The following is a 42,388-nucleotide window of genomic DNA, read 5'->3' as shown; positions in this document are numbered from 1 at the left end:
TTGGAGCGGGAAACGAGACTCGAACTCGCGACCCCGACCTTGGCAAGGTCGTGCTCTACCAACTGAGCTATTCCCGCGCCTTGTACCGTTGCATAAATTCTTCATCGGTACGGGGTGCGCATTATACGAGAAATTATTGCTGCTGCAAGAGTCTAAAAGCAAAATTTTGCGCTTTCGATTCGTTTGCCGATTAAAGCAGCAACCTGCTGTTTTCCTGCGCACCTTTCAACGCTAAAGCTGCAAAAAGTGCTCGCGATAGTATGCCAGCTCGGCGACAGATTCGCGAATATCATCCAGCGCCTGGTGCGTGCCCGCCTTTTTAAAGCCTGGCAGAATCTCCGGCTTCCAGCGACGCGCCAGCTCTTTTAAGGTGCTGACGTCCAGATAGCGATAGTGAAAATAGGCTTCCAGCTCCGGCATGTATTTGAAAAGGAAGCGGCGATCCTGACCAATGCTGTTGCCGCAAATCGGCGAACTGTTGGCGGGCACCCACTGCTTGAGAAATTCAATCGTCGCCAGTTCGGCGCGGCGATCGTCGAATTCGCTGGCCTTCACGCGCTCGACCAGCCCGCTGGCGGTATGGGTACGTACGTTCCACTCATCCATCAGCGCCAGCTGCGCGTCGGACTGATGCACTGCCATCACCGGCCCTTCCGCCAGGATATTTAAATTCGCGTCGGTCACCAGCGTGGCTATCTCAATAATGCGGTCGCGCTCCGGATCCAGCCCGGTCATCTCCAGATCGATCCAAATCAGATTATTTTCATTTCCTGTTGCCATGCTGTTTCCCGCCGTAGCCGTAGTCGTCATCAATAGTGAATAAGGTGTATCATAGACGTTTTGCCCAGCCGGGCGAAGTCTGGCGAAAGCCTGAGAGGATGCGTGAGCAAAAATAAACTGTCGAAAGGTCAACAACGTCGCGTCAGCGCTAACCATCAGCGTCGTCTGAACCCGCGCGAAGCGCCGGAAGCTGACGATAATCTGTTTGGTGAAGCGGCGGAAGGCGTAGTGATCAGCCGCTTCGGCATGCACGCAGACGTTGAAGACCGCGAGGGCGAGGTGCATCGCTGCAACCTGCGCCGCACTATCCGTTCGCTGGTTACCGGCGACCGCGTTGTCTGGCGTCCGGCGCTCGGCGGCGGCAAAGGCATTGTCGAAGCGGTTCATGAGCGCAGCAGCGTGCTGACGCGCCCTGATTACTACGACGGGCTGAAGCCTATCGCCGCTAATATCGATCAGATTATTATCGTGTCGGCGATTTTACCCGAGCTGTCGCTCAATATTATCGACCGCTATCTGGTGGCGAGCGAAACCCTGGGCATCGAACCGCTGCTGGTGCTGAACAAGACCGATCTGCTGGATGACAAGGCGCGCGCGTTCGTCGATGAGCAGATGGATATCTATCGCCGTATCGGCTATCGCGTGCTGATGGTCTCCAGCCATGCGAAAGCGGGTCTGGCGGAGCTGGAAGCCGCTCTGACCGATCGTATCAGCATTTTTGCCGGACAGTCCGGCGTCGGTAAGTCGAGCCTGCTGAACGCCCTGCTCGGCCTTGACGCGACGGCGGCAACCGCCATTGTCACCAATGATGTTTCCGACGTTTCCGGTCTGGGCCAGCACACTACCACCGCGTCGCGCCTGTACCACTTCCCTCACGGCGGCGATGTAATCGATTCGCCGGGGGTGCGCGAGTTCGGCTTATGGCATCTCGAACCGGAACAAATTACGCGCGGATTTGTCGAATTCCGTGAATTTCTCGGCAGTTGTAAGTTCCGCGACTGTAAGCATGGCAGCGATCCCGGCTGCGCCATCCGCGCCGCCGTTGAAGCGGGCCAGATAGACATTTCGCGCTTCGACAACTATCACCGTATTCTGGAGAGCATGGCGCAGGTAAAAACGCGCAAAAATTTCTCCTCCAGCGAGTGATGATCGCTTCTTATCACGGCATTGACCCTGCATCGCCTTTATAACGGAAGGGATCACGGGGAAATTCGCCATCTGACCGGGGCGCTGATATGATTCGCCCCCTTTTGATTGACGCGAAACAAAGCCAGGAGGCTAAGGTGTTTGATCGTGTAAAACTCGGCCTGAATCATGTACTGCCGAAAAAATGGTTAACGGAACTTGCGGGTTGGGGTGCCAGCCGTCGTGGCGGCTGGTTGACCAAACTGGTGATTGATATCTTCGTCTGGTTCTACAAGGTGGATATGTCGGAAGCCCGTAAGTCCGATACCGCCAGCTATCGCACCTTCAACGACTTCTTTGTCCGTCCGCTGAAGGACGACGCGCGTCCGGTCGATCCCGACGCGAATCTGATCGTGCTGCCTGCCGATGGCGCCATCAGCCAGCTGGGCCGCATCGAAGGCGACCAGATTTTCCAGGCGAAAGGCCACCATTATACGCTGGATGCGCTGCTGGCCGGTCAGGAAGAGATGGCGGCACAGTTCCGCGACGGCCATTTCGTCACCACTTACCTTGCGCCGCGCGACTACCATCGCGTGCATATGCCGTGTAACGGTATTTTGCGTGAGATGATCTATGTGCCGGGCGATCTCTACTCGGTGAACCCGCTGACGGCGCGCAATATTCCGAACCTGTTTGCGCGCAACGAACGCGTCATCTGCTATTTCGATACCGATATCGGACCGATGGTGCAGATTCTCGTGGGCGCCACCATCGTCGGCAGCATCGAAACCAGCTGGGCTGGCACCGTTACGCCGCCGCGTGAAGGGGTGATTAAACGCTGGCACTACCCGGCAGCGGAGAGTGAAGGCGCGATCGTGCTGCTGAAAGGCCAGGAGATGGGGCGCTTTAAGCTGGGCTCCACCGTTATCAATCTGTTCGCGCCGGGACGCGTCAAGCTGGCGGAGAGTCTGGAAGCCGAAAGCAAAACCCGTCTTGGCCAGCCGCTGGCGATGGCGCTGCCGCAGACTGACCCCGTCGACGTTATCGCCGACTAACCGCTGAGAGTGTTTTTGCTGTGCGATCGTTTCTCATCCTGGCGCTGAGCCTCTGGCTCAGCACCTCAGCGCTGGCGGCCACCGTGCCGGATACCAGCCAAATCAAACAGGCGCTGGACGAAGCGAAAGCGGCAAAAAGCACGCCTGCGCAGGCGGAACAGGTGCAGTTCCTTGAAGCCGCCCTCAATTATCTTTCCGAACGCGATGAGTCGCTGGAGCGCGCAAAGCAGTATCAACAGGTCATCGATGACTTTCCCCGCCTCGCGCGCGAACTGCGCCAGCAAATCACCTCAATAGACGACAACAGCAAAAGCGTACGCAGCAGCATGAGCAGCGCCCAGCTCGATCAGGAGATCCTGCAGGTCAGCAGCCAGCTGCTGGAGGAAGGCCGTCAGGCGCAGCAGGAGCAGGATCGCGCCCGCGAGATCAGCGATTCCCTGTCGCAGCTTCCGCAGCAGCAAACCGAGGCACGCCGGGCGATGACCGAAAGCGATCGCCGTCTGCAGAACGGAACCACCGCCGCTTCGCCGCAGACGCAGGCGCAGCTGTGGGCGCGCCAGGCGGAAAACGCGGTGAATAAAGCGCGCGTTGATGAGCTGGAGCTGGCGCAACTCTCTGCCAACAACCGTCAGGAGCTGGCGCGCATGCGCGCCGATCTTCATCAGCGCAAGGCGACGCAGCTCGATAATTACTTACAGGCTCTGCGCAACCAGCTCAATGAACAGCGTCAGCGCGAAGCGGAACTGGCGCTGGCGCGCACTGAGCAGCTGGCGGAAAACAGCGGCGACCTGCCGCCCGTTATCAGCAAACAGTTTCACATCAACCGCGAGCTTTCCGGCGCGTTGAACCAGCAGGCGCAGCGCATGGATCTGGTCGCCTCCCAGCAGCGGCTGGCGACCAATCAAATTATCCAGGTCCGCCAGGCGCTGGGCACGTTGCGCGAACAGTCGCAGTGGCTCGGCGCGTCGAATCTGCTCGGCGAAGCGCTGCGCGCGCAGGTGGCACGCCTGCCTGAGATGCCTAAATCGCAGCAGATTGATAATGAGATGGCGCAGCTGCGCGTACAGCGCCTGCACTTCGAAGATCTGCTGCAAATGCAGGACACGCTGCGCAAGGAGCATCAGCCCGACGGACAGCCTTTTACCGCGGAACAGCGCCGTATTCTGGATGCGCAGCTCAAAACCCAGCGCGAGCTGCTTAATTCGCTGATTTCCGGTTGCGATACGCTGATTCTGGAGATCACCAAACTCAAGGTCGCCAATACCCAGCTGCAGGATGCGCTGACCGACGTAAAAGATGCCACCCATCGCTATCTTTTCTGGACGGCGGATATCACGCCCATCGGCCTCAATTATCCGGTCGAAGTGGCGCGCGATCTGACGCGTCTGCTGTCGCTCAATACTCTGGGCCAGTTGGGCAAAGCGCTGGCGATGATGGTTACCAGCCGCGAGACCGTCCTGCCGCTGCTCGGCGCGGTGCTGCTGGTCGGCTTTAGCATCAGAACGCGTCGTCACTTCAACGCTTTCCTGGCGCGCTCGGCGAGCAAAGTGGGCAAAGTGACGCAGGATCGCTTCCGGCTGACGGTGCGCACCGTTTTCTGGTCGATTCTGGTGGCGCTGCCGCTGCCGGTATTATGGGCCGCGCTCGGCTATGGGCTGCAGCACGCCTGGCCCTACCCGATAGCGGTGGCCTTCGGCGACGGCATTACGGCGACACTGCCGCTGCTGTGGGCCTTTATGATCAGCGCGGCGTTCGCCCGCCCAAACGGCCTGTTTGTGGTGCATTTTCGCTGGCCGCAAACCCGCGTAGCGCGCGCAACCCGTTACTACACGCTGACTATCGGTCTGATTGTGCCGCTGATTATGCTGCTGATCGCCTTCGCCAATATGGAAGATCGCCAGTTTTCCGCTTCGCTCGGCCGGCTCTGTTTTATCTTGATCTGCGGCGCACTGTCGATTGTCACCGTCAGCCTGAAACGCGCCGGTATCCCGCTCTATCTGGATAAAGAGGGCAACGGCGATAACCTCGTGAACCGCGTGCTGTGGAACCTGATGATCGCTATTCCGCTGGCGGCCGCCCTCGCCGCGGCGATCGGCTATCTGGCGACCGCGCAGGCGCTGCTGGCGCGGCTGGAAACCTCTGTCGCCATCTGGTTCCTGCTGCTGGTGATTTACCACATCATCCGGCGCTGGATGCTGATTCAGCGCCGCCGCATCGCCTTTGACCGCGCGCGTCAGCGCCGTGCCGATATGCTGGCGAACCGCGCGCGTCACGAAGATGAGAAAGACTCGGCCGCGCAGAACGGCGAGGTCGAGGTAGATGAGCCGATTATCGACCTCGACGCCATCAGCGCGCAGTCGCTGCGGCTGGTGCGATCTATCCTCACCCTGATTGCGCTGGTGTCGGTGATTGTGCTCTGGTCGGAGATTCACTCCGCGTTCGGCTTCCTCGAGAACATTCGCCTGTGGGACGTCAGTACCACGGTGCAGGGCGTTGAGAGCATTCAGCCTATTACGCTGGGCTCGGTGCTGATTGCGATTCTGGTGCTGATTATCACCACGCAACTGGTGCGCAATATGCCGGCGCTGCTGGAGCTGGCGCTGCTGCAGCACCTTAATCTGACGCCGGGTACCGGATACGCCATCACCACCCTGACCAAATATGTGCTGATGCTGGTCGGCGGCCTGATTGGCTTCTCAATGCTCGGCATTGAATGGTCGAAGCTGCAGTGGCTGGTCGCCGCGCTTGGTGTGGGACTCGGTTTTGGCCTGCAGGAGATTTTCGCCAACTTTATCTCCGGCCTGATTATTTTGTTTGAAAAGCCGATTCGTATCGGCGATACGGTGACGATCCGCGATCTTACCGGCAGCATTACGCGCATCAATACGCGCGCTACCACCATTATCGACTGGGACCGTAAAGAGATCATTGTTCCGAACAAAGCCTTTATCACCGAACAGTTCGTCAACTGGTCGCTCTCCGACTCGGTGACACGCGTAGTATTGACGATTCCTGCGCCCGCGCATGTGGACAGCGAAGAGGTGACAACGGTACTGAGGCAGGCGTGCGAGCGCTGTAGTTATGTGCTGGATGTGCCGGCCCCGGACGTCTTCCTGGTTGATTTGCAGCAGGGTATCCAGCTGTTCGAGCTGCGTATCCATGCTGCGGAGATGGGTCACCGCATGCCGCTGCGTCATGAGCTGCACCAGCTGATCCTGAAAGGCTTTGCCGAGCACGGCATCGAAATGCCCTTCCCGCCTTTCCAGGTGCGTATGGAGACGCTGGGTAAAAAGTCACCCGCCAGCAACGGCTCGCCGTCATCGCGTACGTTTAAATCGGGTGGGCTTTAACTGAAACGCCGCGCTACGTTATAACCGCGCGCAGTCAGGCTTATATTCTTCCCGGTAAACAGAGGCCCGCGAATGCGGGCCTCGTCAGAAGAGAAATAGCGCTAAACCGGCGCGCTTACTGCTTCACAAACTCTTCGCCCTGCGCGATATCTTTTCTCAGCGTCTCCAGCATGCCGTTTAACGCCTGCTTTTCAAACTCGCTGAGCGAGCCGATAGCGCGTCGCTCCGCAATACCCTTTTTGCCCAACAGCAGCGGCTGCGAGAAGAAGCGGGCATACTCGCCATCTCCTTCTACGTAGGCGCACTCGACGATGTTCGCCTCGCCCTGTAGCGCGCGTACCAGCGATAAGCCGAAGCGCGCCGCCGCCTGGCCCATCGACAGCGTCGCGGAGCCGCCACCCGCTTTCGCCTCGACCACTTCCGTACCAGCATTCTGAATACGTTTTGTCAGGCTGGCGACCTCTTCGTCGCTGAAGCTCACCCCTTTCACCTGTGATAACAGAGGCAGGATAGTGACGCCGGAGTGACCGCCAATCACCGGCACCTCAACCTCATTCGGCTGTTTGCCTTTCAGTTCAGCGACAAAGGTATTCGCGCGGATGATATCCAGCGTTGTGACGCCGAACAGACGATTTTTGTCATACACCCCATGTTTTTTCAGCACGTCAGCCGCGATCGCCACCGTGGTGTTAACCGGGTTGGTGATAATGCCAATAAGCGCTTCAGGGGCGGTTTGTGCCACTTGCTCGATAAGGTTACGCACAATCCCTGCGTTGACGTTAAACAGATCGGCGCGATCCATGCCCGGCTTACGCGCCACACCCGCCGAGATGAGAATGACGTCCGCGCCATGCAGCGCAGGCGTCGCATCTTCGCCGCTAAAGCCCTGGATTTTGACTGCGGTGGGGATATGGCTGAGATCTACCGCCACGCCAGGCGTTACCGGCGCGATATCATAGAGCGTGAGTTCGGAACCCGCAGGAAGCTGGGTTTTTAACAGAAGGGCGAGCGCCTGACCGATTCCGCCAGCAGCGCCAAGAACGGCAACTTTCATTCTGTACTCCTTATTAAGGTGGGGCAGAGTAGAGCCGAATTTCCATCTGTGTCCAGACCTGAATCAACTTCTCAGACGATGACAAACCCACTGTTCATTATGCGTGCCGCAGCACTTAATCTTATGGGTTGCTACTTTGTCAGCACAACGCGCCTGAATGACCGACAACGATGTCGATAGCAGATAGAGCACGGCCGCGATAGCTATACATTCAGTACACCTCAATTGTATAACAATTCCGCAACCTTCGCTTACCCCGCCCGCACCGTTTTTGGTCTGCGCAGAAAATTTTGTTATCATGAGCGCCCGCAATACGCGGCGCCTGCCTGCTTCATCGACCAATTGCATAAAAATTCATTCATATGCATAATAATTTATCTGCCGTCGGCGGGCGTTCGGCATTTTTCTTTACTGGTAGCTTATGCGAAACCCATCAAAACAAGACGAATTGATCAAAGCGTTTAAAGCCTTATTGAAACAAGAGAAATTCAGTTCTCAAGGCGAGATTGTGCAGGCGCTGCAGGAAGAAGGCTTCGACAATATCAATCAGTCGAAGGTCTCTCGTATGCTGACTAAATTCGGCGCGGTGCGCACGCGCAACGCCAAGATGGAGATGGTTTACTGTCTGCCTGCGGAACTTGGCGTGCCAACCACTACCAGCCCGTTAAAAAACCTGGTGCTGGATATCGACTATAACGATGCGCTGATCGTGATCCGCACCAGCCCTGGCGCAGCGCAGCTGATTGCTCGCCTGCTCGACTCGCTGGGCAAAGCGGAAGGCATTCTCGGCACTATCGCTGGCGACGACACGATTTTTATTACGCCAGCGCGCGCTTTTACCGTCAGGAAGCTGCATAGCGCGCTTCTGACGGTGTTTGAACAGGAACTTTAACCGCTTTACGCGACCGGCACTCCGCGCTGCTGGTCGCTTCTCTGACGACAACATCCCTCTATTCCCTGCTAATTCTGTCAGTTGCCTTATTCATTTCCCTGCTGTTTTCGCTGCTGATGTTGGTCATACCTTTTAGCCTGCTTACCCTTTCGCGCTATTTTACGCTGCTTTACACTACGCAATTAGCGGCAACGCCCAGATCCAAATCAATAACCAGCCACATTCACCACGTTCTTTCGCACAAAAAGATAAAGTCACTTACCATTATGTTTTTAAAGGAATTTAAGGCTGAAAGGCTATTTTTTATCCGTTTTTTATAACTATAAAGAATAAAAATGAGTCATAAGGATAAAGAATAACAACTAAACATTATTAGGCAGGTATTAATTTCAGGCGTTATTAGTTCTATACTTCTTTTCGTGACGCAAATCACATCAAACAAAAAGACAAAAACAGACGACGAGGAAATATATATGAACGTTAAAACTACTATCGCAACCCTGAGTATTCTATCAGCACTGTCATTCGGCGCATTTGCAGCAGAATCTGTTAACTCGCAGCAGGCGCAAAATCTGCAGTCTATCGGTTCAGTAAGCGTAAGCGGCGTAGCCGGTTCTCCTGCACAAATCAATGACGAACTGAATGCGAAAGCAGAGCAGCAGGGTGCCAGCGCGTACCGTGTTATCGAGGCCTATAACAATGGCAACTACCACGCGACTGCTGAGCTTTATAAATAAGTTCGTTAACCAGACAACGTTGTAACGGCGACCTTATTGAAGCGCGCATTGCGCATCGGGTGCCTAATCGATGAATTCAGGAGAGTAGACCATGAAAACCAAATCCATTATCGCCTTAGCAAGTTTAACTGCCGTTCTGTCGTTCGGTGCCAGTGCAGCCAGCCTGGTATCAAATCAACAGGCTGAAACGCTGCAGCCGCTGAACCAGACTATCAGCATCAGCGGCCATGACGGCGACCAGACCAATATTCGTCAGGCGCTTTCTCAGAAAGCCGATGCGCAGGGCGCCAGCCACTATCGCATCATTGAGAATAACCAGGACGATACCTATCACGTCACGGCTGAGCTTTATAAATAATTAACCGATCGGGCGCCCATGCGACGCCTGGCTATATCGACGACCCGCACTCTGATGCCAACCGCAGGTTGTTGATTGTAATGAGGAGATGAATTATGAAAATCAAAACAACCATCGCAACCGTTAGTCTGCTTTCCGTAATCGCATTTGGCGCTCAGGCAGCGCAACTGATTACTGGCGATCAGGCGCAGACTATGCAGCCTGCGGGAACAGTGACCATCAGTGGTACAGCCGGCTCGCCGATGGATTATCGCGCGCAGCTTTCTCAGAAAGCCGATGAACAAGGTGCCAGCGCCTATAAAGTGATCGAAGCGCACACCGGCGACAGCTACCACTTCACTGCCGAACTTTATAAGTAATTCCTCGTCAACTACTGACGAACCCCTTGGCCCCGCTTGTCGGGGCCCTTTTTCGGGTTACTTAATATTAAAGCGGAGCTGGCCTTCCAGCTCCTCTTCCGCCTCGTCAAAGAGCAGTATCAGCGCACCATAGCGCCGCTTCTGCCCCTTTCCAAGATGAATAAATTCAATTTCCAGCGGCATCGGCAGCTCTTCGCCGGTGAGCACGTCCCATAACGCGTCCAGATCGCTGATGCGGTGCGCATTCAGAGCGAAGCGCTCGCTAAACTGACGAAAAAAATGCGACTGGTCGACAATCTCGTTAAAGTCGAAACGCTCGGTTTTCATAGTGAAGGCTCCTGTCCTTCCTTACCGGGCGGCCGGAGCCGCCCGCGCGTTAATTTTCGCTCAGGCCGCCAATATGCAGCGCTTTGACTTCCAGATACTCCTCCAGGCCAAGCACTGACCCTTCTCGTCCCAGCCCCGACTCTTTGACGCCGCCGAACGGCGCCAGCTCGGTCGATACCGCGCACTCGTTGATGCCAATCATGCCGCTTTCAAGCGCGGCCGAAACGCGAAAGACGCGCTGCAGGTTTTGGGTATAGAAATAAGCCGCCAGTCCGAATTCCGTATCGTTGGCGCGGCGAATGACCTCCGCCTCATCGCTAAAACGAAAACAGGCCGCTACCGGACCGAACGTCTCTTCCTGCGCCAGCTTCATCTCTTCGTGCGCGTCGGCAATGACCGTCGGCTGCCAGAAGTTGCCGCCCAGCGCGTGACGCTCACCGCCAGTGACGATCCGGCCGCCTTTGGCTTTCGCGTCTTTAACGTGCTCTTCCACTTTATCCACGGCGGAAGCCTCGATCAGCGGGCCTACCACCACGCCCTCTTCTGCGCCGTTGCCAACCTTAAGCTTTTTCACTTCGTCAGCCAGCTGATTCACGAATCGATCGTAAACGGCATCATGAATATAGAAGCGGTTAACGCTGACGCAGACCTGACCGGCATTGCGAAATTTATTGGCAATCGCGCCTTTCACCGCTGCGTCAATATCCGCATCGTCAAAGACGATATAGGGCGCATTGCCCCCCAGCTCCATCGATACCTTTTTCATCGTCTCGGCGGCGTTGCGCACCAGCGTCTTACCAACCTGGGTCGATCCGGTAAAGGAGATTTTCCGTACCGCCTTGCTCGCCATAATCGCATCGCTGATCGCGTGCGTATCGCCAGCCACCGCGTTAAGCACGCCATCCGGTACGCCTGCCTTTTTCGCCAGCGCCAGCAGCGCGAAGGCGCTCAGCGGAGTGTTGTTGGCTGGTTTGATAATGCCGGTGCAGCCCGCCGCCAGCGCCGGGCCGAGTTTGCGCGTTAACATCGCCATGGGGAAATTCCATGGCGTAATCGCAGCTACCACGCCGATCGGTTCGCGCGTAGCCAGGATGCGCGAGCCGGGTTTGGCGGGCGGGATAATTTCGCCGTTAGCGCGCTTCGCCTGTTCGGCAAACCACTGAATAAAGCTGGCAGCGTATACCACTTCGCCTTCCGCCTCTTTGAGTGGCTTACCCTGTTCGGCGGTCATCAACTGCGCCAGCCAGGCTTTGTTCTCGATCATCAACTGATACCAGCGATAAAGGATTTCCGATCGCGCTTTGGCAGTCTGCGCGCGCCAGGCGGGAAAGGCGCGTTCAGCTGCGGCAATCGCCTGCTCGGTTTCGGCTTTTCCCGCTTTCGCGACGGTGGCCAGCACCTCGCCCGTAGCCGGGTTTAACACATCAAAGGTAGCGGCGGTGCGGCGCCACTCGCCGTCGGCCAGATAGCCGGTCTGAAAAAGCTCGCTGTCGTGCAGTGGGGTCGTCATAGGTTCGCTCCTGTCAGTTCTTTTCCTGTCAGAAAAGTATAGATGGCAAAAGCAGGCGTTTTAGTGAAGGCGTGGCATTGAGAGGCCGCTGCGCCGGGCAGCGGCCAGATTCAGATTTGGATGAGGGTGTTCTGGTATTTGCTCAGCATATCGGCGAGACGCTTCACCGGCTCGGTAACGCTAAGCGGCGCGTCATACTGCACCAGCTTCTGCTGATAGACATCGAACTCCGCCAGCAGCTGTTCGAAATAGTGTCGACGTTTCTCATCGCTGCGCGCCGAAATTACCCGATCTGCCGTGTAGCGCAGCTGGCGGTGAAAGGCCGACAGGTCAGCATTGACCGGCACAGCCGCGTTACGCAGCCGCTGGTGGCCGATAATCAGCGTCAGCGCGATGCGATATTTATCGATATCGCCAGGGAACAGGTTCAGCAACATAAACAGCTGCTGATAAAGCGCAGGCAGATGGTTTTCGCGGCGGCGCGCCTGGTTGGTCGTCATCGCCGAAACGGCTGCATACATAAAGCGGTTCAGCAGCTTGCGTCCGGTACGCGCTTTCGATTTGTCGCGGATAAGCAGGATCACCATCATCGCCACGAAGCAGCCGATCACCTGCCCCAGCACGTTGTCGAGAAAGACGTTGAACTGGAATTTCATCGGGTTATCGAGCACCAGCACGTTCAGGGTGCCGATTAGCGCGCCGAGGGTGCCGATCTGGCGACGCTGTACGAAAATACCGCCGACAAAACCGAGCAGCCCGATGGCGATACAGAGCAACAGCGCGCTCTGCTGCGTATTCGGCAGCACAAAGATAAAATAGAGCGCGCCGAGCGGCACCGCTACGGTCATGCCGTAGAGAAAGTCTTTTGCCATCATCAGCGGATTGGGCACGCGCATCGCCAGCGCGGTGATCACCGCCAGCATTACCATGCAGCCGCTGCCGGATGTCCAGCCGGTATAGAGCCAGAACAGCGAGCCGAGCGCAGTAGCGACAAAGGTGCGGATGCCATTAATCATCGCGTGGTGCGTTTCAGCGGAACGCGCTTGAATCACCACTTCGCGCTCAAGAATGCCCTCTTCCAGCGACGTGATGCGGCTGTTGCTTTTAATGCCTTTCAGCAGCAATAAATATTCCGTCGCCGCGCCGACCCAACTGGCCAGGGTCACGGGCGCTTTGCCGTCGCTGCTGGCGCCGATGACCCGTCGCATGACCTTCATGCGTCTGTGCACGTCGGCGACGTTTTCCACATCCTTTTCTATCAGCAGCCGATACTGAGGCGGAATATATTCCGGGCGCGCGTTCTGGATCAGAAAGGTTTCCGCCGCCTGGGTAATCATGGTCAGCGAAAGCGTACTGAGCATTTGCAGGCGGCGGTTGGCGTTTTGCCAGCGCGAGGATTCCATCATCAATTGGCCGCGCATGGTGCCAAGCGCCGAGGTGCGACGCACCAGCGCGCTCCACGCCTTGTCGACTTCCTCTTTGTCCTCATGCGCAACGCAGAGCTGCAGCAGGCGGTAATGCGCGACCAGCAGCGAATCGACCTCATTGTCGATCACCTTTTTAATGGAGCGCGGCGAGAAGATCATATCAGCCAGGATGGCGCAGAGGATGCCGAGCACAATCTCGCTACAGCGCTCCACCGCAAACTGCGGCGCCAGCGTCAGCCCGCCGCTGGCGTCTGAGGTCACGACGATAATCAGCGCGGTATAGCCCGCCAGACCCAGCGCGTAGGAGTTTTCAACTTTGATTAGCGAGGAGAGCCAGACGCAGACGCCCGCCCAGAGACAGCAGAGCAGCAGCATGACTACAGGCGCGCGCACGGTGGCGATCATGATGGTCAGCGCAGCGATACAGCCAATAAAGGTGCCGATAATACGCAAAATGCCGCGGTAGCGCAGCGCGCCGGAATAGGGATCGCCGCCGGCGACGAAAGCGGTGCCGCCGGCGACGATGCCGGCGGTCATCACCGCCCAGCGGGGCGTTTCAAGGTTGAGATGAAAGCCGATCAGCAGCGCCGCTACCAGCGCGAAGGTCAGCTTGACCGGGAAACGCAGGAACTCGATCATATCGGCCCCGCTTAACCAAACTCACGCAGGCGATTAAAGAGACGCGCCATTGGCGAAGTCTGCGTATCGGCGCGGTCGTTTTGCCCGGTGATCACTACCGTTGCGGTGGTGCCCGCCGGGAAGCGGTTGCCAGGCTGCTGATCGAGACGGATGCGCACCGGCACACGCTGCGCCAGTCGTACCCACTCCAGATTAGAGTCCACGGTCGCCATGCCTTTGCTGTCGACCGAGCTGCTGCTGTTGGTCACGCCAGCCGCGACGCTGTCGACGGTGCCGCGCAGCACCACATTGCTGCCGAGCGGCGTCACTTCCGCGCGATAGCCAGGCTCGACGCCGTGCAGCTTGGTCTCTTCAAGATAGGCCAGCACATAGAAGGAGTGCTGTTGCACCAGCGCCACCGCGACCGAACCGCGCGTAATGAATTCGCCCTCATAGACGTTGAGGTTGGTCACCCAGCCATCGGATGGCGCGGTGATGGCGGTTCTATCCAGATCGATTTTCGCCAGGTCGCGCGTGGCGATCGATTTCGCCAGCTGATGTTCCGTGGTTTGCAGATCGTTGTTCGCCTGGTCGATCGCTTCGCGCGACATCGCCGAGGTGCCCAGCTGGTTGCGGCGCGCCGCTTCACGGCGTTTCTCACTTACCAGCGCCTGATAATATTCGACATCGGCCTGCGCCTGATCCAGCGCTTTTTGATAACGCGGACGATCCACCACAAACAGGGTGTCACCCTTCTTCACCAGCTGGTTGTCATGTACAGGCACGTCAGTGATCAGGCCTGTCACATCCGGCGAGATAGCCACGACATCCGCAGCGAATTTAGCGTCACGCGTCCACGGCGACTCGGTGTAAAACACCCAGGCGCGGAAGATGATAACCACAGCGATGATGACCAGCAGGATAGTAATCGCGTAACGCGCGATTTTTCTTATTAGCGATTTCACTTAAACCTCAGACGAATAGACGGGATACCAGGTAAAACACACAGCAATAGAGCGCCGTGTTAAAAAGCGCCGGATGCCAGACGAGATCGTAAATCCCGCTCGGCGTCAGCAGGCGTTTCACTAACCAGAACAGCATTAGCGAGACGATTAATTCAATGAAAATGGGCGGGAAAGAGAGCCCAAACACGACAAAAACCGGAAGCACACTCATCAGGGATCCTTAGTACGACCTTGCCGGGATGATCCTTAGCCTGCCCGGCTGCAAGCCGCAACGAGTTGGTGGCGGATGGCAGCATCCGAACCACTGCTGAGTAAATAATAGCGTATCATCGGGCAGCAACAGACGTTTTACAGCAGACCGGCTTAACCCTTCCCGGACAAAAGCGAATCACCGGGAAATACCCGGGCGCGCATATAGTAACGCGCCTGACTATACGTTTTCTACAGAATGTGAGCTAAATCACTTTTTAATCAGAGTAAACAATGGAACGACTGAAGGGCATGTCCATTTTCGCCAAAGTGGTTGAATTAGGGTCTTTTACCGCCGCCGCGCGCCAGCTTCACCTCAGCGTTTCGTCTATCAGTCAGATTGTGGCGAAACTGGAAGATGAGCTACAGGTTAAGCTGCTTAACCGCAGCACGCGCAGTATCGGCCTGACCGAGGCGGGTAAAATCTACTATCAGGGCTGTCGCCGTATGCTGGCTGAAGCCTCGCAGGTGCATGAGCAGCTCTACGCTTTCAACAACACGCCGATTGGCACGCTGCGTATCGGCAGCTCCTCGACGATGGCGCAAAACGTCCTCGCGGAGATGACAAGCAATATGCTGCGTGAGTATCCTGGTCTGAGCGTGAATCTGGTTGCGGGCATCCCGGCGCCGGATCTGATCGCCGACGGGCTGGACCTGGTCATCCGCGTCGGTGCGCTGAAAGACTCCAGCCTGTTTTCTCGCCGCCTCGGCGCGATGCCGATGGTGGTATGCGCGGCGAAAAGCTATCTGCAGCAGCACGGCACGCCGGAGAAACCGGCCGACGTCGATAACTTCGCCTGGCTTGAATATAGCGTTCGTCCGGATAATAACTTTGAGCTGATCGCGCCCGAAGGGCTGGTTACTCGCCTGTCGCCGCAGGGCCGTTTCGTCACCAACGACTCGCTGACGCTGATCCGCTGGCTGAAAGCCGGTAACGGCATCGCCTATGTGCCGATGATGTGGGTGATTGAGGAGATTAACGCGGGCGAAATCGACATCCTTTTCCCGCAGTATCAGTCCGATCCGCGTCCGGTTTATGCGCTCTATACCGAAAAAGATAAGCTGCCGCTTAAAGTGCAGGTCTGTATCGACTATCTGACTGAATATTTCCAGCAGGTGGCGGAGCAGTATCAACAGCACCGCGCAAGCTGACAGCCCGCCTGATGGCGGACTGTCAGGGGTATCAGGCGGTGCCGCCGATAGTAAGCTTATCCAGCTTCAGCGTCGGCTGGCCGACACCAACCGGCACGCTCTGCCCCTCTTTGCCGCATACGCCGACGCCTTTATCCAGCGCCAGATCGTTGCCAACCATAGAGATTTGCTGCATCGCCTCAATGCCGGAGCCGATCAGCGTGGCGCCTTTCACCGGTTTCGTCACTTTGCCGTTCTCAATCAGATAGGCTTCTGAGGTGGAGAAGACAAACTTGCCGGAGGTGATGTCCACCTGGCCGCCGCCAAAGTTAGGCGCGTAAAGACCATACTCGACGCTTTCAATAATCTCCTGCGGCGTCGATTTGCCTGCCAGCATATAGGTATTGGTCATACGCGGCATCGGCAGGTGCGCATAGGATTCGCGGCGGCCGTTGCCGGTCGGCGCGACGCCCATCAGACGTGCGTTGAGTTTGTCCTGCATATAGCCTTTCAGCACGCCATTTTCGATCAGTACGTTGTACTGGCCAGGAACGCCTTCATCATCCACTGCCAGCGAACCGCGCAGCCCTTCAATGGTGCCGTCATCAACTACGGTGCAAAGCTCTGACGCCACCAGTTGGCCCATTTTGCCGCTGAATACCGAGGTTTCGCGGCGGTTGAAATCGCCCTCCAGACCATGGCCTACCGCTTCGTGCAGCAGCACGCCCGGCCAGCCAGCGCCCAGCACTACCGGCAACGTGCCCGCTGGTGCCGCGACGGCGGAGAGATTGACCAGCGCCATACGCACCGCCTCTTTCGCCCAGGCGTCGGCGCGCACGTCGCCATTTTCATCGGCGAGGAAGAATTCGTAGCCGACGCGCGCACCGCCGCCGCTGGCGCCGCGCTCGCGTTTGCCCTGATCCTCCACCAGCACGCTGACAGAGAGCCGCACCAGCGGGCGCACATCCGTCGCCAGCGTACCGTCGGTCGCTGCGACCAGCACCTGCTCATAGACGCCGCTCAGGCTGGCGTTAACTTCCTGCACGCGCGCGTCTGCGGCGCGCGCCACTTTGTCTACGCGCTGCAGCAGCGCGATTTTATCCTCGCGCGTCAGGCTGTCGAGCGGGTTAATCGGCTGATAGAGCGCGCGATGCATCACGTTCGACAGCGTATGCGCCTTGCCGTTGCCCTGTTCGCGCACAATGCTGCGCGCCGCTTCCGCCGACTGGCGCAGCGCGTTCAGGGTAATCTGGTCGGCATAGGCGAAGCCGGTTTTTTCGCCGCTGACGGCGCGCACGCCGACGCCCTGGTCAATATGCCAGGAGCCGTCTTTGATGATTTTGTCTTCCAGCACCCAGGACTCATGGAAGCTGGACTGAAAATAGAGATCGGCATAATCCAGACGACGTTCTGAAAGCTGCCCTAACAGGGAAAACAGGTCCTGCTGATTAATATTGTTAGCAGTTAGCAACTGCTCACTTACCAGGTTCAGAGTCATCGTATCTCGCTCGTTTTATGCTCGGATAATGAGGTTGTCGCACTCATTCTGCGCCAGAGCCTTTTGGCCCTGCGCTGATAAAGTCAGATTTTACTAGCCTGCGGCAATTCCCGGACGGCGTCAAATTCACTTCTTCTCTTCTTCGCGTGGTTTGCGCAGTACTTCATTAATTTGCGGCTTATCCAGCGGGCCGTCGATGTGGTAACGCAGCAGTGAGATTTTATTCCACAGCGGCCCCAGCACTTTGCTGGCCGCGAATACCGCCGCGCCCACAACCGGATTGATGGCGAAGGCAGTCGCTACGCCTACAGAGGCGGAGATCTCCGGCGCGACGACCGCTTCCATATCGATATTGCGCTTCACTAAATCTACCTTGCCCTGCATAGCGATATCCGCTTCCAGGCCATCCACCAGCAGGTTATCTGTGCGCATCACGCCATTTTCAATCCACGCGGTGCCATTGATGGAGTCGAAATAGAAGCCGTCATTATTAAAGGTATCGCTAAAATCGAAACGCAGCTTACGCAGCAGCGCATCGAAGCTCATCAGACGCAGCAGCTGTCCCGCCGTCCCGGTATTGACGTCGGCAATCTGTCCTTTGCCGAAATGGGTTTTAAGCGTGCCGCTCATCGTCTCTTCCGAAGGCTGCCACGGTGCCGAGCGCCAGTGTAGATCGTAATCGACCCTGAACGAGGCGTCGCGCAGCGGTGTGTTGACCCCAAACCAGTTGGTGGCATTGTTGATATTGCTGCCGCTCAGCGTGCCTTTCAGCGAAGTGCGCGGGGCGTTGGGGCTGTTGACCCATTCGCCGGAGACGTTAAGACGCGAGCTGCCCGTATCGACCAGCCCGTTAGTAAGCGCTAACGTATCACCTTTCGGCGCGACCTGCGCCTGAATTCGTCCAAATTTCTGTCCGCGCAGCCAGCACTCGGCGCAGCTTAACTGCAGCGCTGGCCAGCGACTGAAATCAATTTTACTGGCCTGCTGCTGCCGCTCCGCGCTGCTGCTGTCGCCGTTTTGCCATTCGGGGTTGTAGTAAAGATAGTCGAGCGCCACGCGCCACGCGGCGTTTTGCGCCATCGCCAGCGTGCCGCGAATTTCGCGCCCTTTGATAGCGACGCTGCTGTTGCCGTTGACACCTTGCTCAAGGGTAGCGTCCACGTCATGCCACTGCTGCCCCGCCAGCGTGACCGCCGGGCTGCGCAAGGTGAAGTCGCCCGGTAAGGCGACGCCGCCCATCTCGTTCGCGCCGCGTCCGTTACCGGCACCACCCGCCATCATCAGTCCTGCCCAGGCTTCTCCGTCCAGCGCCGGCAGATTCAACACCATGCCGGCGCGATCGGGCAGCGCAGGTTTGCTGCGCGTATCGTTAAGCCAGATACCGCGATCGACACGCAGCTGCGGCTCCAGTATCCAGCGGCTGTTGAAACGATGGCGATGCGCCACGCTGCCGCTGAGTTCGAACTGTTTCAGATCGCCGCTGGCGTTAACTTCGACAGGCATCGCTGCGCCGCTCGCTTTATCAAGCGGTGCAGGTAAGCGACTGCTTACTTCTTTCGCGTCGCCTTTGAGGTTGATGTCATATCGCGCGCCACCCTGATGCGGCAGCGTGATGTTAACGTCTCCCTGCCACGGCAGATGTCCGCTAAGCTGACTGGCGATCTGCGCAGGCACTTTCGACAATTTCGCCGGTTGCCAGTCGCCGTCGAGTTTGATGTTAATGCCGAAGTCTTGCGGATTCTCTTTAGTGCTAAAGCTGACGTTGACCGGCTGACCGAACCAGTTCGCCTGAAGCCTGTCGCTATCCAGATTGCCGTTATTGAAGCGGAAACGCCCGGTCAGGTTCTCTAAAGTAGTACCGAGCGGCTTGATGTGCAGCCCGTTGTTGTTGAGATCCACATTGCCGCTGGCGTGCACCAGCTCGCCGTCGAGCGGAATATCAAGCTTCAGGTGTCCCTGCGTTTTTCCCTTAATCTGCAGCTGTTCCAGCGCCGCGCCCAGCGACGCTTTCAGCGGCGTATCCTGGAAATAATGTCCGATCTCATCGCCATCGCCGCTGATATCGCCGTCGATAAGCAGCTTCTCTTTCAGGTAATCCGGGATGACCGCGCTGAAGTTGCTGACATCCACATCGCTCAGCCTGAAGTGAGGCGCCTTCATCCATAGCCCGTCGTTGATGAAGTTGAGATCGATATCCAGCTGCGTCACGTCAGGCCAGTTGGGTTGAAATGCATAGGTCGCCTGACGCAGCGGCACCCATACCTGAAACATGCCGTCGTTATGGCGGAACGGGAACAGCTTTGGATTGCCGGCAAACAGCAGCGTGGCGTTATCAACCTGACCGCCTTTAATCGCGCCGCTCAGATAGTGCGTCAGCGCCTTGCCCATTAACGGCTGCGGGAAGTAGCGCCAGGCGTCCCCCGCGTTGGTAACGCGGATGCCAGCGAGAATATCGAGGCGCGGCTCGCGCCCGAGGTTTTGCTGATAGCGAAAATCGCCGCGCGCCCAGAGCGAACGCGCCTGCACATCAAGATTGCGGCCATCAAGCGTTAATCCGTTGCCATCGCGTAGCCAGCTCAGCGAGCCGTGCAGCTGATGGATCTCCAGCGGCGCATTGAACATGGCGCTATAGGGCACATCAGTGCGACCCATCTCAACGTTCAGTTGGCCGTTGCTGAGGCTGCCGCGCGCTTCGCCGCTGAGGTTGCTGACGCCTGGCAGCAGCTGCCAGGGTTGCCAGCGGAAATCGCGCCACTTTACCTGCATGCGCGTCTGATCCGGCTGCTGCAAAGGAATGTCCAGCGCCAGCCCTTCCACGGTGCCCTGCGGCTGGAGCGCGCGCCAGTTTTCAAACAGCGACGGCGACAGCGGCGCGAAGAGCGGCACCAGCGGCGCAATGCGGTTCAGCGCCAGCTGCGTCGCCCTGACGCGCACTTCGCCCTGATGGTCGGGACCGAGCAGCTGTTTATCCTGCGGCGTCCAGAGCAGCGCAAAGTGGCCCGCAGGCCAGGCCTGGCCGTCGGTGCTGAGACGCGTTTGCGGCACGTTAACCATCCAGCCGTTCTGATAGCGCGAGAGATGCGCGGTCAGGCCATCTACCTGCAGATGATGCGAACCATCCTCGCCCTGCCAGTTAGCGCCGCCTTCGCGCAACAGCAGATCGCCCGCGTAGAGATCGCCGTCGCGCAGGTTGATCCAGGCCGCCAGGCTGAAGCGCGCGCTGTCGAGTCGCGTGTTGTCACGCATCCAGCGTCCCAGCCATGGCCGCACGTCGACGTCGTCCGCCTGCATCCAGATGCGTCCGTCGTTGAGCAAACCTTCGTTGTCGTTAAGATCGAGCCGCACCTGCACCACGCCGTGCTGGCCGGTAAAACTGGAAAGACTCACCTCGCCTTCTGCGCGATGACGGTTTTTTTCGTTCAGCCAGGTAAGTTTGGGAATCGCCAGTTCGGCGCGCTGGCCAGAAGGGGTGCGGAAAAAGATAGAGCTGTCGCGCAGGTCGAAGTGGTCAAACTGACGCAGAAAGAGTTCGTTGATGCGTCCGGGTTTGAAACTGTTTTTCTTTTCATCGCTGGAAAAAAGCGGACGGTTGCTGTCGAGACGCAGCTGCCAGAAGGTGAGATCGCGAAACTGCCAGCGCCAGTGAAGCAGCGACTGCCAGACATCCAGCGCCAGCGTAACGCGGGCGATATCGAGCTTGCCGTTCTCCTGCATATCAACGCGCAGGTCGCGGATCTGGAGCGTCGGACCGAAGGTTTCCCATCGACCGCGCACCTCTTCGCCCGTGACGCTGACGCCGATGGCGCGCGACACCGTCGCCAGAATCTCGCTGCGGTAGCTGTCGAGGTGCGGCATGACCAGACGCAGCCCGCTGACCAGCAGCGCCACAATCACAATTGCGGTCGCAACCAGCAGTAACAAAATCCTCGGCAACTGCCTCACACACCTCTCCTTGTCTTCCGTGTTTGACGGATGGTTATCTTCATACTCAACCGTCGCCAGACAATTATCGGTATGAATGCGCATTTTAACCTAAGCAAGGCCGCATTTTTAGCCCGGCGGCGAGCGATTACGCCCGAACGCGCGGGATTACATCATCACAACGTCGAATTGCTCCTGGGTATAGAGCGGTTCGATATGTACCTTGACCTGTTTGCCGACGAAAATTTCCACCTCTGCCAGCGCGTGCGACTCCTCGCTTTTCAACGCTTCGCCGACCGCAGGAGAAACATAAACCAGGAAACGATCGGCATCATAGGCGTGATGGACACGGACGATTTCACGCATGATTTCGTAGCAGACCGTCTCTACGGTTTTCAGCGTGCCGCGCCCTTTGCAGACCGGGCAATCCTCGCACAGCACATGCTCGATGCTTTCGCGCGTGCGCTTGCGCGTCATCTCCACCAGCCCGAGCGCCGAAAAGCCGTGGATGCCGGTTTTGACCCGATCTTTACTCAGCGCCGACTCCAGCGAGTGCAACACGCGGCGCCGGTGCTCTTCATTACTCATATCGATAAAGTCGATGATGATAATGCCGCCGAGGTTGCGCAGTCGCAGCTGGCGCGCAATCGCCTGCGTCGCCTCGACGTTGGTATTGAATATCGTTTCATCCAGATTGCGGTGCCCGACAAAGGCGCCGGTGTTGATGTCGATAGTGGTCATCGCTTCGGTCTGATCGATGATGAGGTAACCGCCTGATTTAAGCTCTACCTTGCGGTCCAGCGAGCGCTGTATCTCATTCTCAACATCAAAGAGATCGAAGATCGGCTGTTTGCCGGCGTAAAGCTCCAGCTTGTCGGCCATTTCTGGAATGTATTCACGCGTAAACTCCACCAGCAGTTCGCAGGTGAGGCGTGAATCGACGCGGATGCGATCCAGCGCCGCGCCGGCGAAATCGCGCAGGATGCGCTGCGCCAGCGCCAGTTCGCCATAGAGCAGGCAGCGGGTCTGGTTGCGTTTTTTACGCTCGGTGACTTTGGTCCAGAGCCGTTTCAGGAAAGCGGCGTCCTGCGCCAGCTCCTCTTCGCCGATGCCTTCCGCCGCGGTGCGGATAATAAAGCCGCCAAGATCGTCGCAGTAATCCGCCACTACCGCTTTCAGGCGCTCGCGCTCGCTTTCGCTCTCAATACGCTGGGAGACGCCGACGTGCGAAGCGCCAGGCATAAATACCAGATAGCGCGACGGCAGCGTAATGTCGGTGGTGAGACGCGCGCCTTTGGTGCCGAGCGGATCTTTGACCACCTGCACCATCAGATCCTGACCCTGGCGCACCAGTTCGGCGATATCGCGCACGATAAAGTTTTTCTTTTCATCGCCAGCCACGCACTCGGTGTGCGGCATAATATCGGAGGCGTGCAAAAAAGCGGCTTTCTCCAGACCGATATCGACAAAGGCCGCCTGCATGCCGGGCAGCACGCGACTGACGCGTCCTTTGTAGATATTACCGACAATACCGCGCCGCGCTTCGCGCTCGATATGGATTTCCTGCAAAATGCCGCCGTCAATATAGGCAACGCGCGTCTCGGAAGGCGTGACGTTGACCAGTAATTCAGCCGTCATGTTATCCCCTTACGGCACGCAGTGACTGAAAATGGCTGAATAACTCGCCTGTCTCAACCAACGGCAATCCGACAACCGCGTGATAGCTTCCATTAATTTTGCGGACAAAGTTTCCACCCATGCCCTGAATTCCGTATGCCCCGGCTTTATCCATCGACTCACCAGTCGCGATATAGGCGGCGATGTCCGCCGCGCTTAACAGTCGAAACGTGACATCCGTCGTCACCAGGCAGTCGAGCGAGCGTTCGCGATCGGCAAGCGCAACGGCGGTCATCACCTGATGCGTCTGACCGGACAGACGCGTCAGCATTGCGGCGGCATCCGCGGCGTCGCGCGGTTTTTCCAGCACGTCGCCGTTGAGCACGACGATAGTATCCGCGCCCAGCACCGGCAGGTCCTGCTCCGCCACGGCGACGCCAGCGCGCGCTTTGTCATTTGCCAGACGGCGCACATAGTTTTCCGCCGCTTCATCAGGACGGCGTTGCTCTTCAACATCGGTATGGAGACGTTCAAACTGCAGGCCAAGCTGCGTCAGCAGCTCACGTCGACGCGGTGAACCGGAAGCCAGATAGAGGGATAGCATAAAATTCCTTACTGAACAGCGAACTGACGACGAATCTTTCTCATCAATAAGAATAGCCAGGGCCAGAGAATCCCGTCGATAACGCTGCTCCAGAAAATTTCAGGCCTGAATGAAACGTTGATCACCAAAAATTCCGCCCAAAAGACAATCACGTCCACCGCCAGTGACAGCACCATAACCATTAAAGCCTGCTGCCACAACGCTAAGTTGCGGAAAAGCTGGAATTTAAAAGCGACCAGGTAAGCGATGATGCTGAGCGCCAGCGCGCGCACGCCAAGGGTGGACCCGGCAATCAGATCCATTACGCCGCCCAGCACAAAGCCGGTGCCGACGTTGACGCGGTGCGGCAGCGCCAGCACCCAGTAGACCAGGATAAGCAGGATCCATGAGGGCCGGAATATATAGAGCTGTTCCGGCCACGGCATAATCTGCAATACGAGAGCGGCAAGAAAGGACAGCCAGATGACCCAACGCCCCTGGCTGCGGTAACGACTCAAGGCTGGCCTCCGTGCCCGTTCGCAGGCGCGCTTTGCGCGCCGTTGCCGCTGCTGGTCGGCGCAGGCGGTCCCATTTGCGCGGATGGCGCAGGCGGGCCCATCTCGCCCGCTGGCGGCAACACCTGCGGCATCATTTGCATCAGGCGCTCGTTAGCGACGCGATGGACTTCATCCGGCGCCATCGGCATATCGCCGTTCTTGTCCGCGCCCCACAGCAGCAGCAGATAGCGCAGGCGTTGCAGACCGGCGGTTGGCCGCGCCTGAATCACGGTATAAGCCCGCTGCGTATCCACCTTCACGGAAGAGACAACCGCGACCGGATAACCTTCCGGGAAACGACCGCCCAGCCCGGACGTCACCAGCATATCGCCGACGCGAATATCGGTATTGCCCGGCAGATGCTCCAGCTGCAGATCTTCGGTACAGCCGTTACCTGCCGCGATGACGCGAATGTCGTTGCGCAGCACCTGAATCGGCAGCGCGTGCGACGCATCGCAAATCAGCAGAACGCGACTGGTCACCTGGCCGACAGCGATCACCTGACCAACCACACCTTTGTCACTAATGACCGGCTGGCCTTCGTAGACACCGTTAACGCTGCCTTTGTCGATAACTACTTGATCAGTGTAGGGATCGGTGCCGGTGGAGATCACCTGCGTCACCATCTTGTGCTCATCCTGACGCAGCGGCGAGCCCAGCAGTTCGCGCAGGCGCGCGTTTTCCTGCTTATATTGCCCCAGCATCAGCAGGTCGCTGTTTTTCAGGAAAAGCTCGCGGCGCAGGGCTTTATTTTCCAGCTCAAGCTGCTGACGTGACGCCAGCGAACCGGAAATGCCGTCAAGAATCTGTCGCGGGCCGTTGGCCAGGAAATAAAACGGGCTGACCGATGTGTCCAGATAGTTGCGAATTTGGGTAAACGACCCCAGGCGGCTGTCGGCGACGATTATCGCGATGGCTACTATCACCGCCAAAAACAGGCGCAACTGCAGGGAAGGTCCCCTGCTAAAAATCGGCTTCATATATTCTGCGTGTTCCTCGACAACAGGTAAGGAAGTACGGCCATCGCCGTACTTCCCTGGGCTGGACGTCTGACGCTAACGCACACGGCGTTAGCTTCCACGCGACTCCCTGCGCATTTCGATTCAGGTCTCAGCCGATTGAGGCGATTATTCTTCGCTGAACAAATCGCCGCCATGCATGTCGATCATTTCCAGCGCTTTACCGCCACCGCGCGCCACGCAGGTCAGCGGATCTTCTGCGACGACCACCGGAATACCGGTCTCTTCCATCAGCAGACGATCCAGGTTGCGCAGCAGCGCGCCGCCGCCGGTCAGCACCATGCCGCGTTCGGAGATATCCGACGCCAGTTCCGGCGGGCATTGCTCCAGCGCGACCATTACTGCGCTCACGATGCCGGTCAGCGGCTCCTGCAGCGCTTCAAGAATTTCATTTGAGTTCAGCGTAAAGCCGCGCGGCACCCCTTCCGCAAGGTTACGACCGCGTACTTCGATTTCGCGTACTTCGTCGCCCGGATAGGCTGAGCCGATCTCATGCTTGATACGCTCCGCCGTCGCTTCGCCAATCAGCGAGCCATAGTTACGACGCACATAATTAATAATGGCTTCGTCGAAGCGGTCGCCGCCGATACGGACCGACGAGGAGTAAACCACGCCGTTCAGGGAGATGACCGCCACTTCGGTGGTACCGCCGCCGATATCGACGACCATTGAGCCGGTCGCCTCTGAAACCGGCAGGCCAGCACCGATTGCTGCCGCCATCGGCTCTTCAATCAGAAAGACTTCGCGCGCGCCCGCACCCTGCGCGGATTCACGAATAGCACGACGCTCTACCTGAGTCGCGCCGACCGGCACGCATACCAGCACGCGCGGGCTCGGACGCATAAAGCTGTTGCTGTGCACCTGTTTGATAAAGTGCTGCAGCATTTTTTCAGTAACGAAAAAATCCGCGATCACGCCATCCTTCATCGGGCGAATCGCTGCAATATTACCTGGCGTACGGCCGAGCATCTGTTTTGCATCATGGCCAACGGCCGCCACGCTCTTTGGGGACCCGGCACGGTCCTGGCGAATGGCAACCACGGAAGGCTCGTTCAGCACGATGCCTTGTCCTTTTACATAAATCAGGGTATTCGCGGTACCCAGGTCAATGGACAAGTCATTGGAAAACATGCCACGAAATTTTTTAAACATATCTAAAGGATAATCCTGCAAGCTGGGGGCGGAAAATAAAATCCGCTTACTTTACCAACCACGCGAAGCCGCCACAAGGCGCAAAAACGTTCTGCTTCGGTGAAAAAATAGACCATTTTGACTTAATACGATCGTCAGCGAGAATTAACGGGAGTAAAACAGCGCTATTCACCCGTTTTACCCGCTTTCTGCGCCTGTTCTGGCGCGCTCGTTCGACATAAAATCTAACATTTCCGCTACAGGATGTTGGCGATGCCGCCGCCGCTGCCTGTCGGCAAAAGCCTGCTTTAGACGGCCGCCCTCGGAACGGGCTAAATATGATAGCGTTGTGAATACTTTTTCACATTACTGTTTACCGGCAGCGACGGCGCAAAAAGATCGCCCTGCCCGCCCGATACGCCCAGGCCGATAAGCGTCTGCCATTCAGCGTGCGTCCGCACGCCCGTCGCGAAAACCTGCGTCTGGGCGGATTTGCACACTTCCAGCAGGCTCTGCACAAACAGCTGGTTTTCGGTACGCCGATCGATATTGCGCACCAGGCCGGGATCGAGCTTGATCAAATCGATGGGGAATTGCCTGATATAGGCGCTACTCACCACGGTTAAACCGGCCTGATCGACAGCGATACGACAGCCAAACGCCTGCAGCGCGCGGAATACTGGCGCTAAGCGGTTGATGTGTTGACAAACATCTGCCTCAGCAAGTTCAAATAAAAATCGTTTTCTTTGCCCTTTCGTACACTGCAACAGCATATTCTGCAGCCAGTTGATAAAAGGACGCTGCAGCAGCGAGTCGATATTAATCGGCAGCGCCAGCGTTTCGTCAGGCCAGACATCAGATAAGGCGGCGATACGCGTGACCAGCTGGCGATCCCAGCCGTCCGCCATGCCGAACTGCAGCACCAGCGGCATAAACTCAGCCGCCAGCACCTCTTTATCGCCGTCGAAGATACGCATCAGCAGCTCGCGGTGATGTACACTGCCGTCCAGTAGCACCGCCGGTTTCTGATAGAGACGCGGGCCGCCACGGCTCAGGGTATTTTCCAGCAGCGTTCGCCAGCGCACGCTGCCGCGCCCGGCGTCCAGCGGATTGCCTTCGCCGTTGGACCAGTTGTTGCCGCCCAGCAGCGCCGCGCGCCGCGTCGCCATTTCTACGTTATCCATGACCTGCGACACGCTCTGACCGCTGTGCCAGGCGCTGATGCCGATATGGATCAGATCGTCGCGGTTCACCATGCGCATCGGCGGCAGCGAATCGACCGCATTGATCAGCTGGTCCGCGATGCCGTTGGCCTCTTTCAGGCTGCGATGCGGCAGCAACACCGCAAAATCGCTGCGAAAGTAGCGAGCCAGCAGCGCGCCGGGATAGCGCAGCACAAACGTAGAGAGCATATTGACCAGATCGTAGAGATACTCATCCACCAGCGTCGTGCCCAGGGTTTCATTGAGCATATCGAGATCGGGCAGGCGCACCATCATTACCACGCCGTGCGTGCCGACATCTTCCTGATCCTCCAGCAGCGTCGCCAGCTGGTTATCGAAAAAAAGCCGATTATTCAGGCCGGTGCGGCTGTCCTGCGCGGCGAAGGCGCGGATCAGCGTGTCGATGCGCAGCCGCTGCTCGCCCGCCTCCTGGAGATCGTTCAGCAGCAGATCGATAGCGCTGCTGGCGCGCGGCGGCCATTCATCGACGTCGCCCTTGCGCAGCTGCGTTCGTTCGCCCGCCAGAATCGCCTCGGCGCGCTTTTCCAGTCGTTCCATGCCGCGCCACTGCCGGTTGAGCCAGCAGTGCATCATAAACAGCAGCAGGCTCATCACCAGCACCACAAAGAGAATGGCCGCGAGGGTATAGACGCCGGTAAAGGACTGGAACCAGGTTCGGGCAGGATCGAGCACGACGACGCGCAGCGTGACGCCCTGCTGATGCAGCAGCGGCACGTCAAACTGAATAAAACGGTTGGTTTCATCTTCCAGCATCGGGTTTTCATGCCGGTTAAGCCTGAACGTGACCTCCCTGCCGTTGCGCAGCTCGACCCGTTCGGCATTAATTACCGTCATGGTGTGCAGCATCCAGCTGCGCAGTGCGTCAGTGGGCTGCGTCAGCAGCGCCTGATCCACTTCGGTCGCCAGCGTTTGTACACGTTCTTCAACACGCTGGTGCGTTAGCCAGTAAACGCTAAAAGCGCAGCCCACCAGCATTAGAAACATGGCCAGTAAGCTTAAAGAGGTGATAAACGCAGATAGTTTCGTGGTTATTCGCATCCCTGTGCCTGTTCGCTGCGGTAATGACCCGTTTGCCCGCCCTGCGCCGCGCCTGACGCAAGCGCGAGCAAAATAGCACAAATTTCGCTATGCGGCAGCGCCGCTGCGTAAGATGAGCAAGTATATCCGTACCAGACAACGGTTATTCTTCGTCGTTCACCTTTTCGGCGCATTCTCATCGGCGAGCCGGCCCAGGAAATTTCATATTTTAGCGGCGAAAGTCGCGCCGATCGGCAATAGTCATCATGCTGAAAAGCATATTCGAGCCGGGAGGTGAGCGATGAAACCCACAAAATATCTGACTGAAGCCGACGTTACGCCGGAAAGCGTCTTTAATATGCGGCGGCGCCAGGTGCTGAAAACCCTCGGCCTGAGTGCCGCCGCGCTGAGCATGCCTGGCGTAGCGCAGGCGGACGTGCTGAGCTGGTTTAAAGGTAACGATCGCCCCGCCGCGCCGGCCGGCCGCGCGCTGGATTTCAGCAAGCCGGAGAAATATCAGGCGAACCTGACGCTGACGCCGGAAGATAAAGTCGCCGGCTATAACAACTTCTACGAGTTCGGGCTTGATAAGGCCGATCCGGCCGCCAACGCCGGCACGCTGAAAACCGATCCCTGGCAGCTGACGATCGACGGCGAAGTGGCGAAGCCGATCACGCTGAACATGGATGATATTTTCAAAAAGTTCGCCATGGAGCAGCGCATCTACCGTATGCGCTGTGTGGAGGCCTGGTCGATGGTGGTACCCTGGGTCGGTTTCGAACTCAATAAGCTGCTGAAGCTGGCGGAGCCCAACAGCAATGCGCGCTTCGTCGCCTTTCAGACCCTCTATGCGCCCGATCAGATGCCGGGCCAGAAAGACCGCTTTATCGGCGGCGGACTGGACTATCCCTATGTGGAAGGTTTGCGCCTGGATGAGGCGATGCATCCGCTGACCCTGCTCAGCACCGGCGTGTACGGCAAAGCGCTGCCGCCGCAGAATGGTGCGCCGATTCGCCTGACCGTGCCGTGGAAATATGGTTTTAAAGGTATTAAGTCGATCGTCAAAATCACCCTGACGCGCGATCGCCCACCGACGACCTGGAGCCAGATCGCGGCAAACGAATATGGCTTTTACGCCAATGTTAACCCACACGTCGACCATCCGCGCTGGTCACAGGCGACCGAACGCTTTATCGGACCGGGCGGCACCCTCAGCGTTAAGCGTCAGCCGACGCTGCTGTTTAACGGCTACGCCGATGAAGTCGCCTCGCTCTATCGCGGGCTGGATCTGCGGGAGAACTACTGAGTGCGCCTGACGCTGAAACAGATCGTCTGGCTGAAGGCGGTCCTGCATCTGGCGGCTTTTTTGCCGCTGGCTTACCTCTTTATAGCGGCGAGCCAGGGGTGGCTGAGCGCAGATCCGGCGAAGGATATTCAGCACTTCACCGGCAGAATGGCGTTGAAGCTGCTGCTGGGCACGCTGCTGGTCTCGCCGCTGACGCGCTATATGAAGCAGCCGCTGCTGATTCGCACTCGCCGCCTGCTTGGCGTCTGGACCTTTGTCTGGGCTTCTCTCCATCTGCTGAGTTACTACCTGCTGGAGCTGGGCGTCGATAACCTGGGGCTGCTGGGCCGCGAGCTGGTTTCGCGCCCCTATCTCACCCTGGGCATTCTGACCTGGCTGATTCTGCTGGCGCTGACGGTGACCTCCTTCCAGCGCGCCCAGCGCAAACTCGGCCGCCGCTGGCAAACGCTGCATAATTTTATCTATCTGGCGGCGATCCTCGCTCCCATTCACTATCTCTGGTCGGTGAAGGTTCTCTCGCCGCAGCCGTTGCTCTACGCGCTGGCGGCGCTGGTGTTGTTAGCGTGGCGTTACAAAAAGTTTCGTCACTGGCTGCCGCGCTAAGTTGTCTTCTCCCCATCATTTCTGATAAAAGGTGTGGCCTTCGGGCCACGCTGGATCAACTTCGCAGATAAGACCAGTATTTTGCTGCGAATTGCCCCGAAACGGATATAATGCCCGGCTTTGTTGCGCGCGGTGTCGCCTTTTTGGGCGCGACGGGTGACAAACGGAAGATAGCAAGGTATTTTACGCGATGCCTCAATGATTGCGGGAGATGGCAGCAAGATGGCGCATAAATTTCACATTCTGCTTTTGAATGGTCCCAACCTTAACCTGCTGGGAACCCGCGAGCCGGAAAAGTATGGGCGCACCACGCTGCAGCAGATCGTCAGCGATTTGACAGCGCAGGCGAGCCAGCTTGATGTGGAACTGAGCCATTTGCAGTCTAATGCGGAATATCAGCTGATCGATCGCATTCATGAGGCCAGAGGCAATGTGGATTACATCATTATTAATCCCGCTGCATTTACGCACACCAGCGTAGCATTGCGCGATGCCCTTCTGGCGGTAAGCATTCCTTTTATCGAGGTGCACCTCTCTAACGTGCACGCGCGTGAACCTTTCCGCCACCACTCCTATCTTTCTGACGTATCCGCCGGTGTCATTTGCGGTTTAGGCGCCGACGGCTACTCATGGGCTTTACAAACGGCAGTAAAACGCCTGTCTCACTCCAATTAAACAGAGTACGGAACCACACTCATGGATATTCGTAAAATTAAAAAACTGATCGAACTGGTTGAAGAATCCGGCATTGCTGAGCTGGAAATTTCTGAGGGCGAAGAGTCCGTTCGTATCAGCCGTGCACCTGCCAATGTGGGTTACCCTGTCATGCAGCAGGCTTTCGCCGCGCCGGCTCCGCAGCCTGCGCTGGCCACTGCCGTTGCGCCGATCGCAGCGCCGGTAGTTGAGTCCGCCAAACCTGCTGAAATCAGCGGCCATATCGTACGCTCGCCGATGGTCGGTACCTTCTATCGCACCCCAAGCCCGGATGCGAAAGCTTTTGTTGAAATCGGTCAGAAAGTCAACGCCGGCGACACGCTCTGCATCGTTGAAGCGATGAAGATGATGAACCAGATCGAAGCCGACAAATCTGGCATCGTAAAAGCCATTCTGGTCGAAAGCGGCCAGCCGGTTGAATTTGACGAGCCGCTGGTCGTCATCGAATAACGAGGCGAACCATGCTGGATAAAATTGTCATTGCTAACCGCGGTGAAATCGCGCTGCGTATTCTCCGCGCCTGTAAAGAGCTGGGCATCAAGACCGTGGCGGTGCACTCCACTGCAGATCGCGATCTGAAGCATGTGCTGCTGGCGGACGAAACCGTCTGCATCGGCCCCGCTCAGTCAGTGAAAAGCTACCTCAACATCCCTGCCCTGATCTCCGCCGCCGAGATCACCGGCGCGGTCGCCATCCATCCCGGCTACGGCTTCCTTTCTGAGAACGCCGATTTTGCCGAGCAGGTTGAGCGTTCCGGCTTTATCTTTATCGGCCCGAAAGCGGACACCATTCGCCTGATGGGTGACAAAGTTTCCGCCATTAACGCGATGAAGAAAGCGGGCGTACCGACCGTACCCGGTTCCGACGGTTCGCTGGGTGACGACATGGAGAAAAACCGCGCTATCGCTAAGCGTATCGGTTATCCGGTCATCATCAAGGCGTCTGGCGGCGGCGGCGGTCGCGGTATGCGCGTCGTGCGCAGCGACAAAGAGCTCGAGCAGTCCATCAACATGACGAAAGCGGAAGCCAAAGCGGCCTTCAGCAACGACATGGTGTACATGGAGAAGTATCTCGAGAATCCGCGTCATATCGAGATTCAGGTGCTGGCCGACGGCCAGGGCAACGCCATCTATCTGGCTGAGCGCGACTGCTCTATGCAGCGTCGCCACCAGAAAGTGGTCGAAGAAGCACCAGCGCCGGGCATTACGCCGGAACTGCGTCGCTATATCGGCGAACGCTGCTCTAACGCCTGTATCGAAATCGGCTACCGCGGCGCAGGCACCTTCGAGTTCCTGTATGAAAACGGTGAGTTCTACTTTATCGAGATGAACACCCGTATTCAGGTTGAGCATCCGGTTACCGAGATGATCACCGGCGTGGATCTGATTAAAGAGCAGCTGCGTATCGCTGCCGGTCAGCCGCTCTCAATCAAGCAGGAAGATGTGGTGATCCGCGGCCATGCGGTCGAGTGCCGTATCAACGCGGAAGATCCGAACACCTTCCTGCCGAGCCCGGGCAAAATCACCCGTTTCCACGCGCCGGGCGGCTTTGGCGTCCGCTGGGAATCGCATATTTACGCCGGCTACAGCGTGCCGCCGTACTATGACTCCATGATCGGCAAGCTGATCTGCTATGGCGAAACCCGCGACGTGGCGATTGCCCGCATGAAAAACGCGCTGGCTGAGCTGATCATCGACGGCATCAAGACCAACATTGAGCTGCAGATGCGCATCATGTCCGACGAATACTTCCAGCAGGGTGGCACCAACATCCACTATCTGGAGAAGAAACTCGGCCTGTACGATAAGTAAGCACAGCGCTGACTAATAGCGAGGCCGGTGATACCGGCCTTTTTCATTTTTGTCGCCGTAGAGGTTGCATAATGGACTGGCGTTTTCTGCAAGCGAATAAAGAGGCGCGCTGGGCGCTTTACCTGACGCTGGCCTATCTGGCCGTCTGGGGCCTCTCTGCGTGGCTGGGTGGCGATGAAACCGGCGTCACCGGCCTGCCGCGCTGGTTTGAACTCTCCTGCGTTTTTGCCCCGCTGCTGTTTATCGTGTTGTGCTGGCTGATGGTACGTCTGGTATTCCGCGATATGCCGCTGGAGGATAACGATGGAAAATGAAATCATTCTTCCACTGCTGGCTTACCTGGTGCTGATCGCCGGGCTGTCGGTTTTTGCCATGCGCAAACAGCGTCAGGGCAATTTTCTCACTGAATACTTTCTTGGCAGCCGATCCATGGGCGGTTTCGTCCTGGCGATGACCATTACCACCACCTATATCAGCGCCAGCTCTTTTATCGGCGGTCCCGGCGCGGCCTATAAATATGGTCTCGGCTGGGTATTGCTGGCGATGATCCAGGTGCCGGCGGTCTGGCTGTCGCTCGGCGTGTTAGGGAAAAAGTTCGCTATTCTGGCGCGCCGCTATAACGCGGTGACGCTGAACGATATGCTTTACGCCCGCTACCGCAGCACGCTGCTGATCTGGCTGGCGAGCGTTAGCCTGCTGGTGGCCTTTATCGGCGCGATGACGGTGCAGTTTATTGGCGGCGCGCGTCTGCTGGAGACCGCCGCCGGTATTCCTTACGATACCGGCCTGCTGATTTTCGGCGGCACCATCGCGCTCTATACCGCCTTCGGCGGCTTTCGCGCCAGCGTGCTCAACGACGCCATGCAGGGCCTGGTGATGCTGGTCGGCACCTTTCTGCTGCTGTTCGCCGTGATCCATCAGGCGGGCGGGCTCGGCACCGCGGTAGATAAACTGCGCGCTATCGATCCGCAGCTGGTCACGCCGGAAGGCGTCGGCAACGTGATCAATCCGACCTTTCTCAGCTCCTTCGCGGTGCTGGTCTGTTTCGGCGTGATTGGCCTGCCGCATACCGCCGTGCGCTGTATCTCCTATAAAGACAGCAAAGCGATGCATCGGGGCATTATCCTCGGCACGATCGTAGTCGTCGTGCTCATGCTCGGTATGCATCTGGCCGGCGCGCTCGGCCGGGCGATCCTGCCGGATCTGGCAATTCCCGATCGTGTGATCCCGACGCTGATGATTACCGTTCTGCCACCGATGGCCGCGGGCGTGTTTCTCGCCGCGCCGATGGCAGCGATCATGTCGACGATCAACGCGCAGCTGCTGCAGGCCTCCGCTACGCTGATCAAAGATCTCTATTTGCGCATCGCGCCGCGCCAGAGCGCAAACGAAAAGCGTCTGCGTATGTTGTCCGGCACCATCACCTTTGTGCTAGGCGCGCTGCTGCTGCTGGCGGCATGGAATCCGCCGGATATGATTATCTGGCTTAACCTGCTCGCCTTCGGCGGTCTGGAGGCCGTCTTTCTCTGGCCGCTGGTGCTCGGCCTTTACTGGTCGCGCGCCAATGCCGCGGGCGCCATTTCCGGTATGCTGGTGGGCGCGGGAAGTTACACGCTGCTTGCCAGCCTGAATATTCAATGGGGTGGCTTCCACCCTATCGTTCCGTCATTGACCTTAAGCCTGCTGGCTTTTCTGGTCGGTAATCTGTTTGGCCGCGCGCCTGATGCTGCGCTGGAATAAAGAGAAACGCTATGCCATGGATTCAAATCAAAATTAACAGCACCGGCGAACACGCCGAAACGCTCAGCGATGCCCTGATGGAGAGCGGCGCAGTCTCCGTGACCTTTCAGGATACGCACGATAACCCGGTCTATGAGCCGCTTCCTGGCGAAACCCGCCTGTGGGGCGATACCGATGTCATCGGCCTCTTTGACGCAGAAACGGACATGGATGATGTAGTGGCGGAGCTGAGCCAGCATCCGCTGCTGGGATCCGGCTTCCGCCATAAGATCGAACAGATCGAAGATAAAGACTGGGAGCGCGAATGGATGGATAATTTCCATCCTATGCGCTTCGGCGAGCGGCTGTGGATCTGCCCAAGCTGGCGTGACGTGCCGGATCCTGACGCCGTTAACGTCATGCTCGATCCGGGCCTGGCGTTCGGCACCGGTACCCATCCGACGACCTCCCTCTGTCTGAGCTGGCTGGACGGGCTGGATCTGGCGGGTAAAACGGTGATCGATTTCGGCTGCGGATCCGGCATTCTGGCAATTGCGGCGCTGAAGCTGGGCGCAGCGCAGGCGATTGGCATCGATATCGATCCGCAGGCGATCCAGGCGAGCCGCGATAATGCGGAACGCAACGGCGTCGCCGATCGTCTGTCGCTCTATCTGCCGCACCAGCAGCCGGAGAACCTGCAGGCTGACGTAGTGGTCGCCAACATTCTTGCCGGTCCGCTGCGCGAGCTGGCGCCGCTGATTAGCGTACTGCCGAAAACAGGCGGACATCTGGGGCTATCAGGCGTGCTGGCCAGCCAGGCGGATGGGGTTTGCGAGGCCTATGCCGATCGTTTCACTCTCGATCCGGTGGCGGAAAAAGAGGAGTGGTGCCGCATTACCGGCGTACGTCGTTAAGCGGGCTGACAGGCCAGTTGCCGCTGGCCTGCTATCAGGCGGAGCACGCGACATGACGGTATAAAGCGAGGTAATTACGTTCAGGCCGCAACGATGTTAGCGCAATAAAGCGCCATCTGGGCGTCATATCTCTGGTTAATTACCTGATGTGGCGCTTTTTATGTTGTGATTTACGGCATGGTTTAAGAAAAATTTTTGTTCACAATTTCAGCGTATTTTTTTAATGCATTGAATTTTAATGAAAATTAAAAAATTGGCCGCTGTTTGACCTGCTTTCTTCCATTATTTACGGCGAATTGTTCAAAGTTTGGCCTTTCATCTTCGGTAAAAAATGCGTAATATACGCCGCCTTGCGAACAGTTACGGTCACTTCTTCTTCATGCGCATTGGACACTACCAGCTTCGTAATCGACTCATTGCTGCGCCGATGGCCGGGATCACCGATAAGCCATTCCGCACCCTCTGTTTTGAGAACGGCGCCGGTATGGCGGTCTCCGAGATGCTGTCATCCAACCCTGAAGTCTGGGCGAGTGACAAATCCCGTTTGCGTATGGTGCACAGTGACGAGCCCGGCGTTCGCGCCGTGCAGATTGCAGGTTGCGATCCTGATGATATGGCCGCCGCCGCGCGCATTAATGTGGCGTCTGGCGCGCAGATCATCGATATCAACATGGGCTGCCCGGCCAAGAAAGTGAATCGTAAGATGGCAGGCTCAGCGCTGCTGCAGTATCCCGAGCTGGTGAAGTCTATTCTCACCGCCGTGGTTAACGCAGTGGATGTGCCCGTTACGCTGAAGATTCGCACCGGCTGGGATCCGGAAAACCGTAACTGTGTAGAGATTGCCCAATTGGCTGAACGCTGTGGCGTTCAGGCCCTGACGATACATGGACGCACTCGTGCCTGCCTGTTCAACGGGGAAGCTGAATACGACAGCATTCGGACAGTTAAGCAGAGTGTCACCATTCCCGTTATCGCGAATGGCGACATAACTGACCCGCATAAAGCCAGAGCCGTGCTTGACTATACGGGGGCGGATGCCCTGATGATAGGCCGCGCGGCTCAGGGAAGACCGTGGATCTTCCGGGAAATCCAGCATTATCTGGACACTGGGGAGCTGCTTGCGCCGCTGCCGCTGGCAGAGGTGAAGCGTATGCTCGTTACGCATATACGTGAGCTGCACGACTTTTATGGTCCAGGCAAGGGATACCGTATAGCGCGAAAGCACGTCTCCTGGTATTTGCAGGAGCATGCCCCTAATGACCAGTTTCGGCGCACATTCAACGCCATAGAGGATGCCAGCGAACAGCTGGAGGCGTTGGAGGCATACTTCGAAAATCTTGCGTAAACGAAATAAAGAGCTGAAAGAACTATGTTCGAACAACGCGTAAATTCTGACGTACTGACCGTTTCTACCGTTAACTCACAGGATCAGGTGACGCAAAAGCCACTGCGTGATTCGGTTAAACAGGCACTGAAGAACTATTTTGCTCAACTGAACGGTCAGGATGTTAATGACCTCTATGAGCTGGTACTGGCTGAAGTCGAGCAGCCACTGTTGGACATGGTGATGCAGTATACCCGTGGCAACCAGACCCGTGCTGCGCTGATGATGGGTATCAACCGTGGTACTCTGCGTAAGAAACTGAAAAAATACGGCATGAACTGATTTTTAGTTGATGCGGTAAATGACGCCAGCCTGAGTGCTGGCGTTTTTATTGGTACAGGTTTTGCGGTAGCGCCTGAAGCGGTGAAACAAATGCCGCAGGATGGTAACCTTAGTTGCAATCGCGCCAGTGAAAATTACCCGCGTATTTATTCCCTCTTATTTCTCCGATAGCCTGCTTTTTCTCCGGCCTCCTTTGCCGCCACGCCAGCGCTGACGCCAGCCCAGTGATCTGCGTTCGCGAAAAACGTAACGTGTTTCTGGCTTACATTCTGTCCTGAGCTTTGGCTCACATTGCTTCCATATAGTGAAACTATTTGCACTAATTGTGATCGAGGCGACTCGCTTTGCTTCCTTTTGGTGCGCGATAGTAGCGCTGCTCTCCCACTACTTCAGATTAATAAGAGATCTCTCAAGCCCACTCGAGTTTCTGCAAACCTGGCACCAGCTTTGCAGAGCTATGCGTGGCTGACCGCCACAGACAGGTAATAGCGCGCTGAAGAGTGCGCATCAAACATAACAAAATAATTACGCCACACAGGATGCTTTATGAAAAAGATGATGCTCTCTACGCTGGTCGCCGCCGCTGCGCTCTTCGCGGTAACTCAGCAGGCGCACGCCGGCACCACGCTGGATGCAATTAAGAAGAAAGGTTTTGTTCAGTGCGGTATCAGCGATGGGCTGCCGGGCTTCTCCTACGCCGACGCCAGCGGCAAATTCTCCGGCATTGACGTCGACGTTTGCCGCGCGGCCGCGGCCGCTGTTTTCGGCGACGCCAGTAAGGTGAAATATACACCGCTGACCGCGAAAGAGCGTTTCACCGCACTGCAGTCAGGCGAAGTAGACATCCTGTCACGCAACACTACCTGGACCTCGTCGCGCGACGGCGGAATGGGCTTTCTGTTCGCCGGCGTGAACTACTATGACGGCATCGGCTTTTTGACTCACCAGAAAGCAGGCCTGAAGAGCGCGAAAGAGCTGGACGGCGCGACCGTCTGTATTCAGGCGGGCACCGATACGGAACTTAACGTGGCTGACTTTTTCAAAGCCAACAAGATGCAATATACCCCGGTGACTTTCGACCGCTCTGATGAATCCGCCAAAGCGCTGGACAGCGGCCGCTGCGATACCCTGGCTTCCGATCAGTCTCAGCTCTATGCGCTGCGCATCAAACTCGGCAAGCCGGATGATTTTATCGTTCTGCCGGAAGTCATCTCGAAAGAACCGCTGGGCCCGGTCGTACGTCGCGGCGACGATGACTGGTTCACCATTGTTAAGTGGTCGCTCTACGCCATGCTGAACGCTGAAGAGATGGGCATCAACTCGAAGAACGTCGACCAGATGACGGCTAAGCCAACCACGCCGGATATGGCACACCTGCTGGGCGCGGAAGGCGACTTTGGCAAAGACCTGAAGCTCGACAACAAGTGGGCTTATAACATCATTAAGCAGGTCGGCAACTACCAGGAAGTCTTCGACCGCAACGTGGGCAAAGATAGCGCGCTGAAGATCGCGCGCGGTCAGAATGCGCTGTGGAATCAGGGCGGCATTCAGTACGCCCCGCCGGTCCGCTAATCAACGATGTTAACGGGACGCCGCGCCGCGCGGCGTCCTGCCTGCGTTTTGTCTCTGAGGTTTCAACATGTCACAACGCCCAAGCGTGAAAAGGGACATTTCATTCGGTAATCCCGCGGTTCGCGCCTGGCTTTACCAGATTATCGCCGTCGTCGCGGTAGTGGCCGTGGTGGGTTATCTGATCCACAACACGATAATCAACCTTGCCAGCCGCGGCATCACGTCCGGATTTGGCTTTCTTGAACGCAGCGCCGGTTTCGGCATCATTCAGCATCTGATCGACTACACCGAAGGCGATACCTACGCGCGCGTCTTCCTGGTTGGCCTGACCAACACCCTGCTGGTTTCTGCGCTCTGCATCGTTTTCGCTTCGCTGCTGGGTTTTTTTATTGGCCTGGCGCGTCTGTCGGATAACTGGCTGTTGCGCAAGCTTTCAACTATCTATATCGAAACGTTCCGCAATATTCCGCCGCTGCTGCAGATCTTCTTCTGGTACTTCGCGGTATTACGTAACCTTCCCGGCCCGCGTCAGGCGTTAAGCGCGTTCGATCTCGCCTTTATCAGCAATCGCGGCCTCTACGTCCCCTGCCCGCAATATGCGCCCGGCTCCTGGCCGTTTATCATCGCGCTGGCGCTGGCGGCCGCAGGCAGCTATGCGCTGTTCCGCTATCACCGCCGGTATCAGCTCAAGACCGGCCAGCTGCGCCGTACCTGGCCTGCGGCTATCGCTATGCTGGTGCTGTTTCCTGCTGTGGCGCATCTGGGTTTTGGCGCGGCCACGCACTGGGACCTGCCGACGCTGCACGGTTTTAACTTCCGCGGCGGCTTCGTGATGATCCCTGAGCTGGCGGCGCTTACCCTGGCGCTTTCTGTCTATACCTCCTCGTTTATCGCTGAGGTGATCCGCGCCGGCATCCAGTCCGTGCCGCACGGCCAGCAGGAAGCCGCTCGCTCGCTGGGGCTGCCTAATCCGGTAACGCTGCGCCAGGTCATTATCCCGCAGGCGATGCGCGTTATTATTCCGCCGCTTACCAGCCAGTATCTCAACATCGTGAAAAACTCCTCGCTGGCCGCGGCCATCGGCTATCCCGATATGGTGTCGCTGTTTGCCGGTACGGTGCTGAACCAGACCGGCCAGGCGATCGAAACCATTGCCATCACCATGGGCGTCTATCTGGTGATTAGCCTGGTGATTTCACTGCTGATGAATATCTATAACCGCAAAATTGCGCTGGTTGAGCGCTAAGAGAACGGGATGACGATGTCTGTTACCACACACGAAACCTCGCCGGTCGCTACGTCGCCGCTGAGACGCGCCTGGGGCTGGGCGCGTAAAAATCTCTTTTCCAGCTGGTTCAATACGCTGCTGACGTTGTTTTGCCTCTGGCTGATGTGGCAGGTGATCCCGCCCGCGCTGGAGTGGCTGGTGTTCCAGGCGAACTGGGTGGGTGAGACGCGTGCCGACTGCACCAAAGAGGGCGCATGCTGGGTATTTATCCATGCGCGTTTCGGCCAGTTTATGTATGGACTCTATCCGCACGAGCTGCGCTGGCGTATTAATCTGGCGCTGATAGCAGGCGTAGCCTCTCTTATCCCAATGTTTATGAAATCTCTGCCGCATCGCGGCCGCTACATTGCCTGCTGGGCGGTGTTTTATCCTCTCACCGTCTGGGTGCTGATGTCTGGCGGCCTTCTGGGGCTGGAGCATGTCGAAACACGCCAGTGGGGCGGACTGACATTAACGCTGATTATCGCCGCCGTCGGGATCGCCGGCGCATTGCCGCTGGGTATTCTGCTGGCGCTGGGACGCCGCTCGCGGATGCCGGTAGTGCGAACGTTATCGATCATATTCATTGAGTTCTGGCGCGGCGTGCCGCTGATTACCGTGCTGTTTATGTCATCGGTCATGCTGCCGCTGTTTATGTCGGAAGGAACCAGTATCGATAAGCTGGTGCGCGCGCTGGTTGGGGTGATTCTGTTCCAGTCGGCCTACGTGGCCGAAGTGGTACGTGGCGGCTTACAGGCGTTGCCGAAAGGCCAGTATGAGGCGGCGGAATCGCTGGCGCTTGGCTACTGGAAAACCCAGATGCTGGTGATTTTACCGCAGGCGTTGAAGCTCACTATTCCTGGCCTGGTGAACACCATTATTGCGCTGTTTAAGGATACCAGCCTGGTGATCATCATCGGTCTGTTCGACCTTTTCAGCAGCGTGCAGCAGGCCACTGTCGATCCTGCCTGGCTGGGCATGTCGACGGAAGGCTATGTTTTTGCCGCGCTGGTCTACTGGATTTTCTGTTTTAGCATGTCGCGCTATAGCCAGCATCTGGAGAAGCGCTTTCACACCGGGCGTAAATCGCACTGAGGTTTTCCATGACACAAAATTTGCATCACGATTCAGCTTTAATGATTTCGCTCGAGAACGTGAATAAGTGGTACGGGCAGTTTCATGTTCTGAAAGACATTAACCTGCAGGTGAAACCGCGAGAACGCATCGTACTATGCGGTCCTTCCGGTTCCGGTAAGTCCACGACGATTCGCTGTATCAACCATCTGGAAGAGCATCAGCAAGGACGTATCGTGGTCGACGGCATCCATCTTAATGATGATGTGCGTAATATTGAGCGCGTACGGACTGAAGTCGGTATGGTGTTTCAGCATTTTAATCTTTTCCCACATCTGACCGTTTTACAGAACTGTACTCTGGCCCCCATCTGGGTGCGCAAGACAGCGAAAAAAGAGGCTGAAGAGCTGGCGATGCATTATCTGCAGCGCGTGCGAATTGCAGAACATGCGCATAAGTTTCCGGGGCAGCTCTCCGGTGGACAGCAACAGCGCGTGGCGATCGCGCGCTCGCTCTGTATGAAGCCGAAAATTATGCTGTTTGATGAGCCAACCTCAGCGCTGGATCCGGAGATGGTTAAAGAGGTGCTGGATACCATGATAGGGCTGGCGGAAGATGGCATGACGATGCTGTGCGTTACTCATGAGATGGGCTTTGCCCGCACCGTCGCTGATCGCGTGATCTTTATGGATCGCGGCGAGATCGTGGAAATGGCGCCGCCGCAGACCTTTTTCTCAAACCCTGTGTCCGAGCGTACGCGTGCGTTTTTATCGCAGGTTATTCATTAACGACAGCCAACAGATCGACGCCCCGGACAGGTTCCGGGTTTTTTTATGGGCGCAAACGGTGAATTGCAGAAAAGAAAAAAGCCCTTTGCGTATGCAAAGGGCTTTTCCTTGTTTGATGCCTGGCAGTTCCCTACTCTCGCATGGGGAGACCCCACACTACCATCGGCGCTACGGCGTTTCACTTCTGAGTTCGGCATGGGGTCAGGTGGGACCGCCGCGCTAAAGCCGCCAGGCAAATTCTTTATTCGCCGAACTCTTACGTAACTGGTGCTGATACCCAGAGTCGAACTGGGGACCTCACCCTTACCAAGGGTGCGCTCTACCAACTGAGCCATATCAGCACACTGTATTTGGATGCCTGGCAGTTCCCTACTCTCGCATGGGGAGACCCCACACTACCATCGGCGCTACGGCGTTTCACTTCTGAGTT

The 42,388-nt window shown here is 57.3% G+C and carries 37 protein-coding genes, 2 tRNA genes and 1 rRNA gene; 22 read left to right on the top strand and 18 right to left on the bottom strand.

The genetic code is table 11. The features are described from left to right. Position 1 precedes the first annotated feature (1 nt). Positions 2–77 (bottom strand) — tRNA-Gly (locus tag EKL29_RS21145). 154 nt (positions 78–231) lie between these two features. Then, on the bottom strand, positions 232–780 hold the full coding sequence (gene orn, locus EKL29_RS21140) for an oligoribonuclease (protein WP_033754827.1): 549 nt from the start codon (positions 778–780) through the stop codon (positions 232–234). Positions 781–882: 102 nt separating this feature from the next. Between orn and rsgA the strand changes: the two genes are divergently transcribed. From rsgA to mscM, 3 genes are all read left to right on the top strand, one after another. After that, positions 883–1,926 carry a small ribosomal subunit biogenesis GTPase RsgA gene (gene rsgA, locus EKL29_RS21135; RefSeq protein WP_120455042.1) on the top strand — a complete coding sequence of 348 codons (1,044 nt, stop codon included), beginning with the start codon at positions 883–885 and terminating at the stop codon, positions 1,924–1,926. Positions 1,927–2,063: 137 nt separating this feature from the next. Beyond that, positions 2,064–2,960, top strand: coding sequence for an archaetidylserine decarboxylase (asd, locus tag EKL29_RS21130; RefSeq protein WP_120455044.1), 897 nt, complete (start codon positions 2,064–2,066; stop codon positions 2,958–2,960). 20 nt (positions 2,961–2,980) lie between these two features. Continuing rightward, positions 2,981–6,310 (top strand): miniconductance mechanosensitive channel MscM, encoded by a 3,330-nt coding sequence (mscM, locus tag EKL29_RS21125; protein WP_126690610.1) that lies wholly within the window; start codon positions 2,981–2,983, stop codon positions 6,308–6,310. A gap of 115 nt (positions 6,311–6,425) precedes the next feature. Here mscM and mdh read toward each other — a convergent pair whose 3' ends face one another. After that, a complete protein-coding gene (gene mdh, locus EKL29_RS21120) occupies positions 6,426–7,364 on the bottom strand; it encodes a malate dehydrogenase (RefSeq protein ID WP_120455048.1) in 939 nt (312 codons plus the stop codon). Between the two features lie 421 nt (positions 7,365–7,785). Between mdh and argR the strand changes: the two genes are divergently transcribed. The 4 genes from argR to yhcN (EKL29_RS21100) all read left to right on the top strand — a co-directional run bounded on the left by argR (position 7,786) and on the right by yhcN (EKL29_RS21100) (position 9,710). After that, on the top strand, positions 7,786–8,256 hold the full coding sequence (gene argR, locus EKL29_RS21115) for a transcriptional regulator ArgR (RefSeq protein WP_103794479.1): 471 nt from the start codon (positions 7,786–7,788) through the stop codon (positions 8,254–8,256). 473 nt (positions 8,257–8,729) lie between these two features. Continuing rightward, positions 8,730–8,993: a peroxide/acid stress response protein YhcN gene (yhcN, locus tag EKL29_RS21110; RefSeq protein ID WP_120455050.1), complete on the top strand. Its 264-nt coding sequence runs from the start codon at positions 8,730–8,732 to the stop codon at positions 8,991–8,993. Positions 8,994–9,084: 91 nt separating this feature from the next. After that, complete coding sequence (locus EKL29_RS21105) at positions 9,085–9,351, top strand: YdgH/BhsA/McbA-like domain containing protein (RefSeq protein WP_120455051.1); 267 nt, start codon at positions 9,085–9,087, stop codon at positions 9,349–9,351. 95 nt (positions 9,352–9,446) lie between these two features. After that, positions 9,447–9,710 (top strand): peroxide/acid stress response protein YhcN, encoded by a 264-nt coding sequence (gene yhcN / locus EKL29_RS21100; protein ID WP_126690609.1) that lies wholly within the window; start codon positions 9,447–9,449, stop codon positions 9,708–9,710. Between the two features lie 57 nt (positions 9,711–9,767). Here yhcN (EKL29_RS21100) and EKL29_RS21095 read toward each other — a convergent pair whose 3' ends face one another. From EKL29_RS21095 to aaeX, 5 genes are all read right to left on the bottom strand, one after another. Further along, positions 9,768–10,037 carry a barstar family protein gene (locus EKL29_RS21095; protein ID WP_120455055.1) on the bottom strand — a complete coding sequence of 90 codons (270 nt, stop codon included), beginning with the start codon at positions 10,035–10,037 and terminating at the stop codon, positions 9,768–9,770. Between the two features lie 49 nt (positions 10,038–10,086). After that, a complete protein-coding gene (locus EKL29_RS21090; protein WP_126690608.1) occupies positions 10,087–11,547 on the bottom strand; it encodes an NAD-dependent succinate-semialdehyde dehydrogenase in 1,461 nt (486 codons plus the stop codon). Positions 11,548–11,657: 110 nt separating this feature from the next. Beyond that, positions 11,658–13,613 (bottom strand): p-hydroxybenzoic acid efflux pump subunit AaeB, encoded by a 1,956-nt coding sequence (gene aaeB / locus EKL29_RS21085; protein WP_120455059.1) that lies wholly within the window; start codon positions 13,611–13,613, stop codon positions 11,658–11,660. A gap of 11 nt (positions 13,614–13,624) precedes the next feature. Beyond that, entirely contained in the window at positions 13,625–14,557 is a 933-nt protein-coding gene (gene aaeA, locus EKL29_RS21080) for a p-hydroxybenzoic acid efflux pump subunit AaeA (protein ID WP_120455060.1), read from the bottom strand. 7 nt (positions 14,558–14,564) lie between these two features. Further along, positions 14,565–14,768: a p-hydroxybenzoic acid efflux pump operon protein AaeX gene (aaeX, locus tag EKL29_RS21075; RefSeq protein ID WP_033754795.1), complete on the bottom strand. Its 204-nt coding sequence runs from the start codon at positions 14,766–14,768 to the stop codon at positions 14,565–14,567. A 272-nt stretch (positions 14,769–15,040) separates the two neighbouring features. Between aaeX and aaeR the strand changes: the two genes are divergently transcribed. Next, positions 15,041–15,958, top strand: a complete 918-nt coding sequence (gene aaeR, locus EKL29_RS21070) for an HTH-type transcriptional activator AaeR (protein WP_120455062.1) — start codon at positions 15,041–15,043, stop codon at positions 15,956–15,958. A gap of 31 nt (positions 15,959–15,989) precedes the next feature. On the opposite strand, the gene tldD is transcribed toward aaeR, so the two are convergent. The 8 genes from tldD to csrD form a co-directional block, all read right to left on the bottom strand. Beyond that, the gene (gene tldD / locus EKL29_RS21065) at positions 15,990–17,435 is read right to left on the bottom strand and encodes a metalloprotease TldD (protein WP_120455064.1); all 1,446 of its coding nucleotides are present in this window, start codon (positions 17,433–17,435) and stop codon (positions 15,990–15,992) included. A gap of 126 nt (positions 17,436–17,561) precedes the next feature. Then, on the bottom strand, positions 17,562–21,377 hold the full coding sequence (gene yhdP, locus EKL29_RS21060; RefSeq protein ID WP_126690607.1) for an AsmA2 domain-containing protein YhdP: 3,816 nt from the start codon (positions 21,375–21,377) through the stop codon (positions 17,562–17,564). Positions 21,378–21,524: 147 nt separating this feature from the next. Beyond that, a complete protein-coding gene (gene rng, locus EKL29_RS21055; protein WP_120455068.1) occupies positions 21,525–22,994 on the bottom strand; it encodes a ribonuclease G in 1,470 nt (489 codons plus the stop codon). Between the two features lies 1 nt (position 22,995). Next, the gene (locus EKL29_RS21050; RefSeq protein WP_126690606.1) at positions 22,996–23,577 is read right to left on the bottom strand and encodes a nucleoside triphosphate pyrophosphatase; all 582 of its coding nucleotides are present in this window, start codon (positions 23,575–23,577) and stop codon (positions 22,996–22,998) included. 8 nt (positions 23,578–23,585) lie between these two features. Then, a complete protein-coding gene (mreD, locus tag EKL29_RS21045) occupies positions 23,586–24,074 on the bottom strand; it encodes a rod shape-determining protein MreD (protein WP_120455071.1) in 489 nt (162 codons plus the stop codon). Next, positions 24,071–25,093, bottom strand: coding sequence for a rod shape-determining protein MreC (gene mreC / locus EKL29_RS21040; protein ID WP_120455073.1), 1,023 nt, complete (start codon positions 25,091–25,093; stop codon positions 24,071–24,073). The genes mreD and mreC overlap by 4 nt, the downstream gene beginning before the upstream one ends. A gap of 147 nt (positions 25,094–25,240) precedes the next feature. Next, positions 25,241–26,284 carry a rod shape-determining protein MreB gene (gene mreB, locus EKL29_RS21035; RefSeq protein ID WP_003855260.1) on the bottom strand — a complete coding sequence of 348 codons (1,044 nt, stop codon included), beginning with the start codon at positions 26,282–26,284 and terminating at the stop codon, positions 25,241–25,243. 311 nt (positions 26,285–26,595) lie between these two features. After that, a complete protein-coding gene (gene csrD, locus EKL29_RS21030) occupies positions 26,596–28,545 on the bottom strand; it encodes an RNase E specificity factor CsrD (protein ID WP_120455075.1) in 1,950 nt (649 codons plus the stop codon). 280 nt (positions 28,546–28,825) lie between these two features. Here csrD and msrP point away from each other — a divergent pair, with 280 nt between their 5' ends. The 14 genes from msrP to EKL29_RS20960 all read left to right on the top strand — a co-directional run bounded on the left by msrP (position 28,826) and on the right by EKL29_RS20960 (position 41,958). Continuing rightward, entirely contained in the window at positions 28,826–29,830 is a 1,005-nt protein-coding gene (msrP, locus tag EKL29_RS21025; RefSeq protein ID WP_120455076.1) for a protein-methionine-sulfoxide reductase catalytic subunit MsrP, read from the top strand. After that, a complete protein-coding gene (gene msrQ, locus EKL29_RS21020) occupies positions 29,831–30,433 on the top strand; it encodes a protein-methionine-sulfoxide reductase heme-binding subunit MsrQ (protein ID WP_120455078.1) in 603 nt (200 codons plus the stop codon). A gap of 222 nt (positions 30,434–30,655) precedes the next feature. After that, entirely contained in the window at positions 30,656–31,108 is a 453-nt protein-coding gene (aroQ, locus tag EKL29_RS21015) for a type II 3-dehydroquinate dehydratase (protein WP_120455129.1), read from the top strand. A gap of 21 nt (positions 31,109–31,129) precedes the next feature. Further along, positions 31,130–31,597: an acetyl-CoA carboxylase biotin carboxyl carrier protein gene (gene accB / locus EKL29_RS21010; RefSeq protein WP_120455079.1), complete on the top strand. Its 468-nt coding sequence runs from the start codon at positions 31,130–31,132 to the stop codon at positions 31,595–31,597. A gap of 11 nt (positions 31,598–31,608) precedes the next feature. After that, on the top strand, positions 31,609–32,958 hold the full coding sequence (gene accC / locus EKL29_RS21005) for an acetyl-CoA carboxylase biotin carboxylase subunit (protein ID WP_120455081.1): 1,350 nt from the start codon (positions 31,609–31,611) through the stop codon (positions 32,956–32,958). A gap of 71 nt (positions 32,959–33,029) precedes the next feature. After that, the gene (locus EKL29_RS21000) at positions 33,030–33,272 is read left to right on the top strand and encodes a YhdT family protein (protein ID WP_103794461.1); all 243 of its coding nucleotides are present in this window, start codon (positions 33,030–33,032) and stop codon (positions 33,270–33,272) included. Then, positions 33,262–34,698: a sodium/pantothenate symporter gene (gene panF, locus EKL29_RS20995; RefSeq protein WP_120455083.1), complete on the top strand. Its 1,437-nt coding sequence runs from the start codon at positions 33,262–33,264 to the stop codon at positions 34,696–34,698. The genes EKL29_RS21000 and panF overlap by 11 nt, the downstream gene beginning before the upstream one ends. Before the next feature lie 11 nt (positions 34,699–34,709). After that, positions 34,710–35,591 (top strand): 50S ribosomal protein L11 methyltransferase, encoded by an 882-nt coding sequence (gene prmA / locus EKL29_RS20990; protein ID WP_126690605.1) that lies wholly within the window; start codon positions 34,710–34,712, stop codon positions 35,589–35,591. Positions 35,592–35,970: 379 nt separating this feature from the next. Beyond that, on the top strand, positions 35,971–36,936 hold the full coding sequence (dusB, locus tag EKL29_RS20985) for a tRNA dihydrouridine synthase DusB (protein WP_126690611.1): 966 nt from the start codon (positions 35,971–35,973) through the stop codon (positions 36,934–36,936). Between the two features lie 24 nt (positions 36,937–36,960). Further along, positions 36,961–37,257, top strand: a complete 297-nt coding sequence (fis, locus tag EKL29_RS20980) for a DNA-binding transcriptional regulator Fis (RefSeq protein ID WP_000462905.1) — start codon at positions 36,961–36,963, stop codon at positions 37,255–37,257. A gap of 546 nt (positions 37,258–37,803) precedes the next feature. Then, positions 37,804–38,829, top strand: a complete 1,026-nt coding sequence (locus EKL29_RS20975) for an amino acid ABC transporter substrate-binding protein (protein WP_120455090.1) — start codon at positions 37,804–37,806, stop codon at positions 38,827–38,829. A gap of 67 nt (positions 38,830–38,896) precedes the next feature. Further along, entirely contained in the window at positions 38,897–40,075 is a 1,179-nt protein-coding gene (locus EKL29_RS20970; protein ID WP_126690604.1) for an amino acid ABC transporter permease, read from the top strand. A gap of 15 nt (positions 40,076–40,090) precedes the next feature. Then, complete coding sequence (locus EKL29_RS20965) at positions 40,091–41,191, top strand: amino acid ABC transporter permease (protein WP_126690603.1); 1,101 nt, start codon at positions 40,091–40,093, stop codon at positions 41,189–41,191. Between the two features lie 8 nt (positions 41,192–41,199). Then, positions 41,200–41,958, top strand: a complete 759-nt coding sequence (locus tag EKL29_RS20960; protein WP_120455095.1) for an amino acid ABC transporter ATP-binding protein — start codon at positions 41,200–41,202, stop codon at positions 41,956–41,958. Between the two features lie 117 nt (positions 41,959–42,075). Here the strand turns inward: EKL29_RS20960 and rrf are convergent. After that, positions 42,076–42,191 (bottom strand): 5S ribosomal RNA (rrf, locus tag EKL29_RS20955). Positions 42,192–42,223: 32 nt separating this feature from the next. Beyond that, positions 42,224–42,299, bottom strand: a tRNA-Thr gene (locus EKL29_RS20950). Positions 42,300–42,388: the final 89 nt, after the last annotated feature.

The sequence above is a fragment of the Pantoea sp. YU22 genome (genome assembly GCF_003970755.1).
Taxonomy (GTDB): Bacteria; Pseudomonadota; Gammaproteobacteria; order Enterobacterales; family Enterobacteriaceae; genus Pantoea; species Pantoea piersonii.
The sequence above is the reverse complement of the archived record's forward strand: the minus strand, read 5'-3'. Positions and strand labels throughout refer to the sequence as shown.

Bases quoted from the DNA above. Each gene is read 5' to 3' on its own strand.
- EKL29_RS21050 (WP_126690606.1), bottom strand. From the start codon at position 23,577: ATGCTATCCCTCTATCTGGCTTCCGGTTCACCGCGTCGACGTGAGCTG.
- orn (WP_033754827.1), bottom strand. From the start codon at position 780: ATGGCAACAGGAAATGAAAATAATCTGATTTGGATCGATCTGGAGATG.
- EKL29_RS21095 (WP_120455055.1), bottom strand. From the start codon at position 10,037: ATGAAAACCGAGCGTTTCGACTTTAACGAGATTGTCGACCAGTCGCAT.
- argR (WP_103794479.1), top strand. From the start codon at position 7,786: ATGCGAAACCCATCAAAACAAGACGAATTGATCAAAGCGTTTAAAGCC.
- csrD (WP_120455075.1), bottom strand. From the start codon at position 28,545: ATGCGAATAACCACGAAACTATCTGCGTTTATCACCTCTTTAAGCTTA.
- mdh (WP_120455048.1), bottom strand. From the start codon at position 7,364: ATGAAAGTTGCCGTTCTTGGCGCTGCTGGCGGAATCGGTCAGGCGCTC.
- EKL29_RS21105 (WP_120455051.1), top strand. From the start codon at position 9,085: ATGAAAACCAAATCCATTATCGCCTTAGCAAGTTTAACTGCCGTTCTG.
- EKL29_RS20965 (WP_126690603.1), top strand. From the start codon at position 40,091: ATGTCTGTTACCACACACGAAACCTCGCCGGTCGCTACGTCGCCGCTG.
- accB (WP_120455079.1), top strand. From the start codon at position 31,130: ATGGATATTCGTAAAATTAAAAAACTGATCGAACTGGTTGAAGAATCC.
- aaeX (WP_033754795.1), bottom strand. From the start codon at position 14,768: ATGAGTGTGCTTCCGGTTTTTGTCGTGTTTGGGCTCTCTTTCCCGCCC.
- yhcN (WP_120455050.1), top strand. From the start codon at position 8,730: ATGAACGTTAAAACTACTATCGCAACCCTGAGTATTCTATCAGCACTG.
- yhcN (WP_126690609.1), top strand. From the start codon at position 9,447: ATGAAAATCAAAACAACCATCGCAACCGTTAGTCTGCTTTCCGTAATC.
- EKL29_RS20970 (WP_126690604.1), top strand. From the start codon at position 38,897: ATGTCACAACGCCCAAGCGTGAAAAGGGACATTTCATTCGGTAATCCC.
- dusB (WP_126690611.1), top strand. From the start codon at position 35,971: ATGCGCATTGGACACTACCAGCTTCGTAATCGACTCATTGCTGCGCCG.
- mreB (WP_003855260.1), bottom strand. From the start codon at position 26,284: ATGTTTAAAAAATTTCGTGGCATGTTTTCCAATGACTTGTCCATTGAC.
- EKL29_RS20960 (WP_120455095.1), top strand. From the start codon at position 41,200: ATGACACAAAATTTGCATCACGATTCAGCTTTAATGATTTCGCTCGAG.
- EKL29_RS21000 (WP_103794461.1), top strand. From the start codon at position 33,030: ATGGACTGGCGTTTTCTGCAAGCGAATAAAGAGGCGCGCTGGGCGCTT.
- aroQ (WP_120455129.1), top strand. From the start codon at position 30,656: ATGGCGCATAAATTTCACATTCTGCTTTTGAATGGTCCCAACCTTAAC.
- aaeB (WP_120455059.1), bottom strand. From the start codon at position 13,613: ATGATCGAGTTCCTGCGTTTCCCGGTCAAGCTGACCTTCGCGCTGGTA.
- prmA (WP_126690605.1), top strand. From the start codon at position 34,710: ATGCCATGGATTCAAATCAAAATTAACAGCACCGGCGAACACGCCGAA.
- panF (WP_120455083.1), top strand. From the start codon at position 33,262: ATGGAAAATGAAATCATTCTTCCACTGCTGGCTTACCTGGTGCTGATC.
- mreC (WP_120455073.1), bottom strand. From the start codon at position 25,093: ATGAAGCCGATTTTTAGCAGGGGACCTTCCCTGCAGTTGCGCCTGTTT.
- msrP (WP_120455076.1), top strand. From the start codon at position 28,826: ATGAAACCCACAAAATATCTGACTGAAGCCGACGTTACGCCGGAAAGC.
- rng (WP_120455068.1), bottom strand. From the start codon at position 22,994: ATGACGGCTGAATTACTGGTCAACGTCACGCCTTCCGAGACGCGCGTT.
- EKL29_RS20975 (WP_120455090.1), top strand. From the start codon at position 37,804: ATGAAAAAGATGATGCTCTCTACGCTGGTCGCCGCCGCTGCGCTCTTC.
- accC (WP_120455081.1), top strand. From the start codon at position 31,609: ATGCTGGATAAAATTGTCATTGCTAACCGCGGTGAAATCGCGCTGCGT.
- aaeR (WP_120455062.1), top strand. From the start codon at position 15,041: ATGGAACGACTGAAGGGCATGTCCATTTTCGCCAAAGTGGTTGAATTA.
- EKL29_RS21090 (WP_126690608.1), bottom strand. From the start codon at position 11,547: ATGACGACCCCACTGCACGACAGCGAGCTTTTTCAGACCGGCTATCTG.
- tldD (WP_120455064.1), bottom strand. From the start codon at position 17,435: ATGACTCTGAACCTGGTAAGTGAGCAGTTGCTAACTGCTAACAATATT.
- fis (WP_000462905.1), top strand. From the start codon at position 36,961: ATGTTCGAACAACGCGTAAATTCTGACGTACTGACCGTTTCTACCGTT.